The organism is Ruegeria sp. AD9 (genome assembly GCF_056542305.1).
Genome location: NZ_JBQFZP010000009.1, coordinates 57672 through 112708, shown reverse-complemented (window position 1 = coordinate 112708; position 55037 = coordinate 57672). Strand labels below are relative to the sequence as shown.

General features: G+C 58.4%; 60 protein-coding genes, 1 tRNA gene and 1 riboswitch (2 of these 62 cut by a window edge). Of the genes, 24 read left to right on the top strand and 37 right to left on the bottom strand.

The annotated features are described in order from the left end of the window. From ACR0AM_RS14270 to ACR0AM_RS14255, 4 genes are all read right to left on the bottom strand, one after another. Window positions 1-208, bottom strand: partial view of an exodeoxyribonuclease VII small subunit gene (locus ACR0AM_RS14270; protein WP_267363166.1) — the 5' portion only. The gene continues 35 nt to the left of window position 1, outside the view; only the first 208 of its 243 coding nucleotides appear in the window; it begins with the start codon at window positions 206-208; its stop codon lies beyond the left edge, outside the window. After that, the gene (locus tag ACR0AM_RS14265) at window positions 205-1131 is read right to left on the bottom strand and encodes a histone deacetylase family protein (protein WP_480623255.1); all 927 of its coding nucleotides are present in this window, start codon (window positions 1129-1131) and stop codon (window positions 205-207) included. The genes ACR0AM_RS14270 and ACR0AM_RS14265 overlap by 4 nt, the downstream gene beginning before the upstream one ends. Window positions 1132-1199: 68 nt before the next feature. Next, window positions 1200-1901, bottom strand: a complete 702-nt coding sequence (locus ACR0AM_RS14260; protein WP_480560134.1) for a response regulator — start codon at window positions 1899-1901, stop codon at window positions 1200-1202. Continuing rightward, window positions 1898-2410, bottom strand: coding sequence for a MarR family winged helix-turn-helix transcriptional regulator (locus ACR0AM_RS14255; RefSeq protein WP_209598920.1), 513 nt, complete (start codon window positions 2408-2410; stop codon window positions 1898-1900). The genes ACR0AM_RS14260 and ACR0AM_RS14255 overlap by 4 nt, the downstream gene beginning before the upstream one ends. Before the next feature lie 159 nt (window positions 2411-2569). Here ACR0AM_RS14255 and ACR0AM_RS14250 point away from each other — a divergent pair, with 159 nt between their 5' ends. The 4 genes from ACR0AM_RS14250 to ACR0AM_RS14235 all read left to right on the top strand — a co-directional run bounded on the left by ACR0AM_RS14250 (window position 2570) and on the right by ACR0AM_RS14235 (window position 5352). After that, window positions 2570-3436: a branched-chain amino acid aminotransferase gene (locus ACR0AM_RS14250; protein WP_480506925.1), complete on the top strand. Its 867-nt coding sequence runs from the start codon at window positions 2570-2572 to the stop codon at window positions 3434-3436. A 109-nt stretch (window positions 3437-3545) separates the two neighbouring features. Then, entirely contained in the window at window positions 3546-4496 is a 951-nt protein-coding gene (locus ACR0AM_RS14245; RefSeq protein WP_480538489.1) for an AraC family transcriptional regulator, read from the top strand. 111 nt (window positions 4497-4607) lie between these two features. Then, window positions 4608-4973 carry an SPW repeat domain-containing protein gene (locus ACR0AM_RS14240; RefSeq protein ID WP_480474576.1) on the top strand — a complete coding sequence of 122 codons (366 nt, stop codon included), beginning with the start codon at window positions 4608-4610 and terminating at the stop codon, window positions 4971-4973. Window positions 4974-5145: 172 nt separating this feature from the next. Next, complete coding sequence (locus ACR0AM_RS14235) at window positions 5146-5352, top strand: hypothetical protein (RefSeq protein WP_480474574.1); 207 nt, start codon at window positions 5146-5148, stop codon at window positions 5350-5352. Between the two features lie 34 nt (window positions 5353-5386). On the opposite strand, the gene cobO is transcribed toward ACR0AM_RS14235, so the two are convergent. The 5 genes from cobO to ACR0AM_RS14210 all read right to left on the bottom strand — a co-directional run bounded on the left by cobO (window position 5387) and on the right by ACR0AM_RS14210 (window position 9338). Then, window positions 5387-5986, bottom strand: coding sequence for a cob(I)yrinic acid a,c-diamide adenosyltransferase (gene cobO / locus ACR0AM_RS14230; protein WP_480623254.1), 600 nt, complete (start codon window positions 5984-5986; stop codon window positions 5387-5389). 56 nt (window positions 5987-6042) lie between these two features. Further along, window positions 6043-6978, bottom strand: coding sequence for a DMT family transporter (locus tag ACR0AM_RS14225; protein WP_480623253.1), 936 nt, complete (start codon window positions 6976-6978; stop codon window positions 6043-6045). Window positions 6979-7023: 45 nt separating this feature from the next. Continuing rightward, window positions 7024-7686 carry an HD domain-containing protein gene (locus ACR0AM_RS14220; protein WP_480623252.1) on the bottom strand — a complete coding sequence of 221 codons (663 nt, stop codon included), beginning with the start codon at window positions 7684-7686 and terminating at the stop codon, window positions 7024-7026. Next, a complete protein-coding gene (gene aroC, locus ACR0AM_RS14215; RefSeq protein ID WP_480623251.1) occupies window positions 7670-8770 on the bottom strand; it encodes a chorismate synthase in 1101 nt (366 codons plus the stop codon). The genes ACR0AM_RS14220 and aroC overlap by 17 nt, the downstream gene beginning before the upstream one ends. A 127-nt stretch (window positions 8771-8897) precedes the next feature. After that, entirely contained in the window at window positions 8898-9338 is a 441-nt protein-coding gene (locus ACR0AM_RS14210) for a 6,7-dimethyl-8-ribityllumazine synthase (protein ID WP_480623250.1), read from the bottom strand. A gap of 128 nt (window positions 9339-9466) precedes the next feature. Continuing rightward, window positions 9467-9614: riboswitch (FMN riboswitch) on the bottom strand. Window positions 9615-9668: 54 nt separating this feature from the next. Between ACR0AM_RS14210 and ACR0AM_RS14205 the strand changes: the two genes are divergently transcribed. Continuing rightward, a complete protein-coding gene (locus tag ACR0AM_RS14205; RefSeq protein ID WP_480555087.1) occupies window positions 9669-10280 on the top strand; it encodes an FMN-binding negative transcriptional regulator in 612 nt (203 codons plus the stop codon). 19 nt (window positions 10281-10299) lie between these two features. On the opposite strand, the gene ACR0AM_RS14200 is transcribed toward ACR0AM_RS14205, so the two are convergent. After that, window positions 10300-10746, bottom strand: a complete 447-nt coding sequence (locus ACR0AM_RS14200; RefSeq protein WP_480474561.1) for a c-type cytochrome — start codon at window positions 10744-10746, stop codon at window positions 10300-10302. Between the two features lie 460 nt (window positions 10747-11206). Here ACR0AM_RS14200 and petA point away from each other — a divergent pair, with 460 nt between their 5' ends. The 6 genes from petA (at window position 11207) to ACR0AM_RS14170 (ending at window position 15521) form a co-directional block, all read left to right on the top strand. Further along, a complete protein-coding gene (gene petA / locus ACR0AM_RS14195; RefSeq protein ID WP_267363183.1) occupies window positions 11207-11791 on the top strand; it encodes a ubiquinol-cytochrome c reductase iron-sulfur subunit in 585 nt (194 codons plus the stop codon). A gap of 15 nt (window positions 11792-11806) precedes the next feature. Next, on the top strand, window positions 11807-13138 hold the full coding sequence (petB, locus tag ACR0AM_RS14190; protein ID WP_209506969.1) for a cytochrome b: 1332 nt from the start codon (window positions 11807-11809) through the stop codon (window positions 13136-13138). A 17-nt stretch (window positions 13139-13155) separates the two neighbouring features. Further along, window positions 13156-13947, top strand: coding sequence for a cytochrome c1 (locus tag ACR0AM_RS14185; protein ID WP_480623249.1), 792 nt, complete (start codon window positions 13156-13158; stop codon window positions 13945-13947). Window positions 13948-14146: 199 nt separating this feature from the next. Beyond that, window positions 14147-14398 carry a PepSY domain-containing protein gene (locus ACR0AM_RS14180; protein WP_480506915.1) on the top strand — a complete coding sequence of 84 codons (252 nt, stop codon included), beginning with the start codon at window positions 14147-14149 and terminating at the stop codon, window positions 14396-14398. Between the two features lie 5 nt (window positions 14399-14403). Continuing rightward, the gene (locus ACR0AM_RS14175) at window positions 14404-14979 is read left to right on the top strand and encodes a cytochrome b/b6 domain-containing protein (RefSeq protein ID WP_480623248.1); all 576 of its coding nucleotides are present in this window, start codon (window positions 14404-14406) and stop codon (window positions 14977-14979) included. Beyond that, the gene (locus ACR0AM_RS14170) at window positions 14976-15521 is read left to right on the top strand and encodes a helix-turn-helix transcriptional regulator (RefSeq protein ID WP_480623247.1); all 546 of its coding nucleotides are present in this window, start codon (window positions 14976-14978) and stop codon (window positions 15519-15521) included. The genes ACR0AM_RS14175 and ACR0AM_RS14170 overlap by 4 nt, the downstream gene beginning before the upstream one ends. On the opposite strand, the gene mtaB is transcribed toward ACR0AM_RS14170, so the two are convergent. Both mtaB and dapF read right to left on the bottom strand, forming a co-directional pair. Beyond that, window positions 15503-16759, bottom strand: a complete 1257-nt coding sequence (gene mtaB, locus ACR0AM_RS14165; RefSeq protein WP_480623246.1) for a tRNA (N(6)-L-threonylcarbamoyladenosine(37)-C(2))-methylthiotransferase MtaB — start codon at window positions 16757-16759, stop codon at window positions 15503-15505. The genes ACR0AM_RS14170 and mtaB overlap by 19 nt on opposite strands. Beyond that, the gene (gene dapF, locus ACR0AM_RS14160; protein WP_480623245.1) at window positions 16756-17589 is read right to left on the bottom strand and encodes a diaminopimelate epimerase; all 834 of its coding nucleotides are present in this window, start codon (window positions 17587-17589) and stop codon (window positions 16756-16758) included. The genes mtaB and dapF overlap by 4 nt, the downstream gene beginning before the upstream one ends. A gap of 220 nt (window positions 17590-17809) precedes the next feature. Between dapF and ACR0AM_RS14155 the strand changes: the two genes are divergently transcribed. Then, window positions 17810-17885, top strand: a tRNA-Lys gene (locus ACR0AM_RS14155). A 4-nt stretch (window positions 17886-17889) separates the two neighbouring features. Here ACR0AM_RS14155 and ACR0AM_RS14150 read toward each other — a convergent pair. The 4 genes from ACR0AM_RS14150 to ACR0AM_RS14135 are packed head-to-tail and all read right to left on the bottom strand — an operon-like array spanning window position 17890 to window position 19401. Next, entirely contained in the window at window positions 17890-18519 is a 630-nt protein-coding gene (locus ACR0AM_RS14150) for a tyrosine-type recombinase/integrase (RefSeq protein WP_480623244.1), read from the bottom strand. Next, the gene (locus tag ACR0AM_RS14145; protein ID WP_480623243.1) at window positions 18509-18988 is read right to left on the bottom strand and encodes a hypothetical protein; all 480 of its coding nucleotides are present in this window, start codon (window positions 18986-18988) and stop codon (window positions 18509-18511) included. The genes ACR0AM_RS14150 and ACR0AM_RS14145 overlap by 11 nt, the downstream gene beginning before the upstream one ends. Beyond that, window positions 18985-19158: a hypothetical protein gene (locus ACR0AM_RS14140; RefSeq protein ID WP_480623242.1), complete on the bottom strand. Its 174-nt coding sequence runs from the start codon at window positions 19156-19158 to the stop codon at window positions 18985-18987. Before ACR0AM_RS14140 ends, ACR0AM_RS14145 begins: the two co-directional genes overlap by 4 nt. 18 nt (window positions 19159-19176) lie before the next feature. After that, window positions 19177-19401, bottom strand: coding sequence for a MerR family transcriptional regulator (locus ACR0AM_RS14135; RefSeq protein ID WP_480623241.1), 225 nt, complete (start codon window positions 19399-19401; stop codon window positions 19177-19179). Between the two features lie 176 nt (window positions 19402-19577). Here ACR0AM_RS14135 and ACR0AM_RS14130 point away from each other — a divergent pair, with 176 nt between their 5' ends. The 7 genes from ACR0AM_RS14130 (at window position 19578) to ACR0AM_RS14100 (ending at window position 27880) form a co-directional block, all read left to right on the top strand. After that, window positions 19578-20012: a helix-turn-helix domain-containing protein gene (locus tag ACR0AM_RS14130; RefSeq protein ID WP_480623240.1), complete on the top strand. Its 435-nt coding sequence runs from the start codon at window positions 19578-19580 to the stop codon at window positions 20010-20012. Then, entirely contained in the window at window positions 20012-20587 is a 576-nt protein-coding gene (locus ACR0AM_RS14125) for a hypothetical protein (RefSeq protein ID WP_480623239.1), read from the top strand. Before ACR0AM_RS14130 ends, ACR0AM_RS14125 begins: the two co-directional genes overlap by 1 nt. 6 nt (window positions 20588-20593) lie before the next feature. After that, window positions 20594-24043 carry a class I SAM-dependent DNA methyltransferase gene (locus ACR0AM_RS14120; protein WP_480623238.1) on the top strand — a complete coding sequence of 1150 codons (3450 nt, stop codon included), beginning with the start codon at window positions 20594-20596 and terminating at the stop codon, window positions 24041-24043. Further along, entirely contained in the window at window positions 24040-24642 is a 603-nt protein-coding gene (locus ACR0AM_RS14115) for a hypothetical protein (RefSeq protein WP_480623237.1), read from the top strand. The genes ACR0AM_RS14120 and ACR0AM_RS14115 overlap by 4 nt, the downstream gene beginning before the upstream one ends. Next, window positions 24639-24950: a hypothetical protein gene (locus ACR0AM_RS14110; protein ID WP_480623236.1), complete on the top strand. Its 312-nt coding sequence runs from the start codon at window positions 24639-24641 to the stop codon at window positions 24948-24950. The genes ACR0AM_RS14115 and ACR0AM_RS14110 overlap by 4 nt, the downstream gene beginning before the upstream one ends. Before the next feature lie 185 nt (window positions 24951-25135). After that, complete coding sequence (locus ACR0AM_RS14105; RefSeq protein ID WP_480623235.1) at window positions 25136-26359, top strand: retron St85 family RNA-directed DNA polymerase; 1224 nt, start codon at window positions 25136-25138, stop codon at window positions 26357-26359. Window positions 26360-26425: 66 nt separating this feature from the next. Next, window positions 26426-27880, top strand: a complete 1455-nt coding sequence (locus ACR0AM_RS14100) for an ATP-binding protein (protein ID WP_480623234.1) — start codon at window positions 26426-26428, stop codon at window positions 27878-27880. A 335-nt stretch (window positions 27881-28215) separates the two neighbouring features. On the opposite strand, the gene ACR0AM_RS14095 is transcribed toward ACR0AM_RS14100, so the two are convergent. The 7 genes from ACR0AM_RS14095 to ACR0AM_RS14065 all read right to left on the bottom strand — a co-directional run bounded on the left by ACR0AM_RS14095 (window position 28216) and on the right by ACR0AM_RS14065 (window position 36585). Beyond that, on the bottom strand, window positions 28216-29772 hold the full coding sequence (locus tag ACR0AM_RS14095) for a relaxase family protein (protein ID WP_480623233.1): 1557 nt from the start codon (window positions 29770-29772) through the stop codon (window positions 28216-28218). Further along, window positions 29766-30194: a plasmid mobilization protein gene (locus ACR0AM_RS14090; protein ID WP_480623232.1), complete on the bottom strand. Its 429-nt coding sequence runs from the start codon at window positions 30192-30194 to the stop codon at window positions 29766-29768. The genes ACR0AM_RS14095 and ACR0AM_RS14090 overlap by 7 nt, the downstream gene beginning before the upstream one ends. A 19-nt stretch (window positions 30195-30213) precedes the next feature. After that, on the bottom strand, window positions 30214-31065 hold the full coding sequence (locus tag ACR0AM_RS14085) for a helix-turn-helix domain-containing protein (protein WP_480623231.1): 852 nt from the start codon (window positions 31063-31065) through the stop codon (window positions 30214-30216). Window positions 31066-31746: 681 nt separating this feature from the next. Beyond that, window positions 31747-33198 carry an aldehyde dehydrogenase family protein gene (locus tag ACR0AM_RS14080; RefSeq protein ID WP_480623230.1) on the bottom strand — a complete coding sequence of 484 codons (1452 nt, stop codon included), beginning with the start codon at window positions 33196-33198 and terminating at the stop codon, window positions 31747-31749. Window positions 33199-33230: 32 nt separating this feature from the next. Further along, window positions 33231-34829 carry an ABC transporter ATP-binding protein gene (locus ACR0AM_RS14075; RefSeq protein WP_480623229.1) on the bottom strand — a complete coding sequence of 533 codons (1599 nt, stop codon included), beginning with the start codon at window positions 34827-34829 and terminating at the stop codon, window positions 33231-33233. Continuing rightward, on the bottom strand, window positions 34826-35641 hold the full coding sequence (locus ACR0AM_RS14070; protein WP_480623228.1) for an ABC transporter permease: 816 nt from the start codon (window positions 35639-35641) through the stop codon (window positions 34826-34828). The genes ACR0AM_RS14075 and ACR0AM_RS14070 overlap by 4 nt, the downstream gene beginning before the upstream one ends. Further along, window positions 35638-36585, bottom strand: a complete 948-nt coding sequence (locus ACR0AM_RS14065) for an ABC transporter permease (protein ID WP_480494955.1) — start codon at window positions 36583-36585, stop codon at window positions 35638-35640. The genes ACR0AM_RS14070 and ACR0AM_RS14065 overlap by 4 nt, the downstream gene beginning before the upstream one ends. A 263-nt stretch (window positions 36586-36848) precedes the next feature. On the opposite strand from ACR0AM_RS14065, the gene ACR0AM_RS14060 reads away from it, so the two are divergent. Beyond that, window positions 36849-37853 (top strand): GlxA family transcriptional regulator, encoded by a 1005-nt coding sequence (locus ACR0AM_RS14060; RefSeq protein ID WP_480494956.1) that lies wholly within the window; start codon window positions 36849-36851, stop codon window positions 37851-37853. An 8-nt stretch (window positions 37854-37861) separates the two neighbouring features. On the opposite strand, the gene ACR0AM_RS14055 is transcribed toward ACR0AM_RS14060, so the two are convergent. The 6 genes from ACR0AM_RS14055 to ACR0AM_RS14030 form a co-directional block, all read right to left on the bottom strand. After that, the gene (locus ACR0AM_RS14055) at window positions 37862-38422 is read right to left on the bottom strand and encodes a sarcosine oxidase subunit gamma (RefSeq protein WP_480623227.1); all 561 of its coding nucleotides are present in this window, start codon (window positions 38420-38422) and stop codon (window positions 37862-37864) included. Then, window positions 38415-41360 carry a sarcosine oxidase subunit alpha family protein gene (locus ACR0AM_RS14050; protein ID WP_480623226.1) on the bottom strand — a complete coding sequence of 982 codons (2946 nt, stop codon included), beginning with the start codon at window positions 41358-41360 and terminating at the stop codon, window positions 38415-38417. The genes ACR0AM_RS14055 and ACR0AM_RS14050 overlap by 8 nt, the downstream gene beginning before the upstream one ends. Then, the gene (locus ACR0AM_RS14045; RefSeq protein ID WP_480482731.1) at window positions 41357-41644 is read right to left on the bottom strand and encodes a sarcosine oxidase subunit delta; all 288 of its coding nucleotides are present in this window, start codon (window positions 41642-41644) and stop codon (window positions 41357-41359) included. Before ACR0AM_RS14045 ends, ACR0AM_RS14050 begins: the two co-directional genes overlap by 4 nt. A gap of 13 nt (window positions 41645-41657) precedes the next feature. Beyond that, entirely contained in the window at window positions 41658-42908 is a 1251-nt protein-coding gene (locus ACR0AM_RS14040) for a sarcosine oxidase subunit beta family protein (protein ID WP_480506552.1), read from the bottom strand. 246 nt (window positions 42909-43154) lie between these two features. Continuing rightward, window positions 43155-44114 carry a ligand-gated ion channel gene (locus ACR0AM_RS14035; RefSeq protein WP_480506553.1) on the bottom strand — a complete coding sequence of 320 codons (960 nt, stop codon included), beginning with the start codon at window positions 44112-44114 and terminating at the stop codon, window positions 43155-43157. A 167-nt stretch (window positions 44115-44281) separates the two neighbouring features. Then, entirely contained in the window at window positions 44282-45769 is a 1488-nt protein-coding gene (locus tag ACR0AM_RS14030) for an ABC transporter substrate-binding protein (RefSeq protein WP_480623225.1), read from the bottom strand. Window positions 45770-45937: 168 nt separating this feature from the next. On the opposite strand from ACR0AM_RS14030, the gene panB reads away from it, so the two are divergent. The 3 genes from panB to glpK all read left to right on the top strand — a co-directional run bounded on the left by panB (window position 45938) and on the right by glpK (window position 49173). Continuing rightward, entirely contained in the window at window positions 45938-46777 is an 840-nt protein-coding gene (panB, locus tag ACR0AM_RS14025) for a 3-methyl-2-oxobutanoate hydroxymethyltransferase (protein ID WP_480623224.1), read from the top strand. After that, window positions 46774-47625 (top strand): pantoate--beta-alanine ligase, encoded by an 852-nt coding sequence (panC, locus tag ACR0AM_RS14020; protein WP_480623223.1) that lies wholly within the window; start codon window positions 46774-46776, stop codon window positions 47623-47625. The genes panB and panC overlap by 4 nt, the downstream gene beginning before the upstream one ends. 69 nt (window positions 47626-47694) lie before the next feature. Continuing rightward, window positions 47695-49173: a glycerol kinase GlpK gene (glpK, locus tag ACR0AM_RS14015; RefSeq protein ID WP_480623222.1), complete on the top strand. Its 1479-nt coding sequence runs from the start codon at window positions 47695-47697 to the stop codon at window positions 49171-49173. On the opposite strand, the gene smpB is transcribed toward glpK, so the two are convergent. From smpB to arfB, 6 genes are all read right to left on the bottom strand, one after another. Further along, entirely contained in the window at window positions 49170-49646 is a 477-nt protein-coding gene (gene smpB, locus ACR0AM_RS14010; RefSeq protein WP_267365868.1) for an SsrA-binding protein SmpB, read from the bottom strand. The two genes, glpK and smpB, sit on opposite strands and share 4 nt — an antisense overlap. A 58-nt stretch (window positions 49647-49704) precedes the next feature. Beyond that, entirely contained in the window at window positions 49705-50247 is a 543-nt protein-coding gene (idi, locus tag ACR0AM_RS14005; RefSeq protein ID WP_480555115.1) for an isopentenyl-diphosphate Delta-isomerase, read from the bottom strand. A gap of 200 nt (window positions 50248-50447) precedes the next feature. After that, on the bottom strand, window positions 50448-50861 hold the full coding sequence (locus ACR0AM_RS14000) for a c-type cytochrome (RefSeq protein ID WP_480474528.1): 414 nt from the start codon (window positions 50859-50861) through the stop codon (window positions 50448-50450). Window positions 50862-50974: 113 nt separating this feature from the next. Continuing rightward, window positions 50975-51991 (bottom strand): P1 family peptidase, encoded by a 1017-nt coding sequence (locus ACR0AM_RS13995; protein ID WP_480606202.1) that lies wholly within the window; start codon window positions 51989-51991, stop codon window positions 50975-50977. An 82-nt stretch (window positions 51992-52073) separates the two neighbouring features. Next, a complete protein-coding gene (locus ACR0AM_RS13990) occupies window positions 52074-52820 on the bottom strand; it encodes an SDR family oxidoreductase (protein ID WP_480623221.1) in 747 nt (248 codons plus the stop codon). 60 nt (window positions 52821-52880) lie between these two features. Then, window positions 52881-53300 carry an alternative ribosome rescue aminoacyl-tRNA hydrolase ArfB gene (arfB, locus tag ACR0AM_RS13985; RefSeq protein ID WP_480474524.1) on the bottom strand — a complete coding sequence of 140 codons (420 nt, stop codon included), beginning with the start codon at window positions 53298-53300 and terminating at the stop codon, window positions 52881-52883. A 376-nt stretch (window positions 53301-53676) separates the two neighbouring features. Here arfB and ACR0AM_RS13980 point away from each other — a divergent pair, with 376 nt between their 5' ends. After that, window positions 53677-54048 (top strand): YybH family protein, encoded by a 372-nt coding sequence (locus ACR0AM_RS13980; RefSeq protein WP_480474522.1) that lies wholly within the window; start codon window positions 53677-53679, stop codon window positions 54046-54048. A 40-nt stretch (window positions 54049-54088) separates the two neighbouring features. Here the strand turns inward: ACR0AM_RS13980 and ACR0AM_RS13975 are convergent, their stop codons facing one another. Together ACR0AM_RS13975 and mgtE are read right to left on the bottom strand one after the other, a co-directional pair. Then, window positions 54089-54538, bottom strand: a complete 450-nt coding sequence (locus ACR0AM_RS13975; protein WP_480474520.1) for a CBS domain-containing protein — start codon at window positions 54536-54538, stop codon at window positions 54089-54091. 56 nt (window positions 54539-54594) lie between these two features. Continuing rightward, window positions 54595-55037 carry the 3' portion of a magnesium transporter gene (gene mgtE / locus ACR0AM_RS13970; RefSeq protein ID WP_480474518.1) on the bottom strand. The gene runs 922 nt beyond the window's last position, so the window shows 443 of its 1365 coding nt (coding positions 923-1365); the start codon falls outside the window, past its right edge — the gene reads right to left on this strand; the stop codon is at window positions 54595-54597.

Genomic DNA, 55037 nt, shown 5'->3' with positions numbered 1-55037 from the left:
GGCCATTCGCGTCCAGAGTGATCGCGGCCACTTTTTCCTCGGCCCGCTTCAACTCGTCCTCGCAACGTTTTTTCAAAGCGGCCCCGCGTTCATAAAGCGCAATCGACTGATCCAGCGCCACGTCGCCGCGCTCAAGCTGACCAACCACGGTCTCAAGCTCTTTCATGGCCTGCTCGAATGTCATCTGCTCAACTGGGGTATCGGTCATCGTGCTGCCTTCATCAGTTCTTCCACATGGGCGCGTGTCGCCTCGGCCAGTGCGTTCAGATCATACCCGCCCTCCAGAGTCGAGACGATACGGCCCTGACACACCTCATCGGCTATCCCGCACAGCTCTGCCGTGATCCAGGCGAAATCGCCAGTCGACCAGTTCAGATTGGCCAGAGGGTCGTCCTGATGCGCATCGAACCCGGCAGAGATGATGATCAGCTCCGGCCGGAACGCCCGCAGGCGCGGAAAGGCCTGCGTTTCATAGGCGGAACGCATCTCAACCCCGCCGGTGCCCGGGGCCAGCGGGATATTCAGAACGTTATCGTAAGCGCCTGCCTCGTCCGGGCGGCCCGATCCGGGCCATAACGGCATTTGCTGGCTGGTGATCACAAGGGCCCGATCTTCATCCCACAGCAGATCCTGCGTGCCGTTGCCATGATGAACGTCGAAATCGACCACAGCGACCCGCTTCAGCCCGTGGTAATCCAGCGCGTGTTTCGCAGCCAGCGCCGCGTTGCCAAACAGGCAGAACCCCATGGCTTTCTCGGCTTCGGCATGGTGCCCAGGTGGGCGAATGGCACAAAATACGTTCGGTGCCTCACCGCCCAAAACCAGATCAACGGCCCGCACCGCCGCACCCGCCGCGCGATAGGCCGCATCCACGGAACCCGGCGACATGAAGGTGTCCCCGTCGATCTGCGCAAACCCGTCAGTGGGGCGCGACGATCTGATGTCGCGGATATGGCTTTCGGGATGAACACGCAGCAAATCATCGTCTGCCGCCAGCGGAGCGGTCACGCGCTTCAGATCCAGCCCCTCCAGCGCGTGCAGGATATGCTCCAGCCGCGCCACCTGTTCCGGATGACCCTGGGGTGTGACATGTCCAAGGCAATCGGCATGTGTCAAAAGGGCGGTTTTCATCGGGATCCCATCTTCATCTGGCTAAAAATATCCTCGCCGAAGGCATTAATCGCCGCGCAGCGGCTCATTCAATCGGGTGCCAGCATATAGCCTGCGCCCCGGACTGTCTGCAGATACCGGGGCTGTTTCGGGTCCTGTTCGATCTTCCGGCGCAGGCGGGTGATCTGCACGTCCACGGCACGTTCTTGCGCCTGTCCTTTATCCCGGCCCAGATCTTCCACCAGTTTTGCACGGCTGATCGGCTCGCCAGGTTGGGCCGAGAAAATTTTCATCAGCTGGGTTTCGGTTGCCGTCAGGCGGACCGGCATTTCGCCCTGCCACATTTCACCACGTTCAATGTCATACCGGATGGGACCAAGATGCAGGATCTTCGCCGCTGTTTCCTCGGCCGGGGTTTCCGGCATCCGGCGCAGGATCGCATTGATCCGCAGCAACAGCTCTTTCGGCTCGAAAGGTTTAGCAAGATAATCATCCGCGCCGGCTTCAAGCCCTGCAATCCGATGCTCGGTCTCGCCCTTGGCGGTCAACAACAGGATCGGTGTCGTATGGGTGTCACGCAGCGATCTGGTCAGGCTGACGCCATCTTCGCCCGGCATCATCACATCCATGACGATCATGTCGAAATCCAATCCCGACAGAACCCGCCGCGCATGGGCCGCATCCCGTGCCGCTGTCACCAGAAACCCGTTTCGCATCAGGAATTTCTTGAGCAGATCGCGAATGCGTTCGTCATCATCAACAATCAGCAGATGGGCATCCATTTCGCTCATGAACTCGTATCCCGCAATTTCGTATAGGCATGACGCATATCAGCATCCATCATTGCTTCAAGTACTTTGCGAAACCCGGCCACGGCCTCGGGACCGGCATCCTTGAAGGCTGCGCGCATTCTTGTTCGTTGCGCATCTGACAACGTGGCCTCCAACGTTTCGCCCTTTTCCGTCAGAAATAGGTGCCGTTCGCGTTTGTCCACGGTTCCGACCCGGCTTTCCACCAGACCATCCTCGATCAATGTTCGAAGAACCCTGTTCAGAGACTGTTTTGTAACCCCGAGGATCGCCAGCAAATTGTTCACCGTGGTGCCCGGCGCACGGTTGATAAAATGGATCGCGCGGTGATGGGCGCGGCCATAGGCCATCTCGGACAGGATACGATCAGGATCCGCGGTAAAGCCGCGATAGGCAAAGAACATGGCCTCGATCCCCTGCCGCAACTGTTCATCCGTCAAAAACAACAGGCTTTCGCCCCCATATCGCGGGGCTGGGCGGATTTCGGACATATCATGCCTCATTCGTTACTCGGGTTTGACTTTATGTCAGCGTTATTGACATTCCAAGGGCGGAGCGGTATCGAATCGCAGTTTTTGCGCAACATTGTGTCCGCATCGGACCTAAGTAGCGCAACAATCGGAAATTTAACCCGGTTCAGGAGGTTTCGCATGGCGGGGTATGATGATCGTGACGGTGTCATCTGGATGGATGGTAAGCTGGTGCCCTGGCGCGATGCCAATGTGCATATTCTGACCCACGCAATGCACTATGCCTCATCCGTGTTCGAGGGCGAACGGGCTTATAACGGCAAGATTTTCAAAAGCCGCGAACATTCCGAACGTCTTATCGCCAGCGCCGAGGCGCTGGACATGCCGATGCCTTACACCGTCGATCAGATTGAAGCGGCCAAGGAAGAGACCCTGAAAGCCAGTGGCCTTCAGGATGCCTATGTCCGCGCATTGGTCTGGCGCGGGTCTGGCGAAGACATGGGCGTGGCGTCGGCCCGCAACCCGGTACGGATGGCCATCGCGGTCTGGCCCTGGGGCGCCTATTACGGCGACGCCAAGATGCAGGGCGCAAAACTGGACATCGCCGAATGGAAACGCCCCAGCCCGGAAACCATCCCGGTTCACGCCAAGGCGGCGGGCCTCTACATGATCTGCACCATTTCCAAACACAAGGCCGAAGCCAAGGGATGCTCGGACGCGCTGTTCATGGACTGGCGTGGTTACGTGGCCGAAGCAACAGGTGCCAACGTGTTCTTCGTCAAGGATGGAGAGGTTCACACCCCGCTGGCGGATTGCTTCCTGAACGGCATCACCCGTCAGACCGTCATTCAGATGCTGAAGGATAAAGGCATCACTGTGCATGAGCGGCGCATCAAGCCCGAAGAAATGGCTGATTTCGAACAGTGCTGGCTGACCGGAACCGCGGCCGAGGTCACTCCGGTCGGGCAAATCGGAGATTACACTTTCGAAGTCGGCGACCTGACCCGCGAAATCGCAGAAGATTACGAAAAACTGGTCCGCTCGTAATAACTTGCAAAACCCCGCTTCGGCGGGGTTTTTGTTGCAGATCGTGCAAATTGTCGTGCAAAGCGTTCCGTGATCTGGACGATCGGATCAGTTCCCGTATCTTCACCCCATGTTGGACCTTCTCAGCGATATTCTCACCCGTCTGTCCCTGCGTGGCACGTTCTACTTCCGCACCTCGTTCACACCACCTTTTGGTATTCAGGTGCCGGAATTCGAAAACGTCGCGCGGTTTCATTTTGTTCAACGGGGTGAGCTCAAGGTCCATGTCTCATCCACCGGGGAAACGTTGCGGCTGCGGCAGGGGGATCTGATCCTGATCCCTCATGGGGCGCCACATGCGTTGTTGTGTGCCGAGGTCAGGCCACCGGATGCGCTCCCTCTGGAGCAGGTTCTTGAGATTGCCGGCTACAAGGGCGATGGCGTCCTTGTCTATGGCGGTGCAGACGAGGACCGGGACACGCAACTGATCTGCGGTCATTTTTCTTTCACCGGCCCGGCAGGGCGAAAAGGCACCGGGCATATGCTGATCGACCGCCTGCCACCCTACATCCTGATCGAGAATTATGGCGAAGAGGCCGGATCGTGGATGGAATCGACCCTGCGCATGATCGGATCCGAAGTGTCCGGGGCCCGTATTGGCGGTGATCTGATTGCGCTTAAGCTGTCCGAAGTTCTGTTTGCGCAGGCGATCCGAACCTACCTGGAACGGCAAAGCCCTCAGGACACCGCCCTTGCGGGCTTTGCGGATACACGCATCTCACGCGCATTGACGGCGTTCCACCAAGCGCCAGCGCAAGACTGGAGTGTTGCGACACTGGCGCGTGAATCCGGCATGTCGCGCACGGCCTTTTCTCAGTTGTTTGCCCAGAAGATGGGCACGACGCCGATGCAATACCTCACCGACTGGCGCATGCAGATTGCGTGCCATGGCCTTACAGAGGCACGATGGAACGTCGCAGATGCAGCAGCCGAAGTTGGATATGCCTCTGAGGCCGCGTTTTCCCGCGTTTTCAAGAAGCAGGTCGGCTTGTCACCAGCCGCATATAGGTCCATGCACTAAAACGCCGAATATTCTGTACGATCTGCAAGATTTTTGAAACGATCAAGAATTCAGCGTTCGGGTCAGGCTTTCTATCTTTCTTTCATCACTGATTGAAAAGAGGAAAATCTTATGTCCCTGCGTTTCGTTACCCGCACTGTCCACGCGTATCTGGACTACCCGGTTGCCATTGCCCTGATGACACTGCCATTCCTGCTGGGATTGGGTCAGTCCAACCCGCTGGCGCTGTGGCTTTCGGTTGTCACTGGCGTCGCCGCCTTTGTCCTGACGGTTCTGACCGACCATCATTTGGGAATTTGGCGCGTTCTACCCTACAAATTTCACTTGGCCGTGGACCTTATTGTCGGCATCACCTTTCTGTTTGCACCTAGTGTACTGGGGTTTTCAGGATTGGATGCGGCGTTCTACTGGCTGAACGGTGCGGCCGTGGTTCTCGTCATCTCGCTCAGCGCGCCCGAACAGGAAGTCGCTGCCTGAGCGCTGTGCCTCTGCATTGGCAACTTTGTCCAAATACTGCCAAAAAAGCTGAGCTGCCTGTTTTAGAAATCGGCGGCTCAGAGCAGAGAAGTGTATCGACCGGTCGGGTGAATTTACTTGAAAAAGCTGACTGAATTCATCAGATTTATCCCAGTGCGGGGTGAGGTCACAGATGACAGACACGCTTGACGAAATCATGGCCCGACATGATGCGCTAGTTGCGTGCGGGTGCAACTGTTGCGAAGGCGACTATTGTGCCTATGCTGATCGCCAGAACCGGGACACCGCAACCGCAGAAGAAGCCCGGGCACAAGGCACCGTCCGTCAACGCAAGTCGTTGCGATATATCTTTGAAACTGTGCTAAGCGGCAGAGGATAACTGCGCAGCAATACGGGCTGCGCTATTGCAAGGTTCAGAAATCCACCCCGCGCTGGGCCTTGATTCCCGCCTGGAACGGATGCTTTTCTTCGGTCATCTCGGTGACCAGATCTGCATAATCACGCAGCGCCTGCGGTGCGTCGCGGCCTGTCAGGAACACACTCGTCTTGTCCGAACGCGCGTTCAGCCCGTCTATCACCTGCTCGACCGAGAGATATTCATAGCGAAGCGCGATGTTGATCTCGTCCAGAACCACCAGATCGTATTCGCCACTTGCCATAAGGGCGCAAGCCTTGTCGAAGGCGGCATTGGCAGCTGCAATGTCGCGCTCGCGGTCTTGTGTATCCCAGGTAAACCCCTCGCCCATCGTGTGCCAGGTGACCAGATCACGTTCTTCGAAGAAACGGCACTCGCCGGTTTTCCACTTGCCCTTGATGAACTGCACCACGGCGACCTTCTGACCCCAACCAAGCGCGCGGATGACAACGCCAAAGGCCGCAGATGACTTGCCTTTGCCCTTGCCGGTATTGATCAGAACAAGGCCGCGTTCGGGGTCGACGGCCTCGGACACTTTCTTGCGGTGCTGGGCCTGCACCTTTTGCATCTTTTCCTTGTGATCCTGCGCGTCGCTCATTGGGGAACCTCATTGATTGTCCGGCCCAACCTAGGGAAAGAATGCAAAAGGTAAAGTCACGCTTTGGGGTCTGTGACAGAACGCGCCTTGCCACGCTCAAGCCCCAGCTGGTGTTCGCGCCAGATCACAACAACATTGCCTGCGATCACCAATGCGGCCCCGATCAGGATCGCAACGGTTGGCAATTCATCAAACACGAAATAACCGATCACAATCGCAAAGAGCATTGTTGCATAGTCATAAGGTGCCAGCATCGATGCCTGTCCAAAGCGATACGAGGACGTGACCAAAATCTGCGCAACTCCGCCAAACAACCCCATGGTGATCAGTATTAGAGCCTGAGTCAGAGTTGGCATTGTCCATCCCCAGATCGCCGTCAGGGCCGAAAGCAACGTCGCGGTCAGCGAGAAATAGAACACGATTGCAGCAGGGTGATCGACCTTGACCAGTTGGCGGATGTGGATCTGCACAAAGGCCCGGGCAAAAGTCGCGCCCAGTACGCACAGAGCTCCGATAGTTGCAGCCGTTTCCATCTGAGTGCTGCCAAGCCTGGGCCAGATCATGATCATCACGCCCAGCAGCCCAAGTGCCACGGCACCGATGCGAATCATCCGGATGCGCTCGCCCAGCATCACTGCGGCCAAAATCAGGGTGAAAATCGGGGTGGCATAACCGATTGCGGTAACTTCGGGCAGAGGCAACAGGCTAAGGCCAGTGAATGTCAACCCCATGGCGCTGGTCCCCAGAACACCGCGCCAGAAATGACCCATGGGTTTCTTGACGACAAAGCCTTGCGCCAGCTCTCGGCGCGCGATCAGCCACAGAATGATGACCGGAATAGCAAATAGGGACCGGAAGAACACCAATTGGCCCGGTGGGAATTCGTCAGATAAGGCTTTGACTAAGGCTGACATCGACGTGAACAGGAACAGCGCGCCAAGCTTCAGCGCTACAGCCAGCAAAGGTCGATGCGATGTTAAGGGTTTTGTCATCGGCGCGACCCTGCGCCTTTGCAGAAAAAAGATCAACGGGGTGGATCAGGTGATGGTCCACGAGTTCGGTACCGATGCGCCGATTTCCGCTGCAAAAGCCTCAAGGAACTGAAACATTCGGCCCGCCCTTGCTTGCGCGATCTGCTTGCCTGCATCCGTCAGCATGTCGTCCGGCAGGGTCAGCAGTTTGACCTTCCAGTGATCAATCGAATACCGCAGATCGTCCAGCGGGCGCGTCTCTGCGAATGGATCAGCCGGATCATAGAGAACACGCCCCAAAGCACCTGATACAGAAAATGTGCGCGCAATCCCGATGGCACCCAAGGCGTCAAGGCGATCCGCATCGCGCAGAATCCGGGCCTCCAGTGTTTCAGGTGGGATGTTGGCCGAGAAGCTATGGGCCGCTATCGCATGTTGTGCGGCCTGAACCTGATCGTCGGAAAAGCCCAGTTTTGTCAGAATAGGCCCTGATTCAGCCGCTGACTGACGTGAGGCAAACTGTCGGTTCGGGTCATTCTTGGGTAGGTTGACCAGATCATGAAGATAACAGGCTGCCAACAGGACGGGGATGTCCGCCCGAGCGTCAGCAATGGCCTGAGCATTGGTCCAAACACGATCCAGATGGGCCAGGTCATGGGCCGGATCAGTTTCCATGCGTTGCGCGACAACAGCACGCAAACGCGCGCGCAGATCAGCCGATCCGTCCACGGTTTTCTCCGATCTGACCACGGTGCAGCAGCAAGTGATCTAGGATAACACAGGCCATCATCGCCTCACCGACAGGGACAGCGCGGATGCCAACACAGGGGTCATGACGGCCCTTTGTGATGATCTCAGTCTCTTCACCGGATTTTGTAATGGTCTTGCGGGTGGTCAGGATCGAAGAGGTCGGCTTGACCGCAAGGCGCACGACAATGTCCTGCCCGGTCGAGATGCCGCCCAGAATCCCGCCTGCGTGGTTTGAACTGTATTGCGGGCCATCCTGACCCATGAAGATTTCGTCGGCATTGGCTTCACCAGTCAGTTCGGCGGCAGCCATGCCTTCGCCGATCTCGACGCCTTTGACAGCGTTGATCGACATCATCGCGGCCGCAAGATCAGTGTCCAACTTGGCGTATATCGGCGCCCCAAGCCCTGCCGGGACACCGCGTGCCACAACCTCGACCACGGCACCGACCGAGTTGCCGGATTTGCGCAGATCATCCAGATAGATGGCCCAATCCCCGGCCGCCTGTTCATCAGGCGTCCAGAACGGGTTCTGTTCAATCTGCGCCCAGTCGAATTTGGAGCGGTCGATCTTGTGCGGACCGATCTGGGTCATGTAGCCGGTGATCTGCACATTGGGCGCAATCTGTTTGATGGCCTCGCGCGCCAGTCCACCTGCTGCAACACGTGATGCTGTTTCCCGCGCAGAACTGCGCCCGCCCCCGCGATAATCGCGGATGCCGTATTTCTGCCAATAGGTGATATCAGCGTGGCCCGGACGGAACTTGTCCATGATGTCGCCGTAGTCTTTCGAGCGCTGATCCGTGTTCTCGATCATCAGTTGCACGGGCGTGCCTGTAGTTTGGCCTTCGAACACGCCAGAAAGGATCTTGACCTGATCCGGTTCGCGCCGCTGCGTTGTGAACTTGTTTTGCCCCGGTTTGCGCTTGTCCAGCCAATGCTGGATCATCGCCTCGTCAATCGCAACGCCCGGCGGGCATCCGTCGACAGTGGCGCCCAAGGCGGGCCCATGGCTTTCACCCCAGGTGGTGACGCGGAAAAGATGGCCAAAGCTGTTCATCGACATGGGGCGTGCTCCTTTGCGGATCGTGATTAGCGGGCAAGGCCCCCGGCCTCAAGCGGATTTGGCCGTTGATGGTTTGAACGCCGCCCGTCGGGCGGCGCATTTTTGAGTATTTTCGAAAAGATGAAGATCAGGCGGCCTGCGTGATTTTCGCACGGATTTCCGAGATCATCAGCGCGGCCTGAGCCGCTTCGCGCCCTTTTTGTACGAAATGGTCGCGGTAGATCGAATTGTGATGTTTGGTTTCCTGATACTGGTGCGGGGTCAACGAGATCGACAGGACAGGAACCCCTGTATCAAGCCCGGCGCGCATCAGGCCATCGACCACGGCCTGCGCAACGAAGTCGTGCCTGTAGATGCCGCCATCAACGACAAAGGCAGCGCAGGCGACGGCGGCATAGCGCCCGGTCCGGGCCAGATCACGGGCCAGCAGGGGCATCTCGAACGCGCCGGGAACGTCATAGACATCGACTTGTTCCGAGGGGACGAGTTCGAGGAAGCCGTCGAGCGCGCGGTCAACAATATCGGAATGCCAGTTGGCTTTGACAAAAGCATAGCGGGTGTGTGTCATCATGATCTCCTTTCAGTTTGGTGGCCTGCCGGCAGTCGCGAGAACCAGATCCCATTTCGCTGCCAGCCCGGCATGACACGTCACCCAAGGCGATCACGAGCAGGCGCGCCGGTTCACCGGCGCGGCTTGCACGTTCTCTTTCATCCGGACTTTGACCGTCGGCTCTGGCCTCTCACCAGATCTGCTGACACCCCGAAAGCCGGGGCCGCTCGCGGGCTTGCGGGCCGTGGCCCGCATACCGCCGGTGGGGAATTCCGCCCCGCCCTGAGAACTAGGCGGACCTTGCCAAGAACTGTCCGACGCTGCAAGAGAATTGACAGGAGGACATTCATGCACCCTAACCCCGCTTTTCGCGCCGAGGATCGAGCCCGGCATGTTGAATTCGCCCGCGACCGGGCGTTCGGCGTTCTGGCACTCTCTGCCGAAGAGGCCCCGCTATTAAGCCACGTCCCGTTTCTGCTGTCCGAAGACGGTTCACTGGCTGACCTGCATCTTGTGCGCTCGAACCCTATTGTACGAGCGCTGCGCGAGCCGCAGCACGCGAAGATCGCGGTGCAGGGGCCGGATGCATATATTTCGCCGGATTGGTACGGTGTCGAAGATCAGGTTCCGACTTGGAACTATGTCGCCGTGCACCTGATCGGAAAACTTGAGCTGCGCCCGCAGGACGAGTTACGTGACGTGCTTGACCGCCAATCGGCGTTCTACGAAAAGCGGCTGCTGCCCAAGGCCCCATGGGTCACGGGAAAAATGTCCTCGGACGCGCTGAACAAGATGATGCGCATGATCGTACCGTGCCGCATGCGCGTTGAAGATATTCAGGGCACCTGGAAGCTTGGTCAGAACAAACCCGAAGGTGCGCGAAATGCTGCTGCTGATCAGGTATCCACTGGCTTTGGCAGTGAAATCGCCCGGCTGGCCGCCTTGATGCACAAGGCGTAGCCAGCACCAGGCGCCGGGTTTACTGGGGGCTGAAAGTCGCCAGATAAGCGGCAATATCGTCCGCACCGCTCTTGAGTTTGACGCTCATGTTCGGACGGGCAGTTTCGTCATCCAGAAATTCCTTGATGAAGCCGATAGGATCCTGCGCATAGGCAACGATGTTTTCCTCGGTCCAGACCAGACCTTCCTCGCCGGCACGGATCATGTCGTCCGTGAACATGCCGATCGGCAGGCGCTCGCTTCCATAGCGATAATCGTTTTCGGACCCGGCCACGCGGCCGATGACGCCGTACAGATTCGGGCCGGTGATTCCACCTTTGACCAGAACTTCACCATCCTTGATGATCGCATGACACGAAGAACAACGGTTATATATCGCCTCACCTTTTGCGGGATCGCCCGCGGCAAGGGTCTGAGTGGGAAGGGCCATTGTGCACAAGGCAGCGGCCAGAACGATCTTTGACATTGGGGTCTCCTTGCGGGAGTTCGCACGCCTTTTGCGCTGTCCTTTATTCGCGCGGAAAGTGCAACAGGTGGGGCGCGTGCAATTTATAATTTAAATCATGTATTTAGCGAGTATGTTTTTGCTGAAAACAATCCCCGTTTCGAAGTCTTGATTATGTACTTTAGGGCGCAAATCAGCGGTCCACGAGACAGGCTCCAGATACCTGATCCAGGTGACGGAAGACAGGGTGGGTAAGCGAATCAATGGCGCATGAATCGAAGTTGCCGACAAAGTCGCACGCGAGATTCACCAAAAAACACCGTCCGCAGCTGCTGGAAACGACACATGCGGCGTATTGCGCGTTTATGAACGCTGGACGAACACTATTCTCCCCGATAGTAAGCGCGGTTAAGACACCGCATTCGTGCGGTGCGCGAGCTATTTGCCCGTCCGCGGGCGCCAGACAATCGGAGATAACCTCGTGTCCCACGCAGAAGACCACGAAGGCACCCGCAGAGATTTCCTGTACTACGTCGCTGGCGGCGCAGGTGTCGTTGCAACGGGTGCAGCCGTATGGCCCCTGATCAACCAAATGAACCCATCGGCAGACGTTCAGGCGCTGTCCTCGATCCGTGTGGATGTGAGCGGTGTTGAGCCGGGTACGCAGCTGACCGTCAAATGGTTGGGAAAACCCGTCTTTGTCCGTCACCGCACCGGTGCAGAGATCCAGGAAGCTCAGAAACAGGACGCCGAAGGTGTTGATGCGCTGCCCGATCCGCTGGCCCGCAACTTTAACCTGAGCGCCGATGCCCCTGCGACCGACGCAAACCGGGTGATGCCGTCGCCGGAAGGCGAAGCGCCGGGTGCATGGGTCGTCCAGATGGGTGTTTGTACCCACCTCGGTTGTGTGCCTCTGGGTGATGCAGGCGACTTTGGTGGCTGGTTTTGCCCCTGCCACGGTTCACACTACGACCTTGCCGGTCGTATCCGCAAAGGCCCCGCGCCTGAGAACCTGCCCATTCCGCCCGCAGAGTGGGTGGACAACGGCACAATCAAACTCGGCTAAGGGAGACCCAAACTTATGTCCGGAATTCCCCACGATCATTACGAGCCGAAGACAAACGGCGAGAAATGGCTGAACAGCCGCCTGCCGATTGTTGGCCTGCTGTATGACACCCTCATGATCCCGACCCCCAAGAACCTGAACTGGTGGTGGATCTGGGGCATCGTTCTGGCGTTCTGCCTGGCGCTGCAAATTGTCACCGGTATCATCCTGGTGATGCACTATACGCCGCATGTTGATCTGGCGTTTGCCAGCATCGAACACATCATGCGTAACGTAAATGGCGGTTACTTCATCCGTTACCTGCACATGAACGGCGCATCGCTGTTCTTTGTTGCGGTCTACATCCACATCTTCCGCGGCTTGTTCTATGGCTCATACAAAGCCCCGCGCGAGATCACGTGGATCGTCGGTATGCTGATCTACCTGATGATGATGGGCACGGCCTTTATGGGCTATGTTCTGCCATGGGGTCAGATGTCTTTCTGGGGTGCGACTGTGATCACCGGCCTGTTTGGCGCCATTCCGTTTGTGGGCGATGCCATCCAGACCTGGCTGCTGGGCGGACCTGCGGTGGACAACGCCACGCTGAACCGCTTCTTCTCGCTGCACTATTTGCTGCCGTTCATCATCGCGGCTCTGGTCGTGGTGCACATCTGGGCGTTCCACACTACCGGCAACAACAACCCCACAGGTGTTGAAGTGCGTCGCGGCTCGAAAGACGAGGCGAAGAAAGACACGCTGCCGTTCTGGCCGTATTTCGTGATCAAGGACCTGTTCGCGCTGGCCGTGATCCTGGTCGTGTTCTGGGCTGTTGTCGGTTTCATGCCGAACTATCTGGGTCACCCGGACAACTATATCGAAGCCAACCCGCTGGTTACGCCTGCTCACATCGTGCCTGAATGGTACTTCCTGCCGTTCTACGCGATCCTGCGTGCCTTTACCGGTGAGGTCTGGGTTGTACAGTTCGCGAGCTTCATCACCGGTGGCATCGTTGACGCCAAGTTCTTTGGTGTTCTGGCGATGTTTGGCGCGATCCTGGCCATGGCGCTGGCGCCTTGGCTGGACACGTCGAGCGTGCGTTCGGGCAAGTACCGTCCTATGTTGAAATGGTGGTTCTACCTGCTGATCATCGACTTCTTTGCCCTGATGTGGCTGGGTGCGATGCCTGCGGAAGAACCCTATGCGACCTTCTCGCTGATCGCATCGGCCTACTGGTTCGCCTATTTCTTCGTGATCTTGCCGATCCTCGGTGTGATCGAGAAACCTCTGGCCCAGCCCGAGACCATCGAAGAAGACTTCAACGCGCATTATGGCAAGGCTGACGCCGACGCCACGCCGGCCGAGTAAGAAGAGGGACCGGAAACATGTTCAAGAAACTTGCAATCGGCGCCGCGCTTGCTCTGGCCCTGACCCCTGCTGCATCCATTGCAGCAGGTGGTGGTGAGCAGCATATCGAAGATTTCGCCTTCTCGTTCGAAGGCCCGTTCGGCACCTGGGACCAGCATCAGCTGCAACGTGGACTGCAGATCTATACCGAGGTCTGCGCGGCTTGCCACGGTCTGCAATATGTGCCGCTGCGCGATCTGAAAGCGCTGGGTTACTCGGAAGAGGAAGTCATCGCATACGCGGCTGGCAACTTCGAAGTCTTCGACCCCGAGCTGGACGATTTCCGTCCGGCGATCCCCACCGACCACTTCCCGGCCAATACCGGCGTCGGCGCACCTGACCTGAGCCTGATGGCCAAGGCCCGTGCCGGATTCCATGGGCCTTATGGCCTGGGCATCAACCAGCTGGTCAAAGGCATGGGTGGACCGGAATACATCGCGTCTTTGCTGCATGGCTACACCGGTCACGAAAAAGAAGAGGCGGGTGCGGTGCTCTATGAAAACACTGCCTTCCCCGGCGGCTGGATTTCGATGGCGCCTCCGCTGGCTGACGAGCAGGTCGAGTTCGCAGACGGGCACTCGAACACGGTCGAGCATATGTCCGAGGACGTTGCCGCATTCCTGATGTGGGCAGCCGAGCCAAAGCTGACAGACCGCAAGAACGCAGGCTTTGTCGGTGTGATCTTCCTGACCGTTCTGTCGGTGCTGCTGTACCTGGTCAACAAGCGTCTATGGGCGCCGCACAAGGGCAAACTCCGCAAGGAAGATTGATCCGATCCGTCCTACCGGATTTTACTAAATCAGCCCCCGCGCCGTCAGGTTGCGGGGGTTTTCTTTTGCCAAGCCGCCATCAGCGCGCGCTTATTTGGTCGAAATAAGCGCCGGGTCAATGGATTGGACAGCTTCACAGGCGCACATCAGCCACAACGGCTGATCAATTGCCGTTTGTCTGAAACACGGAGTCACAACAATGAAACTTCCTATTCTTTTTGCCTCAATTCTATTTGCAACGCCGGTATTGGCACTGGATCTCGCACCCGATGCCGAGCTTGGAAAGTCCGAAGCCGAAATTCGGCAAACGCTGACGGGCATGGGATTCGATGTCCGCAAAATCGAGACGGAAGACGGCAAGATCGAAGCCTATGTCGTCAAGGATGGTAAATTGGCCGAGGTTTATGTCGACCCCGCAAGCGGCAAAGTCGTCAAGATTGAGGATCAGTAACCGGAATGTCCGAAACAGAATTGATGCATCGTGGGCGCACAGGCGCCCACGAAGTCCAGGTCTGGGATCCACTGGTCCGGCTGGTTCACTGGGTCGTAACCTTGTGCGTTCTGATCAATGCGGCGATATCCAATCCCGAGGGCGCGTTCCACGAATATGTGGGCTATGTCGTGCTGGCTTTGGTCTTGTTGCGGCTGCTTTGGGGGTTAACGGGTCCGGCTTTTGCCAGGTTCACCGCCTTTCCTTTCAGCCCCCGTGCGGCCCTTAATCACCTGCGGGACATGGGGCGGGGTGATCAAAGCGTGCACCTTTCACACAACCCTCTGGGGGCCCTTATGGTCTATAACCTCTGGGCGACACTGCTGGCTTTGTGTGTGACAGGAATCATGATGGGAACAGTTCGATTCTTTGGCGTCGAATGGGTCGAAGACCTGCACGAACTGGCCTTCAACTGGCTGATGCTATCTGTTCTGCTGCATGTTGCCGGGGTTGTCATCAATCAGTGGCGAACAGGTGTCGCTTTGGCAAAGGCTATGATAACAGGGCGGAAGAATATACCTGAGGACTGGTCAATCAAATGATCAAATGGATCAGAAGCTATTGGCGGCCCGGCGATGCAGACGCTCACCGGGCTGTACTTATGTCGATAATGATCGTTGTTCAGGTACTTTGTGTGGTGTTTTACCTTGGCGATGTCGCCCTGGATTTGAAGGAAGGCGAGGGACCTTCTCATGTAAGTCTTGAGGCGTTTGTCGCATTTGTTCTGCTTGCCGGAATTGTTTTTTTCATGATTGAACTTCGACGCCTGCTGGCAAGGGTGGAACAGACCAAGCTTGGCCTACAGGCCGCGCAGGGTGAAATGAGCGTGGTCATCAACACGTTTTTCGACCGTTGGGGGCTCACCGCTGCCGAGCGAGACGTGGGTCTTTTGGTTCTGAAAGGGCTGGATAACGAAAACATCGCGCGCATCCGGGGACGGGCCGTCGGAACCGTGCGCGCGCAGACCGCCTCGATCTATGCCAAGGCCGGGGTTGATGGGCGTGCGCAACTGATAAGCGTATTCATGGAAGAATTGCTTGTCGCAGATGGTGAGGCTGCAGACCTTCAGACAACCAAACTGTGATCATTCGCCCCAATGGCTCGGGCGGTTACGATCTGGCCTTCGGGCTGGGGTGCATTGAACGAAACCTCGGTGAATTGTTCGGTTCGCCCCATATGCGGGTTCTCCATCAGGATCCGATGGGTTTTGCCGATCTGTTCTGACAGGTGTTTCCTGACCTGAACGTCCCCAGCCGCACGCAGGCGGGCGGCGCGATCCTTGATTAGATTCCCGTTCACCTGCTGCGGGATGCGGGCTGCTGGAGTGCCTTCGCGTTTCGAATATGGGAAGACATGCAGCCAGGTCAGTTCGCAATCGGTAACCAGTTTCAGCGAGTTCTCGAAATGCGCTTCGGTCTCGGTCGGGAAACCTGCGATGATGTCGGCACCAAAGGTCATGTCGGGGCGCAGTTTCCGGGCCTCTTCGGTAAATCGAATGGCATCGTCGCGCAGGTGGCGACGTTTCATGCGCTTCAGGATCAGGTCGTCGCCATGCTGAAGCGACAGGTGTAGATGCGGCATCAGGCGTGGTTCGGTTGCTATGGCATGCATCAGATTCTCGTCCACTTCGATCGAGTCGATCGAACTGATCCGCAGGCGGGCCAAATCCGGCACCAGTTTCAGGATGCGCATCACCAGATCGCCCAGTTTGGGCTGTGCAGGCAGATCGGCCCCCCATGAGGTCAGGTCAACGCCGGTTAGCACCACCTCATGATAGCCCCGATCCACCAGCCGCTTGATCTGATCCACCACAACACCGGCAGGCACGCTGCGCGAATTGCCCCGGCCATAGGGAATGATGCAGAAGGTGCAGCGATGGTCACACCCGTTCTGGACCTGCACATAGGCGCGTGAGCGTGTGCCGAACCCGTCGATCAGGTGCCCGGCCGTTTCGGTGACAGACATGATGTCATCGACCTGAACGGCCTCGGTCTCGCCGATAAAGTCGGCGGCCATGCCTTTCCAGGTTTCTGGCCGCATCTTTTCCGTGTTGCCGATCACCGCATCGACCTCGGCCATCTGCGCGAAGGTGTTGGGTTCTGTCTGGGCAGCGCACCCGGTAACAATCAGCCGGGCGTTCGGATTTTCACGTCGAAGTTTCCGGATCTCCTGCCGTGCCTTGCGCACAGCCTCAGCCGTGACGGCACAGGTGTTTATCACCACGGCATCCGTCAGTCCGGCTTGTTGCGACAGCTCTTTCATCGCCTCGGTTTCATAGGCGTTCAGGCGGCAACCCAATGTGGTGAATTTAGGCGGGTTCATCCCAGCGTCCCTAGAAACTCGGGCGACAACGTGCCCGAGAAGACGTGACAGGTTGACCCGGTCATCCAGACGCCATCCTCGCGCCAGTCAACCCAAAGGGTTCCGCCATCAAGATCAATCTGCACCTTTCGCCCTGTCAGCCCACGCCGCGCCGCAGCCACCGCGGTTGCACAGGATGACGACCCTGATGCCAGGGTTATGCCCACGCCACGTTCCCACACCCGCATGCGGATGTGATCCGGACCCACGACCTGAGCCACCTGCACATTGGTGCGCTCGGGATACAAAGGATGGTGTTCATAGCGGGCGCCGAACTCGGCCAGCGGAATCGCCTCGGCGTTTTCAACAAAGAATGTGCAGTGCGGATTGCCCATACCCGTCGCTGTAGGGGCACCCTCGATTGGCAGTTCCAACGTGTCCATCTCTTCAGCCAACGGAATTTCGTGCCATTCCAACTGAGGAAGACCCATATTGACCGAGGTCAGCCTATCACCTGCGTCCTGCGCAACAAGCGTTCCACGTTCGGTTGTCAGCGTCAGTTGGGTTTTGCCCGTCTCATCCATCAACATTCGCGCGATGCATCTTGTGGCGTTGCCACACGCCGCCGAAGTTGATCCATCCGAATTGTAGAACACCAGATGCGCGTCAGCCGCACCGTTTTCGATTACGGCCAGCTGATCGAATCCCACACCAAAATGCCGATGTCCGATTCCTCGGGCCAGTGCCGGGGTAATCAGAGCATCCCGCGCACGCGCATCAATAATGACGAAGTCATTGCCCAACCCGTGCATCTTAACAAATGGCAAACTGATATCGCGTTTCTGTTGCATGGCGGCGATATAACGTCGGTCGGAACATGAATCCACCCTGTCGCGTAGAATCGTGAAAAAAGGGGTTGACCCCCCTGCGCCACCTGCCTAATTAGGCCGCCTATCGGGTCGCTGGAAACACAGGTTGTTTCAGCGAAACGAGGCGCAAAATAAGGGCTTGAACCCGGTTGGGAAATTGCCGTAAAGAGCGCCACGGATCGAGAAGATCCAACAAAAGAGTGGGCCGTTAGCTCAGTTGGTAGAGCAACTGACTTTTAATCAGTGGGTCGCAGGTTCGAATCCTGCACGGCTCACCACTTCTCATAAATTATCCTTTCCCTGCTTGGGGTTGGTGTCAGAATTGACGAACCTCTTGGGAAGGTTCGCCAAATTGCGCTCGCCATTTGGGCGGGCGATCAGTTTTTCAATCGCGGAATCGGCCATGCCTTCGCGGCCTGCGGCCTCGGTATAGCGCTGCACGAGCGCCAGTGTTTTGTGCCCTGTGACCGCGCCGATCTCGTGCGCCGTCGCCCCGGCCTCGGCCAGACGACGCGCGCAAGCTTTGCGGAGTCCGTGGGCGGAGCACTGGGGCAATTTGGCTTCTTCGGTCCAACGCTGCATGAGATTGCCCAGTCCACCGGCAGAGCGCATTGTGCCTTTCTGAGTTGCCAGGAAGGGCCGATCCTCTGGGAGTTTGCCCAGGACCTCGGCCAGGTCCGGATGGATCGGCACGGAAACCAGCACCCCTCCTGAGCGCTGCGTCTTCTGCCGCCGGTACTCGATCTTGCCATTGCGGACGTTCTTCGGCCCTAGCTTCACCGCATCGACCCGCGCCGCGCCGGTGTAGAGCATCAGCGTCACCGCCGTATGTGCGAGCGAGCTAGGTTTGTGGACCTTGAAGAACTGCGCCAGCTCGTCCTCGTCCCATGTATGAAAGCCGTCACCGCCCACGCGAAACGGTTTCGTCGCGCCAATCCAGCGTGATCGCGAAATCCATCAACTGGATCAGCCGCTTGCGCAGGTTGTTTGCGGCTGTGGGGGTCTCGGCTTTCTCGGCCAGGATCGTCTGCACATGCCGACGCTGCATCAAACGCACCGGCTTGTCGCCATGCTCTTCGCGGAACTTCTCGACGATCCCACGATAGACCTTCTGCGTGCTCGACGCGAGATCGAGGAACTCCGGTGAGCGATACCAGAGCGCGACCAACTGGCTGACACTGTAAGGCTTGGTCCGGTCCGCCCCGATCTGGCCGCGCGTCTTGTGTCCGTTCACAGCGTCTTCGTACCGCCGAACGAAATCCTCCGACCCGTAATCGCTTCCTAGCTCCGCCGAAAACCCACCCTTCCGAAACCGCCAACGCCGCTTCCCGTGCCGGTCGAAATAAGCCGTCGCGCCGGGAAACTGCTTGCGGCGTTTCACGGGTGATCCCACGGGTTGTTGACCTCGTCGGTGTGTTTCTCGGTGCTGTAGATCACGACCTTGCCGTCGCGGCTGATCTCTGACCGCACGACCGGAATGCCCGCGTCCCGGTACGCCTTGAGGTATCGTGTCAATTCGCTCTGCGTCAGGGTCGCGCGGGGCATTGCCATGGGGTTTCCTTCACTCGATCAATTCGCGCCCGAGGCCGCACCCGGCCCTTCGCTCACGTCTGCTTTAACTGTGAATTTCTCGACGTATCGCTCCCAAGCACCCTTTGGGATTTTGGGATTGCGGCGTCCTGGTGCGGTGAAAATGTGATCCAGCATGTCTTCGCGGATCAGGTAACGCACGTTGGACACGGGAATGCCCACGCGCTCGGCCAGTTCCTTGGGGGTTTCAAGCAGCTTTCCCACGCTTCGCCTCCTGTCGTCGTTGCTCACGAACTGAAGCGGAAGAAATCGCTTTGCGTCCAGAATGAAACAAAACTACGCTGAAACTGCATGAATCAAGCGTGTCGCCATCGTTCGTATCTATTTTTGATACAAATGACTACGAATGAGGTCAACACAAATACAAACGAAAGTTGAACATGGCTGTTTCTGGCCTTGGGCATCGCCTTGCGGCAGTACGAAATATGGCTCGCCTCTCCCAAGAGGAGATGTCTCAGGCGCTTGGCATCAGTCGAAGCGCCTATCAGAACTACGAACGTGGCCAGCGTGACCTGACGGCTCAGTTGCTTCTGGAAGTCTACGAGAAGTTCGACGTCGATCCTCTGTGGATGCTCGAAGGAGACTCCGAAGACGGAAAGAACCGCAGGCACGAAGAGATTGCGACCGCGTACCGCAAGATCGGGATCGCTGTTGAACGGCGCATCATGGATCGAGGTCTGAGCGTGACGCCCGAAAAGAAGTGGGACGCCATCGAGTTCCTGTTCGATGAAGTCCTGAATGCCGATGCATTGTCTGGCGAGAGCGGAGCACCGGATACAACAAGAATTGATAGTGTTTTGAGGCTTGTAAGCTGATGTTGACAGAAGATTTTCCCGACGACGTATTGAAACTGCGTCCGCGCAAGCTGCGGCTCGGTCGTGACTCTGAACGTCTGCTGAATGACGTCTGCGGCACCGACGGCGAACACAGCAAATCTGCGCACAAAAGCCGTCTGCGCCCTGACGCAGACAGCATCAACGCGATCCGGTGTGCCGATTGCGGCCAGGTCGAATACATCTCCCGCGACTATTGCCGGTGCGGACACTACCTAGCGGGGCAGGTGATGGATGAATTCCTGGTTTGGGAACAAGGATTGGTCGAAACGCGTGATCGCTTGACCGCCGCTGCCGAGGAAAAGATGAAGCCGGTGCGTTGGGTTGGGGCCTGCGGAATGCCGTTCATTGTCTGGCCCCTGCTTCACAGCGTTTTCAGCGCCGGAAGCACACCCCTCACGATCTGGCTCTTGCTGATCCCAGGTTTCGCAATCATGGGTCTCTGCGCATTGACCGAAACCTGGATTACCGCCGCGCGTGACGCGAGTGCCCATGCGGTCGAAACCGCCACCTTCGAGCAATTCTTGTCCGAACGCGTTCCCGTACCGAGTCACTGATTTCACATGAGTAATGCCCCGCAGATCGACGACTTCATCGCCCGCTGGAAAGACACCGGCGGCAGCGAGCATGCCAATTACCAGCTCTTCGTGATCGAGCTGACCGAACTGCTGGGCCTCGACCGGCCCAACCCGGCCACCGATGACGACAGCAACGACCACTACCGGTTTGAACGGCCCGTCACGTTCGCCCACACGCACAAGCGCACCACGGGCTTTATCGACGCCTATCGCGCGGGGCATTTCGTGCTCGAAACCAAGCAGGGCGTGAACCAGAAAAAGAACCGCGCCGCCGATCTGGCCAAGGGCACCGCCGCGCGCAACCAGAAGCGCATTGGCCATGGCGTGCGGGGCACCGCCGCCTGGGACGACACCATGCTCAAGGCGCGCAACCAGGCCGACAATTACGCCCGCGCCGTCGCCCGCGAAGATGGCTGGCCGCCCTTCCTGATGATCGTCGACGTGGGCCATGTGATCGAGCTCTATTCCGACTTCTCGAAACAGGGGCAGGGTTACAACCAGTTCCCCGATGGCAACCGCTATCGCATCTATCTCGACGATCTGCGCAAGGACGACATCCGCGACCTGCTCTGTACGATCTGGACCGACCCCTACAGCCTCGACCCCTCGCTGAAATCCGCCGAGGTCACGCGCGACATCGCCGCTCACCTTGCCGAACTGGGCAAAAGCTTCGAAGGCCAGGGCCACGACAGCGAAACCGTCGCCCGCTTCCTGATGCGCTGCCTCTTCTCGATGTTCGCTGAAGACGTGGACCTTATCCCGCGCGGCAGCTTCACGGACCTTCTGCACAAACTGCGCGGCCACCCCGAACACGCCCAACCCGCGCTCGAGGGGCTGTGGGAGACGATGAACACCGGCGGCTTCTCCCAGGTCCTCATGCAGGACCTCAAGCGCTTCAATGGCGGCCTCTTCAGGGATGCCGACGCGCTTCCTCTAAACGACCTGCAATTGGGCCTGCTGATCGAAGCCGCTGAAGCCGACTGGAAACAGGTCGAACCGGCGATTTTCGGCACGCTCCTCGAGCGCGCGCTGGACAAACGCCAGCGCCACAAGCTGGGGGCGCACTATACGCCCCGCGCCTATGTTCAGCGCCTTGTCACGCCCACGATCATCGAACCCATGCGCGAGGATTGGCGCGATGTGCAGACCGCCGTCCAGCGTCTGACCGAGGACGGCAAGACCGACGACGCGCTCAAGCTGGTCCGCGACTTCCACGCCAAGCTCTGCGAGACCACCGTGCTCGACCCCGCCTGCGGTTCGGGCAACTTCCTCTATGTCGCGCTGGAGATGATGAAGCGCCTCGAAGGCGAGGTCACGTCGCTGATGATCGAACTGGGCGACACGCGCCCGCTGATCACCGTAGACCCGCACCAGTTTCTCGGGATCGAGCTCAACCCCTGGGCCGCCAATGTGGCCGAGCTGGTGCTCTGGATCGGCTACCTGCAATGGCACTACCGCACCCACGGCACCGCCGCCCCGTCCGAGCCTGTGCTGCGCGACTTCAAGAACATTACCCAGGGCGACGCGGTGCTCGATTGGGAAATAGTCCAACCAGCCTACAATGATGACGGAACCCCAAAGACCCGTTGGGACCGGGTGACGTTCATCACACATCCCGTCACGGGGCGCGAAATCCCGGACCCTAACGCCCTTGTTCAAGACGAAATCTACATCAACCCCAAAGCCAAGACATGGCCGAAGTCGGACTTCATCGTTGGAAACCCGCCCTTTATCGGTGCATCCAAAATGCGGGAATATCTGGGCAACGGCTATACCGATGCCCTGCGTAGAGTTTACACGAAAGTGCCGGACAGTTCTGACCTTGTAATGTGGTGGTGGGAAAAGGCCGCTCTAGCGTCACGGGCCTATGACACCGCAAAAGCCACAGGCACGCGCCGGTTTGGCTTCATTACCACAAACTCGTTGCGTCAGACATTCAATCGGCGAGTGCTAGAACCACATCTGTACGACCCGAAGAAGCCGCTATCTCTGTTGTTTGCCATCCCCGACCACCCTTGGGTTGATGCAGCGGATGGTGCCGCCGTACGGATCGCCATGACCGTGGGCGCAGCGGGCAACCGGGCCGGGCGATTGCTGACCTTAGCGACTGAGAGTAAGGAGAAGAGCGAGGCAGATGGCCGCCAGGTGACGTTCGATCACCAATTGGGTAAACTGCTCGCCGACCTTCGCATTGGTGCCGACGTCGCTGGTGCAAAACAATTAGCCGCTAACTCCGGCCTTGCGCACAGGGGTATGACACTGAGCGGCGAGGGATTTCTAATTCCCGAGAGCGAAGCGCTTTCATTGATCGAAGCAACCGGTCCAGCTATTGAACCACATCTCAAGCCGTTCAAGAGCGGCAGTGATTTCACTCAGATTTGGCGTGGGTTCTACGCTCTTGATTTCTTTGGCTTAACCGAGGCCGATGTTCGCACCCGTTTTCCGGCTGCTTATCAGCACCTAAAAGACACGGTGTACCCGATCCGAATGCAAAACAATCGCAAGGCTTATCGAGACAAGTGGTGGGTTTACAGCGAAGCACGCTCTGGACTGCGCACAGCGGTTTCTGGACTCAGGCGATTTTTCGCAGCAACTCGAACCGGCATTCATAAAGCCTTCCAGGCAACAGATTTCGACACGATCCCGGAAAGCGAGATAGTTTGCATCGCGCATGACGGTTTCGACTTTTTGTCGATCCTAAACTCGCGCTTGCATCAGACTTGGGCACTCGTTGCTGGCGGGCGTATGGGGAAAGGAAATCACCCTCGCTACAATCATGTTGTTTGCTTCAACAAATTCCCCTTCCCTGACCTCTCCGACGACCAGCGCAGCCGCCTCCGTGCCTTGGGCGAAGAGCTAGACGCCCATCGCAAGCGCCAGCAGGCCGCCCACCCCAAGCTGACCGTGACAAGCATTTACAACGTGCTGGAAAAGCTCCGCGCCGGGGAGGTCATCGAGGGCAAGGACCGCGAGATTTACGACCAGGGCCTGATCGGCATCCTCAAGGACCTGCACGACCAGATCGACGACGCCGTGGCCGAGGCCTATGGCTGGCCCGTGGACCTCAGCGACGAAGACATCCTCTTCCGCCTCGTCGCGCTCAACAAGGAACGCGCCGAGGAAGAGGCGCGCGGCCACATCCGCTGGCTCCGCCCCGACTACCAGAACCCCGAAGGCCGCGTGGCCGCGAAGGGCAAGACCAAGGACATGGACCTGGGCGTCACGGCGAAGGTCGAAAAAGCCCCCTGGCCCAAAACCCTCCCCGACCAGATCGCCGCCGTCCGCGAAGCGCTTTCTGAGATGGGCGAAGCCACCCCGGAACAGATCGCCCGCAGATTCCTACGAGCACGGAAGACCGCTGTGCAGCCGCTCCTGGAAAGCTTGGCGGCACTTGGGCAGGCGGAAAGAGTCGAAGATGGGAGGTTCGCAGCATGACGGCGAACAAACCACCCACACGCACGCTCATGATGCTAGATCAGGAAGCTTTTCAGAACGCGGCAACCGCAGCAGGCCTTCAATTTAAGGTTTTCCTCGCGGGACCATACATAGAGTCCACCGGTAAAAAGCCAGGCCGAGGAGCTAAGAATAAGGCCAAAAGACTAAGGTATGCGTTGTATCATCGACTCTCAGACTTCGGCTGGGTTGTGACTATGGGGGAGTACAAGAACCTAATCAACGCAGCCAATCCGCTTTTGGGAACGCGAAACAATGCGGCAAGCGCTGAACTTCTGCACGCAAAGCATTCAACCGACGCCATTGTGATGCTGCCGAGTAGTCCCGGCTCTTTCTTGGAACTCGGTGCTTTTTCGTTACACGCGGATGTGTGTCTTAAAATGCTGATCATTATCGACAAGAAGCACGAGGCAGATGATCCCAACTACCTGAACACAGGCCCAATCCCCGCTGCCCAAAAGAAGGGCGCAAAGGTCGTTTTCATTGACTATGACGACCATGATCAGTGTTGGGAAATCGTCGAGGAATTCGTTATCGATCAGGGCCACAGAGTGGCGGAAAACAAGTTGCTAGCGCCATGAAAAAGATTGACCCGCTCTTCGCTTACTTCTCAATTCTAGCCGTAATTCAGCCTGCGCGAATCCAGGATATCGAAGCCAGCGCGCAACAGCTTCTCAGCCCGGGCTACGCCAAAATGCTCGTGGAAGAAGGGCATCTTCGGACGGCGCATGAAACTGCTCGCGAACGTGGGTTGGTCATACAAGTCCGTCGTGGTGTCTACTTCACGGCCCCCAAAGCGCGACATCTGGTGCGGCGAGAGGGCCTTGAGCGCTCGATCGACAACCGGCGTTTGTTCTTGATGAAGACCCAGCGTAGGAGGTACAAGTGATGTGCGAGTTGGTGTCGCGTTCAGCTTGTTCGCTGTTTCGGCGAGCCGTTGTTCAGGTTTGGTTTGAAGGGGCTCGTGGCCTAGGTCGAAGAGGCATTTTGCCGGACCTTGCCGCCAAAATGCCTCTTCGACCTAGGCCACGCGCTCAAGGCAGTCTTCACTTCAGAGACTGGAAGTTGCTGTAGATGCCAACTCGCTCATACTACTTCCCAAAAGATTTTGCTCATCTTGAAGAGATTCTTCGGGCAGAGCAGGGCGGCTTTTCCGACGATGAAGCCGCGCGTTTCCGCGAGCTTGGGTTGCCGCCTATACCAACCACAGGCGCACTGCCGCTGTTCCTAGGGATCAGCCCAAAGACGATTTTCTCAATCCGCCGTCGTCCCAGGAAACATTATCGTTCCTTTCCCTTGAAGAAGAAGGACGGTACCAAGCGAGATATCGATACGCCACGGACATACCTTAAGGTCATCCAGTGGTGGATCTTGGACAACGTCCTGAACCACGTCGAAATCGCTGAAAACGTATTCGGGTTTGTGGCCAGGCGAAGTGCTGTTCAGAACGCTAGGTATCATTTTGGCGCGAAGCACGTTCTCAACGTTGATATCAAGCAGTTTTTTCCGTCGATCACGATTGACCAAGTGCGTGAAATCTTTGTCTCGCTCGGTTACACGGAAGATGTGGCGGACATGCTGGCAGATTTGTGCTGCCTAGACGACCGTGTGCCGCAAGGCGCGCCGACAAGCCCGGCCATTGCCAATTTGGTTCTACGCGGACTGGATGAGCAGCTGTCACAATTGGCCGACGAGGCAGGCCACCGATACTCGCGATATGCGGATGATCTGACTTTCAGCTCACAGCAACGAATTGAACCGGCATTTCTTGATTCCGTACAGAAAGCTGTGGAGTCGATTGGATTCGATCTAAAACCGGAGAAGACCCGGTTTGCAGGATCGGAAGGACGCATGGAGGTGACCGGGGTTGTCATAAACGACAAGATGCAACCTTCTCGCGTATGGCGCAAACGCACCAGAGCGAAGCTTCACCGGTTCAGCCAGGCGACAAGGCTGACTCGGCGTGAACTGGCTTATCTGCACGGTATTGTCGGTATGGCAGCTCAGTTTCCACAAAGTACTCAGATGCACAAGCTTTCGGAACATGCAGCAGAGCTTATTGAAACGAGGTCACATACCGTTGTCGGAAAAGGGACGAATCCGGTTTTGCCTAATTCGCTAACTTTGAGGCAGGCGGAAGCACTCGCTCAACTTGCGCCAAAGAGAACAAACATCGAAATTGCTATGCGGTTGGGAACTACCGAATCTGCTGTTAAGAAGAGGCTGCAAGGGGCTTTCAGGAAAATTGATGTCACTGAACGACATGCCGCTGAACGCTGGGCATCTGAAAACTTATGACCCCAGGAATGAAAGAAACTTGGAGTGCGTCATTCACGCAAGCCGATTCACCTCGCGGAGAAATTTTTGAATACGCAACGTGACATAGACCTAATTGACGAGTTGCGCTCACAACCCGTGGAAACTCCTTGGCTAGAATTCAAGAGCAATTTGTCGGATGAAACCAAGATCGGAAAATTGATCTCTGCCCTTTCGAACTCCGCTCGGCTGGAAGGGAAGGAACAGGCCTTCCTCGTTTGGGGAATTGAAGATGGCACTCATGATGTTATCGGGACGGTTTTCGATCCTTTTTCGAAACAGATTGGCAACCAGGTATTCGAGCTGTGGTTGCGGCAAAGGCTTAGCCCGGCCCCGGCATTGAACTTCCGGTCAGTTGCGCACCCGGACGGCAACGTGATCTTGTTGGAAATCCCAGCTCCAACCATGGCACCGACAAGTTTTGAAAGCGTTCCGTACATTCGGGTAGGAAGCGCGACACCGAAGCTGTCCGACGATCCTGGCCGATATCAGGCATTGATTGAGAAAATGAGGCCTTACACTTGGGAGCAAGGTATCGCTGCCAGCTATTTGTCCTCTGACGATGTACTGCGGTTGCTGGACTATCCCTCCTATTTCTCGCTTACCCGACAACAGTTTCCAACCAACCGCGATCATATTCTTGAAAAGCTGGCTGGGGATCGGCTTATCCAAGAAGATGTCGGAGGTCGCTGGAACATTACGAACCTCGGAGCCATATTGTTCGCAATTGATCTCAGAGAGTTTGGTAGCAGTCTTGAACGCAAGGCCGTTCGGTTTGTGCGCTATCATGGCGTGGATCGAACAGCGACAGTTACGCATCGCCGGGACGGCCAGAAAGGCTATGCATCCGGTTTTGAAGGGCTTCTTTCATACATCAATGGCTTGCTTCCGCAGAATGAGCACATTGGGCAAGCTCTTCGAGAAGAACACCCACTGTTTCCACAACTTTCGATCCGTGAACTTGTGGCGAATGCCCTTATTCACCAAGACATGACCATTACGGGTGCGGGACCGCAAGTCGAGCTTTTTGAGGACCGTATCGAAATCACGAATCCAGGAGCGCCGCTTGTTGATACTGATCGCATGATTGATCTTCCGCCGCGATCCCGAAATGAGTCATTGGCGTCGCTCATGAGGCGTATGGGTATGTGTGAAGAACAGGGAAGTGGCTTGGATAAGGTGTTCCGGGAAGTGGAGGTCTTTCAACTGCCCGCACCATTGTTGAAAGCTAATAAGACCTCAATGCAGGTGGTTCTTTATGGGCCCAGAACCTTCGCTGAAATGAGCGGCGAGGAACGCGTCCGTGCCTCCTATTTTCATGCTGTTTTGCAGTTCATGGCCGGAGAACGTATGAAGAACGCCACCCTTTGTCAAAGGTTTGGGATTGATACAAAGAACGCGGCGCAGGCTTCTGGTGTCTTGAGGAGAGCCTTGGAAGCAGGGCTCATCAAGTATGCGGACGAAGACCACCCAAGAGCAGGGTATCATCCTTGGTGGGCATAGTTTCTTGATCCACTCTTGATTTTCTAACTGCTTAGCTTTGCGTAGATTTAGATAGTTCGATTGAAATCAACATCTTAGGCGCTTCATGGGATCGCTGACTTTCTTGATCCTGTCTTGATCCTGAGCACCAAACCCTTCTTGAAATACCACTGATCCAGTAAAGATCGTACCAAATCTGGTTCACTGAAAAATGGAACGACTAAATCTTGTAGCTTTCGTTCTTGATCCCTTCTTGATCGTCTTTTCAAGCGACCTCTATGCTATGAAAGGGCCGTTTGCCACGCCACAGCATGACAAACGGTTCCCACCTGCCAACCCACAGGTTGGCATCATACTCAATGCGTCAGCCCCCGATCCATCTCGCGATCCCGCACCTCTAGCTCCGTCTCAGCCTCTCTTCGGCGTGCCTCGCTAAGGTCAAGCTCTCGTTCAACTTCGCGTCCAGCGCGTTGTAGGTGGCCTCTTCGCTCAGCAAGCCACGCAACGCCTGCATTGACGCGATCTGCGAGCGTATGAGCAGCGTCGCGCAACCCGCGATACCATCCAACTGGGCTTGCAGCCTCTTCGTCGAGCGCGCTTCCAAGCCGCTCAATTCCGCGGCTGAGGTTTCGCAGGCCGTCACCAACCGCTCGACGCAGGCGAGCAAGTCTCGCTCCAAGGCTGTCAGGGGCGTCGTCATTCATCTCTCCTCGATCTTGATGCAGATGACCGGCGTCCCGGCCAGTGTGCAGGTTTTCAGCGCGGTCCTGTCGGGGTCCAGCGTCAGCCAGGTCTGCTCCCCCTGGTCGATCCGTGTCAGGCCCAGTTCCGTCAGCTCCGAGCGCGTCAGCAGCACCGTCCAGAACCAGCTCGCGGCCATCATCGAGGCGATCCCCGTCACGACCAGCCCCAAGATCATCCAAGGCGAGATCGTCAGCCAGCGCCTGATCTGTTCGGTCCGCGTCTCGAACAAGCTCCTGTTCTCGTTCAGGAAGCGGCGCGTATCGCTCTCGATGGTACGCCGCGCGTCGCTCGCAATGGCTGTCAAATCGGTCCTGAAGCTCTCCAGCTGGGACGCCATCGAGGCGGCGTAGTCCTTGCGTATGGTGTCCAGCTCCGCGTTCAGCTTCTCGCTCAGCCGGGTCGGCTTGCCAGTCTTCATGGAAAATCTCTCCTTTCAGGCGCCAGCGTTCGCCGGTCTCGGGATCGAGGGCGGTCAGGTAGGCCTTGCCGACGCGGGGTAGGTCGAAGCCTGCATCCGTAAGCACGTCGATCATGCTGGCGCGATCCTCGATCAGACCCATCGAAATCTGATCGAGGATCCACGCATGCAGCTCGTCGCGGCCATGGGCCCGGGTCGGGGCCTCGATGGTGTCGCGGATCTCTTGGGCGCGCTCCAGTTCCATCGGATCGGCCCAGCCGTGGCGCTGGTTCATCAAGTCGCGCAGGCTGTCATAGGCGTCCTGGTAGCCCGGCGGCGCGATGTTGAGGCTGCGCCCGGTGGTCAGTTCAAGACGCGGGGTGCAGAAGTGCAGCTCGACGCGGTCCTCGTGGCTGTGACGGACCCAGAGCATGTCATATTGCTCGCCGTCCAACCCGGCGAAGGCCAGCTGCTCGAAGGCGTCCATCACCTCGGCTTGCTGCACCTCGCTGGGCGTATCCTCTGCAGCAAAGCTGATCACACCCGCGCGGTAGGTCCACTGGTGACGGCTGGCGTCGATCAACGCCTCGGTGCGGCCTGGGTCACCGCGCAGCGCTTCGGGCAGGGGATCGCGCGTGACGGTCAGCGGCTGGCCATCGGCATCGCGGATCAGGTCGCGGTTGCCGTCATAGGCCAACACGCGCTCCGCCACGAGATAGCCGACCGGGCCAGCACCCGCGCCCTTGCCGTTGGGGAAGAACTTGATCAGCACCGCCGCGCCGCCTCAACGATCTGGGCAAGCTGGCGTTCGATCACCAAAAGGCGGCGCGCAACGGTCAGGCTGTCGAGGTCGGCGCGGCCCACCAGCATTGCGCGGTTCAGCCAGCGCGCGATCTGGTTTAGGTTGCCGCCGATGCACCCAACGGCCAGCACCAGCGCTGGATCGACGCGCGGCACGGGCTTGCGGCGGCGCGCTTCGGTAAGCCCGAGCGCTTCGCGCAAGAGCGTCGCGGCGGGCAGGCCAGCTGCCTCGGCCTTGGCGCGCAGCTCGGCCTTCTCTGCCGCCGTGCAACGGAAGACGAAGGTCTCCGTCAGCGGCTCCTTTGCGCGGGGCTTGCCCGCGCCGGTGGGGTTCGAAGGGGAGGCTCGCCGCCCCTCGCAAGGTCCCGTGTCATCCGCGCCAGCGTATGACATGGGTCGCCTTGCTGTTTGCTCAGACCGCATGGCGGTTCTCCCCCATAGTCGGGACAACATCCGGCGAAAGACGCGATGCGCGCTGCACTTGACGCGGTGCAAAGGACGTGATGCGGGGTGCGGACGACGCAGCGCATGCGCCATCCTCCGCCTGACGAATGACATCACGCAGAAGGCGCAACTGCCCCTGCCATTCCGCGCTGTCCACCGGGGCCGGTGTCCGGGCCGGAAGCCAGAAGCCCAGGTGATGCTCGTGCGGGGACAGGGGCAGGCTGCGTTCCAGCGTCGTCATGCCTTCCCGGGCCAGCCGCGCATCCCAGTCCCGGACAAAGCAGATGCCCCTCGGGACAAACACCAGGTCCGGGCTCGTTCCGCCGGATTGCCCTTCATCGGGCAAATCCGGCGCGGATGCGCGCCCTTGTTCTTTTCTAAGTTCTTGTTCTCTGTTCGGGGGGCGATCCTGTCCCCCTTTGCTGGACAGGTCTGTCCCGCTTTGCGAACAGCATTGTCCCCCTTTGGCGCGGCTAAGCGGGACAACCTTGTCCCCCTCCCGGCGGCGCTCGGTGGCCCGTTTCAGCGCCGCTTCGGTCGGACGGTAGCGCGAGGATTTCCCCTTATTGGTCCCACGCTCCACGGTCATATAGCCTGCCGCCTCGACCTTGTTCAGGGCGCGCTTGACCGACTTGGCGTGCTTGCCGATGGCTGCGCCGATAGTCTCGAAAGACGGGCGGCTCTCGCCGGTCTCGTGGTCCGCATGGGCCAGGGCGAGGTAGAGGGCCACGCGCAGGGCGTTGTCGTCCAGCTCGTGGTCCGTGACCATCTCCAGCAGGTATTGCAGCTTGATCTTGCAGAAGGGCAGAACCTCAGACATCAGCCCCTCCCGCAATTGCGATCACGCCTGCGATCTGGTATCCATTCCGTGCAAACTTTTCGACTTGGCCGTTGACGTGGGTGCCAGCCCAGTCAGCGGCCTTTCGATTTCTAGGCACCTTGAAACGGTTCGCCAGAGGCCCGAAAAGCCCAATCAAATCAAGGGGTGGGATTTTCCGGTTCGCCAGCGCAAGCTGTTGATTTCCCTCATCCCGCACAGTCCTGCACGGCTCACCACTTTTTAACAAAAAAATATATTGCGATGCGCATGCCATTGCTTTGCGGATAAGTACGTCCGGTTTTTCGAACTAATCACGTGCGACGCCGATGCGACGGGCCAGTATCACTTTGCTTACCGCTTTCTCCGGTGTCGGTTGGGGCCGCGCAATCCTCCTTGGAATGCTCAGAGCGAACCAGATCCATCCAGTGTTGGGGGTGGGGGTACCTCGTTGGTAGGATTTCCGTTTACAGATTCATCTCCTATGCCTTCAGACCGTGCGAAACCGTTTCTCAAAATTGCTGTCCTCGTGCTGAGTCACCCGCGCTTTGGTGATTTCACCGCGGGTTACAAACTTACGCGTAGTCTCGCCACCTTCAGCGGTTCCACACCTTGCGAATACATCAACAAAATCTGGAGCGCGCATGCGCCAAAGAAACGATGATCTGACAGGTCTGGCGCTTGTTACCCGTGATAGGCGGCCACTGTCTTGAGTTGTGAAAAGCCATAAAGCGCCTCAAAGCCTTTCTCGCGGCCGTGGCCGGATTTGCCCACGCCGCCAAAAGGCAGTTCAACGCCGCCGCCTGCCCCATAGTTGTTGAGGAAGACTTGACCCGCGTGCAGCCCTTTCGCCAACCGCATCTGCCGCGCACCATCGCGTGTCCAGACGCTGGCGACAAGGCCGTAGTCTGTGCTGTTGGCAATGATTAGAGCCTGTTCCTCGGTGTCAAACGGGATCAGAACCTGAACCGGGCCGAAGATTTCATCGCGGGCGAGCGGGTGATCCGGTGGCACGTCCGCGAACAAGGTGGGTCGGATATAAGCCCCGGTTTCCGGCGCGTCCTTTGTGATCGTCCCTTTTGCCGCAACGGTCAGATCGGCGCCTTTGTCCAGAAAGCTGTTTACCATCTGCTTTTGCCGCTCGGAAATCAGCGGCCCAACGCGAAGATCCTGCATCGCGGGCCCAACGCTAAGCTGTTCATAGGCCGCGGTCATGCGGGATTTGACCTGATCATAGACACCGCGCTGTACCAGAATGCGGGAGGAGGCCGAGCAGGTCTGCCCCGCGTTTTGAATGCCCGCATTTACTAGAAATGGCAGAGCGGCATCCAGATCGGCATCGTCAAACACCAACTGCGGGGATTTTCCGCCCAGCTCCAGCGTCACAGGCACAACGTTTCGCCCCGCAGCCTGTTGCACCAGGCCCCCCGTGGCGACCGAACCAGTGAACGAGATATGGTTGACCCCCGGATGCCCGGACAGTGCGGCTCCGGCCTCGGCCCCCAGACCGGGCACAACATTCAGTGCACCTGCTGGCAGACCCGCTTGCTGTGCGAGATGGGCAAAGGCCAGCGCGGTCAGGCAGGCCTCCTCTGCCGGTTTCAGAACACAGGCGTTGCCCATGGCCAACGCCGCCCCGACCGAACGCCCAATAATCTGCATCGGATAGTTCCACGGCACGATGTGGCCCGTCACCCCATGGGGTTCGCGCAGGGTATAGACGGTATAGCCATCGAGATAGGGGATGGTCTCACCCATCACCTTATCCGCTGCACCGCCGTAGAATTCACAATAGCGCGCCAACGCAATGGCATCGGCGCGAGCCTGCGTCAGGGGCTTACCCACATCCATCGCCTCAAGCCGCGCCAGATCGTCCACGCGCTCCAACACCAATTGTCCCAGCCGGGTCAGGATGCGACCACGCTCCAAGGCCGCCTTGCGCCCCCAGTCGCCCTTTAACGCAGATCTGGCGGCGGAGACCGCCGCGTCAATATCCGCGCCCGAGCCGCGCGCGATCCGGCAGATCTCGGTCCCGTCTGACGGGTTGGTCAACGGCAATGTTTCGCCCGATGCCGTAGGCGTCCAGTTTCCACCGATCATGCAAAGGGTGGGGTCAAACCAGAGTGGTTGGGTCATTTTGGTCTCCATTCAGGCTCTAACAAAGGGTTTTACGCCGACAACTTCCCGATTTCAGGCAATTGGGGCGCGGCGGCGATCAAGGTTTGCGTGTAGGGATGCTGCGGGTCCGAGAATACCTGTTTGGTCTTGCCTTGTTCGACAATTCGTCCGGATTGCATCACCAGAACATGATCGGTGATGGTACGCACCACACTCAGATCGTGGCTGATGAACAGGTAAGTCAGATCATAAGCATCGCAGAGTTCGGCAAGCAGATCGAGGATTTGGGCGCGCACCGAAACGTCGAGGGCTGAGACCGCCTCATCGAACAGGATCAGTTCCGGCCGAATGATCAGAGCGCGGGCAATGGCGATCCGCTGGCGTTGCCCGCCCGAGAACTCGTGAATGTATTTGCCCGCATCATCGGGGCCGAGGCCCACTGCCGTCAGCATCTCTGCGATCCGGTCCTGGCGTTCGGAACCCTTTGGTGGCGTTTCCAACAGGTGAAAGGGTTCGGTAATCAGGCGCGCGACACGGTGGCGGGGGTTGAAGCTGCCATAGGGATCCTGAAACACGACCTGCATCTTGCGACGCACCGCAAGGTTGGGCCTGTGGCCGGTGAAAACCGGCTGACTGTCCAGCAGGATCTGACCGGATTGGATCTCTTCCAATCCCAGAATAGCCCGTGTTAGGGTCGATTTTCCGCAACCGGACTCGCCCACCAGCCCTAAACGCTCCCCTCGGTTGAGGGTAAAGCTGACACCATCCACCGCGCGGTGGTGACGCGGCGGTTCCAGCAGACCTTTGCGGGGAAGGCGGTAATCCCGGACGACCTGCGAAACCTCCAGAAGCGGGCGTTGCTGTGTAGGTTCAGGCAGGGTGACCTGATGACCCGAAGCTTCGAACAACATGCGGGTATAGGGGTGCTGCATATCTCGAAACAGGTTTCGGGTCGCGCCACTTTCGACGACCTCGCCGTGACGCATGACGACAATCTGATCGGCCATGTCCGAGACCACAGCCAGATCATGGGTGATCATCAGCAAGCCCATATCATATTCGCGAACCAGCCCTTTCAGCAGATCAAGGATTTGCGCCTGCGTTGTGACATCCAGTGCCGTCGTCGGCTCATCCGCGATCAAAAGCCTAGGGCGCAATGCGATGGCCATTGCAATGACCACACGCTGACGCTGCCCGCCCGACAGCTCATGCGGATAGCGCGACAGAGGGAACCTGTCGGGCGGCAGGCCAACCCGGGTCAAAACCTCTGCGGTACGGGTCCGAGCCTGAGCAGGAGGCATTGCCTTGTGGATCAGGATGGTCTCCATCACCTGATCGCCGATGGTTTTCACCGGGTTGAGTGCCGTCATCGGTTCCTGAAACACCATCCCGATAGACGCGCCACGCAAGGCGCACATCTCGGCCTCGGATTGGGTCAGCAGGTCAGTGCCGTCCAGTCGGATCACGCCGTCTGCCGTTGCCCCGTTTGGCAGAAGCTGCATCACAGCCAGTGCTGTAATGGATTTGCCCGAACCACTTTCACCTGTCACCGCCACGATCTGGCCCGGGTCGATGGACAAGTTGACCCGTTTCAGGATCAGCACCCCGTGGATCGACAGGGACAGATTTTCGACTTGCAGCAACGTCATGCCCGCGCCACCCTGACCCTTGGATCCAACCAGTCGCGCAGACCATCACCCAGCAGGTTCAAACCCAGCACGGTGACAATGATGGCCATGCCCGGAATCAGAGCCAAATGCGGAGCAAAACTGACCATTGTCTGCGCGTCCGCAAGCATACGGCCCCAACTGGGTGTCGGCGGCTGCGCGCCCAGACCGACATAGGACAGTCCCGCCTCGGCCAGTATGCCCAATGAAAATTGGATGGTACCCTGAACGATCAGCAGGTTGGCAACATTGGGCAGGATATGTTCGGCTGATATCCGTGCGGCACCTTTGCCCGACACACGGGCGGCAAGTATGAACTCGCGCTCCCACAGCGACAATGCGGCCCCGCGGGTGATGCGGGCGAAGACGGGGATGTTGAAAATACCGATCGCAATGATCGCGTTGATGGCACCGGCACCGAACACAGCCGTTATCAGGATGGCGATGACCAGCGAGGGAAAGGCAAAGACCAGATCGTTGCCACGCATGATCACCTCATCCAACCACGATCCTTTGCGCGCGGCGGCTGTCAGGCCAAGGGGTACGCCCAGCGCCATGCCGATCCCCACAGCCACCAACGCCACCGCAATCGAAGTGCGCGCTCCGACCATGATCATCGAGAGCATGTCGCGGCCGAAGTGATCCGTCCCGAACCAGTGCCGTGCATCGGGCGTCTGAAGTTTGTTGGGGATATCCAGCGCGGCATAGTCGTAGGGTGTCCAGACAAACGAGGCCAGCGCCGCCAGCACCACCAGCGACGACAGCGCCGCGCCCAGAATCAGGTTGCGGCTCATGACCGGCTCCTTAGCCTTGGGTCAACGGCTGCATAGGCCAGATCCACCAGAAAATTCACGGTGATCACCGCAAAGACCAGCAGCATCACCACCGATTCAACCACGATCAGATCGCGGGCCGAAATGGCCTGAAACACCAACCGCCCGAGGCCCGGCAGGTAGAACACCTGTTCGATGATGATCGACCCGGCCAGCAGGAAGGAAAACTGCAAGCCGATGATCGTCAGCACGGGGATCAGCGCGTTTCGCACCCCATGCCGCCACAGAGCCTGACGACGCGACAATCCCTTAGCCCGCGCGGTGCGCATAAAATCCTCGCCCAGAATATCCAGCAGCGCGGATCGCATGACGCGGGCCAGGATCGCGGCCTGAGGAAGGGCCAACGCAATGGCGGGCAAAGTCAGCGAACGCAGCCCCGCCCAAACACCCTCGCCCCAGCCAACAAACCCACCGGCATTGAACCAGCGCAGGTTTATGGCAAAGATCAGCACCAGCATCATCGCGAACCAGAAATTCGGCACCGCGATACCAAGCTGTGTCGCCCCCATCACCGCCAGATCCCCGGGCTTGCCCCGACGCGCGGCGGCATAGATCCCGGCGGGAAAGGCGATCAGTGTGGACAGCGTGAGCGCATATAGCGCCAAAGGCAACGATACCCACAGCCGGTCCGCAATCATCTGCGACACCGGTGTGCGGTAGGTGTACGAGGTGCCGAAATCCCCGGCCACCATCCCCCCGACCCAGTTGAAATACCGCTGTACCCTTGATCCATCCAGACCCAGTTCAGCCCGCAGCGCGGCCAACGTATCCTCCTGCGCGTTGACACCCAGCATGAACGAGGCCGGGTCCCCCGGCGCGACCTCGATCACGGCGAAGATAACCACCGAGGCGACGGCAAGGCTGGCAAGCAATGAGATCAGTCGTTTAAGGGTATAGCGAAGCATTGAGGCCACGTTAGGGTCTCAGCCGTCACGGGTCCAGCATCTACGGCATCGCCAGACCTACAAATGGACCTGCGAAACCTTTGTCCCTTTCAGCCTGTCAATCCGAATGAGGCCCCTGACCCCGATTTTCGCCATGTTTGTTGCGTGTTTTTTCGATTTCGCACGTTCCGTGTTTTGCTACACTTGTTGGAACCGTTTCCGCAGGCCAGAGCGGCCAAGGAGCAATCCGGGCCGAACCAGGATTTACTGATAGTGTAGCGCTCATGCTGACAGAAAATAGAATTGAGATCGGGTTTCTGCTGTTCGATGGCTTTCCGATGGCTTGCCTGACCTCGGTCATCGAACCGCTGCGCGCTGCAAATGAGATCGCCGGGCAAGAGGCATTTCGCTGGTCTCTTGTGGCGGAAAACGGGGGAAAGGTCAGCTCCAGCGCTCATGTGCGTTTTGAGGCTGAACGCAACCTCTCAGACTGCCAGCCGATTGATATTCTGTTCCTGCTCAGCAGTCCGACCTCGGACTTCAGAAACCCGACCCAGGGGAATGGTGCGTTGCGGGCCTTGTCACGACACGGGACAATTCTGGGCGGTATCAGCGGCGGCGTTTTCCCGCTCGTGCGCTCGGGGGTCATGACCGGCCATCCGGTATCGGTGCACTGGTGTTACGAGGCTGCATTTCTGGCCGAGTTTCCCCAGATAGATGCGCGGCGCGAAGTGATCGTGTCGGATGCCACGCGGTATACTGCGGCCGGCGCGGCGGCCGCGTTTGATCTGGCCCTGCATCTGATTCAGGACCGGTTGGGCGGCGAAGTCGCACATGAGGTGGCCTGCTGGTTCCAGCATCCGATGATGAGAGGGGAGGGTGTTCAGCAACAGGTGCCCAGTGCAAGCAAACCTGCCACGGGTGAAAAGCTGCCGCCGCTTGTGGCGCGATGTGTCGACCTGTTCGCAAGCCGTATCGGCAATCCGATCTCGATCGCGGACATAGCGGATCAAACGGGCGTCACCTCCCGCCAGGTCGAGCGCGCCTTCAAACAGGCCACGGGGCAAAGCCCCAGCCATTATTTCCGGTCCATGCGGATGAAGGCGGCCCGTCAGATGGTTGTCTATACCAAGGACCCTATTGCCGACATCGCTGCGGCCATCGGATACAGCTCGGTCACGCCTTTGGTGACACACTATCGGTCCGCCTTTGGTTTAAGCCCCAGCGAGGACCGGCGACGGATCAACCGGTTTCGGGTCGAAGACAACGCCCCGCTGCCCTCAAGCTGACCTTGCCTTCAAAGCGCCGATTTCATTGCGGCCACAATCGCATGATGCAGTGACCCGGCAGACGATCTTGGCCCGTAGACACTGAACGAACCAGAAGCACGGCACAGGACGAAACATCCCAGGTGATGGATTGACGTGCGGGATGCGGCACCGACCGCCATTTTTCGGCAATCCAGACTGCTTAGCAATTCCAGCACTGCCAACACGCCCTCTCCGTCCAGATCAAACCTGACCCATGCGTCTGTCTGTTCGGAAACCGATGCGTTATCCCCAGTGCTTTCTTTCACCAGATGCGCCAGATCTTCATGCGTCTCAAAGGGCGCTTCTATCATCCATTGATCAGGCCCGGCCCAGAAGGCTACGATCGGCCCGCCGGTAAACTTACCAACGCCAGGCGTTTCCACTCCGATCAATTGGGATACGACGTTTCGGGTCTTGTTTTCCCGACCCAGCCGAGCGGCGACCGAGGCCAGCGCCACACCCGGAGTTTCGGTACAGGTCACGCTTCCGACCCTGTCGATCTTGGGTTCGGTTTCACCCAGCGCGGTTATTGCTTCAAGATCATGCACGGAGCCGTTCTCCCTCGGGGTCGACGAAATGGGCCGAGACGATTTCAACCTCGACCGTCAGATCGGTCACTGGCGACACAAGGCGCATCTTTTCGCCCTGACGTGTGACGCCGTTTTTCAAAAAGCCAAGGCCGATATGGCTGTCCAGCGACGGCGAAAATGCCGCCGATGTGACATAGCCCTGATCATGGGCAGCATCCACGGGACCCGTGGCATTCATCAGATGCCCTCCGGCGGTTACCTTGTCGCCAGCGTTCACAGGCTTGATGCCAACCATCATCAAAGCATCTGGTTCGTTCAGCCCTTCACGCTCGGACAGGACTGAGCCGATGCTGTCTTTCTTCTTGGATACCATCCGACCCATTCCAAGGTTCAGGGCGGTGGTGGTTCCGTTCAACTCGTTGCCTGCGGCGTGACCCTTTTCGATCCGCATGACGCCCAGCGCTTCGGTGCCGTAGGGTACGACATCGAACTCTTCGCCTTCCTGCATCAAACGCCGCATCAGCGCGTCGCCGTATCGCGATGGAACCGCGATTTCAAAGGCCAATTCGCCCGAAAAGGAAATGCGGAACAACCGCGCGCGCAACCCGCCGCATACGGTGATGTTGCCGCAAGCCATGAACGGGAAGCCTTCATTCGAGATGTCAAACTCGGGATCCACGATCTTTTGCAGAAGTTTGCGCGAATTGGGCCCGGCTACCGCATATTGTGCCCAGGCTTCGGTGGTCGAGATCAGCTGCACATCCATGTCCGGGAACAGGCATTGCCGGACAAATTCCATATGCTGGTAGACCTTGACCGCATTGGCAGTTGTGGTGGTGACCACGAAATGATCCTCGGCCAGACGCGCGGCGGTACCGTCATCCATCGCAATTCCGTCTTCGCGCAACATCAGCCCATAGCGGGTTTTGCCGACGGCCAGTTTAGCAAATCCGTTGCAATAGACCCTGTTCAGGAAATCCGCCGCATCCGCACCCTGAACATCAATCTTTCCAAGCGTGGTGCAGTCGCACACCCCGACCGAGGCACGGGTCTGGCGCACCTCACGGTCCACGGATTCCCGCCAATGGGTTTCACCGGGCAGCGGGAACCACTGCGCGCGCAGCCAATTGCCGACCTCGACAAACACCGCGCCGCGTTCCTTGGCCCAGTAATGTGACGGGGTAAGGCGAGTGGGATGAAACTCCTTGCCTTTCATCCGGCCAGCAAAGGTTGCAATCGGAACGGGCGTATAGGGCGGGCGGAAGATCGTGGTGCCGGTTTCCGGAATGGACTTACCCGCAAGCTCGGCCATGATCGCAAGCCCGCCCATGTTCGATGTCTTGCCCTGATCTGTAGCCATGCCCAACGTGGTATAGCGTTTCAAATGCTCGACCGAGCGGAACCCTTCCTGATGGCTGAGCTTCACATCCTTGACGGTCACGTCGTTCTGCTGATCCAGCCACGCGCGGCTGCAACCCTGAACATACCAGAACGGTTTCTGCGAGATCGGGTTATCCTCGGCCTTAGGCAGATCGGACAGCGGGCCTTTCAGGCCCAGCGCCTGCGCCGCGCCTTCTGCCCCGGATTGCAGGGCGCCATGGGTGGACATCACACCATTTGCCGCCCCCGCGACGGACAGCCCAGGCGGCAAGTCCGCTCCGGGGACAAAGGCCGCCAGATCTTCGTTCCACGCGGGACGCCCCCGTTGATGGCAGGTCAGATGCACGTTGGGGTTCCAGCCACCCGAAACGCCAAGCGCCCCGCAGTCCAGCGTGCGCGACGACCCGTCTGCCAGCTCAACCTCGACAAAGGTCAGCCCCAGTCGGCCTTTGGTGTCCCTGACCTGCGCGCCCCGCAGAACCTCATAGTCATGGCTGGTCGGAGCGTCGTCACGAACGTCGACGACGGCAGCAATCCTGATACCTTTTGCGTGCAGATCCGCAGCTGTGCGGTGGCCGTCATCGTTGTTCGTAAAGATGGCGACACGTTGCGCCGCCGTGGTTGCAAACCGATTGGCATAGGTGCGCAGAGCACTTGCCAGCATGATGCCAGGCCTGTCGTTGTTTTCAAACGCGATGGGCCGCTCGGTCGCGCCAGCGCATAACAGGGCGCGTTTGGCGTAGATGCGCCAGAGTATCTGGCGCGGTTTACCGGAAGGCAGAGAAGCAAGATGATCGCCCGTCCGCTCAACTGCACCATAGATGCCGTGATCAAAGGCACCGATCACGGTCGTGCGCGGCATCAGGCGGACGTTGGGCATTGCTGACAGTTCAGCGACACTCTGCTTAACCCATTCGGTCGCATCACCGTCGTTCAGCGAAAAGGTTTCACTGTTGAGCCGCCCACCAAGTGCGAAATCCTCATCCGCAAGAATGACCTCGGAACCGGCCCGGCCCGCAGTCAGTGCCGCCATCAATCCGGCTGGACCCGCGCCGATTATCAGCAGATCGCAATGCCGGAACCCTTTGTCATACTCATCGGGGTCTTCCTGCATCGACAACGACCCAAGTCCCGCAGCGCGGCGGATCATCGGCTCGTACAGCTTTTCCCAGAACGCAGCAGGCCACATGAAGGTTTTGTAGTAGAACCCCGCCGTCAGAAAGGTCGAGAATCTGTCGTTGATTGCCAGAGCATCGAATTTCAGGCTGGGCCAGCGGTTTTGGGAATGGGCTTCAAGCCCCTCGAACATCTCAACGGTCGTGGCACGGGTGTTGGGTTCCTGACGGTTGCCGGTGCGCAGCTCGACAAGGGCGTTGGGTTCTTCCGAACCGGCAGTCAGCACGCCACGCGGGCGATGGTATTTGAACGACCGGCCCATCAGGCGCACGCCATTGGCCAGAAGGGCCGAGGCCAGCGTATCGCCCGGATGCGCAGTGTAACTGCGGTTGTCGAATTTGAAGTTCAGGGTTTTGGTGCGGTCGATCTGACCGCCGCTCAGCCTGTTGTCTTGAGTCATTTGGAGCGCCCCTGTGCCCGGGCCACGTCACGGGCCAGTTCCACTTTGGAAATCTCATGTGTCGCGGTATTGCGGGTCACGACCAACCAGGAACGGTCGCCCCCCTCGTGGAACCACAACTCGCGGTGTTCGCCAGCTGGATTGTCGCGCAGATAGGCGTAGTCATAAAACGCTTCGGCCGCGTTTTCGGCCTGCCAGTCGGGCCTGTTGATCAAGGAGGCGTCTCCCAGATAGACGAATTCGGAACTGTCACGCGGGCCCAGCAAGGGATGATGGATGATCATGGTGCTGCTCCCCTCAGTGCAGGTTGGGCTGGTTGCCCATACCTTTTTCGTCGATCATGCGACCAGTGCGGAACCGGTCGAACCGGTAGGCGGTTGCGGTCGGGTGCGGTTCATCCTTTGCCAGCAGATGCGCAAAGCAATACCCCGACGCCGGAGTTGCCTTGAACCCGCCGTAACACCAGCCGCCATTGAAATAGAGGCCATCGATGCTGGTCCGGTCGATGATGGGCGATCCATCCATGGACATATCCATGATCCCGCCCCACATCCGCAGCAGGCGCGCGCGACCGATCATCGGCATCAGGGCCATGCCGCCCTCGCAGACATCTTCGACCACGGGCAGGTTGCCGCGTTGTGCGTACGAATTGTACCCGTCGATATCGCCACCAAAGACCAGCCCGCCCTTGTCGGATTGACTGACATAGAAATGCCCCGCGCCAAAGGTGATGACCCCAGGCAGAACCGGCTTCAGACCTTCTGAAACGAAGGCTTGCAGGACATGGCTTTCGATTGGCAACCGCATACCCGCCATGCCCATGACACGCCCTGAATTTCCGGCCACGGCACAGCCAACCTTGCCTGCGCCAATGAACCCTTTCGAGGTTTCAACGCCCAGACATCTTCCGTTTTCGATCCGGAAACCGGTCACTTCGCAGTTTTGGATGATATCGACACCGTGGCTGTCCGCCGACCGGGCATATCCCCAGGCCACCGCGTCGTGCCGAACCGTGCCGCCGCGCCGCTGGGCCAGCCCGCCCTTGATCGGGAACCGGGCATCGTTGAAGTTCAGGAATGGGTATTCCTTGCGCACCTGTTCGGCATCCAGCAGCTCGGCATCCGCGCCGTTCAGGATCATGGCGTTGCCCCGTCGCGTAAAGGCGTCGCGCTGGGCGTCCGTGTGGATCAGGTTGATGATCCCGCGCTGGCTGACCATCGCGTTGTAGTTTACGTCCTGCTCAAGACCTTCCCACAGTTTCAGCGAGAACTCGTAGAAAGGTTCGTTGCCGTCCAGCAAATAATTCGAGCGGATGATGGTTGTATTGCGCCCGACGTTGCCGCCACCGATCCAGCCTTTTTCAATCACCGCCACATTGCGGAGGCCGAATACCTTGGACAGGTAATGCGCCGTTGAAAGGCCATGACCGCCACCGCCGATGATGACGATGTCGTAATGTGGCTTGGGCTCTGGCTCGCGCCAGGCCGGTGTCCACCCTTTGTGCCCGGTAAGAGCCTCTTTGATGACCTTGAAACCAGAGTATCGCATGAATCGGACCTTTTTTTTCAGAATCCCCTAAAAAACGGGTTTTGGATACTCTTGAATCCGACATCTGTTGTGTTGAATCAGACACCACGGCAATTAGCAGAGCTTGATAAATCTTGCGATTTTCCTATCGCTGGCAGCGCGCGGTGTGCGCCACCTTAGTCCTGCAACGCCGACAAGGGTCAGAAAAGCCGGTAGCCCATGGCTATCCACACGATTTCAGAAATACATAGAATGTGGGGTTCAGCCCTAAGACGTCATCAGAAAGGCAAAAACGGCATAGCCGATGATGGCGGCATATCCCAACGGGTAAATCCATTTGATCGCGTAATTGTCGAGCTTTCTGGCCGTCTCTTCCCGACCGGACGTTTTCAATTTGCGCAGCATCACGCTGAAGACAATAATCGTTCCTGTCATCAGGAACATGCATTGCAGAATGAAATCCAGAAACGTCAGATAGCCAAGCTTGGGCAAGTCAGCGGAAATGGCCCAGTTGAAGGCCACAAAGACCAACAGATTGCCGCCCGCGATCTCGATCCGTTTCCGGTATTCATCCAGAAAGAAAAGCGCCCATCCCACTGTGATCAGCACCAGCATCGGCAGGAAAATGCGGATGGTGTAATATGTCAGGTGCCGGGTGCCTTCGAAGACAAGTTCCACCCGGTCGCTTTCGTTGCCCGACAAACCGGTCGTCGTTGACGTCAGAGCCCTGGCATTGCCAAGTATCCACTCCTCTTCGCCCAGCATGTCACCCAGGCCGGAGTATTCATCAAGCGAGTGATAGTGAACGAATTGCGAAGGAAACACCGATACGACCTCGAAGTGAAATTCCTGCGTATCGAACGGGTATTTGCGAAAGTTGAAATGCGGAGCCTGCAAGGTCAGCGAGGATTTTTCGACAAAGGTCACGTGACCGTCATGACGCACGGCAACTGCGGATTCATGAATCCATCGATTGGACTGTTGGTTGTGGATAACAAAAGCCGGGGTTACCACATCCAGCTCAGCGGCGTATTTCACGAAAGCGGGAGGTTCAAAAACCCGAAAATCACGACCAAGGCTTGCTGCATCAAACGCCAGTTCCGGGTCTGTCCATTCGAACCGCAGTACAACCACGGCACCATAGTTTTCGGATTGCTGATCGACGCCGGTAATCTGGTCGATCTTGATACCAACCCCGACCTGCAGCGGGTTGTCCGGGGTTCCCACCAGCGTATCCTGCTGCCCTTGGAACAAGCCCTGCGCAAAAACAGCGCCTGGGAGGACAGACGCGAAAAGCAAAAGAACGAAACCTGCAAACAAGCTTTTCATGATCGTTAGAAACGCATTTCGCAATGGTGAGACTGGGCCCGTTAAGCAGGCCCAGTCAACTGATGTCATTCAGACCAGGAAATGGCGGTCAGGTCGATTGCCGCAGTTGGTGCGTTTTCCCAAAGGCCCTGAACACCGGCCTTGGCGACGCCCAGCTTGGCCAGCTGGAACAGGTACCCGTTGACATAATCGTTCGAGATGAGGCGCTGCGCCTCACCCAGAAGACGGGTCCGTTCCTCGGGGTCGGTGGTGGTGTTCAGCGTCTCCATCAGCGTCTGAAAGTCGATGCTGTCATACTGGAAGTAATAGTCGGGCCGCGCATAGATGCCGATATCCATCGGTTCGGTATGGCTGACGATGGTCAGACCAAATTCCTTGCCCTTGAACACCGATTCCAGCCACTGGGCCCATTCGACGTTGATGATCTCGGCCGTGATGCCGACCTCGGCCAGCTGCGCGGCGATGATTTCACCGCCCCGGCGCGCATAAGATGGCGGCGGCAAGTGCAGAGTTGTCTCGAACCCGTTTTCAAATCCCGCCTCTGCCAGCAAAGCCCTGGCCTTTTCGGGATCATACGCGGACTGGCCCGTCAGATCGACATAAGCGGGGTTGTGTGGCGCAAAATGCGTGCCGATAGGGGTGCCGTACCCGAACATGGCGCCGTCGATGATGGCCTGCCGGTCAATCGCATGGGCCAACGCCTGCCGGACCCGAATATCATCGAATGGCGGCTGTTTGTTGTTGGTGGACAGGATCGTTTCCCCCTCGGTCGATCCAACCAGAACCTGAAACCGCGGGTCAGCCTCGAACTGGGGCAGGTTTTCCGGTGCCGGGAAGTTGTCGAACACGTCCACGTCTTCGGCCATCATGGCCGCGAAAGCGGCGGTCGGGTCTGAGATGAATTTGAACGTCGCAGTCTCTAAAGCGGGTTGATCGCCCCAATAATTGGGGTTGCGGTTCAGTGTTATGCTGTCGCCCTGAACCCAGTCACTAAAGGTGTAAGCGCCGGTACCAACCGGGTTTGTCTTGATGGTCTCGATGCTTTCAGGCGCGACGATCACCGCGTCACCCCAGGCAAGATTGAACAGGAAGTTACCGTTCGGATCGGCCAGGGTGATCCTGACTGTCAGCGGATCCACGGCCTCGACGCTTTCGATCCCTGCAAACAATGCTTTCTGCGCGTTGGCGCTGTCCTCGGCCGTGGCCCGGTCAAGGCTGAATTTGACATCCTCGGCATCCATGGTCGTGCCGTCATGGAAGGTCACGCCGTCGCGCAGTTTAAAGGTATAAGTTTTGCCGTCTTCGGAAATCTCCCAACTTTCCGCAAGGCCGGGCACGACCGAACCGTCGCCCATGAAACGGGTCAGACCTTCGAAAATGTTGGTGTAGACAACCGAATCGATGGCCTGAGCTGCTGCGCTGGTCGGATCTAGATGCGGGGGTTCCAGCTGCATGGCGATGGTGATGTCAGATTTGGCCAAAACCTGCGTTGCCAACAGGCTGGCGCCGATCGCCACGGTCGACGCGAATGTCCGAAGCACGTGTTTTGTCATGTGAACTCTCCCAACTGAAAATCTGCGCCCATGTTTTCCGGGCCGTTTTATCGGCAGTGTTCCTTTAAACCTGAGGTCAATCAAGGGAATGTTCGCGCAACCGGGGTTTCTTTGGCCCCGGCTGATCTGCTATGCCGCACTGCAACATAAGCCCTGCAGGAGCCAACCATGAGCGCCACCGCCCGCAAAAAGGCCCCGAACGCCGAAGATATTCGAGCCCGAAAAGGCGGCGTGCCTCTGGTCTCGCTGACCGCATACACGACGCCTATGGCGCGCCTGATGGACACGCATTGTGACTTTGTTCTTGTGGGGGACAGCGTCGGGATGGTTTTGCACGGGCTGGAATCCACCCTTGGTGTCACGATGGAGATGATGATCCTGCACGGTCAGGCCGTCGCACGCGGGCTGAGCACGGCGATGATGGTTATCGACATGCCGTTTGGCAGCTATGAGGAAAGCCCGGCACAAGCGTTTCGCAACGCGGCGCGGCTGATGGCGGAAACCGGTGCGGGGGCAGTCAAGCTGGAAGGCGGTGTCGAGATGGCCGAAACCATCCGCTTTCTGGTCAAGCGCGGCATCCCGGTGATGGCGCATATCGGCCTGACCCCGCAATCGATCAACACGCTGGGCGGCTACAAGGTGCAGGGGCGTGACGAGCAGGCCGAAACCGTCATGGCAGACGCCCGCGCCGTAACCGAGGCTGGCGCGTTTTCCGTGGTGCTTGAGAAAGTGCCGCAAGGTCTGGCCGACAGGATCACCGAACAGGTTGCCATCCCCACCATCGGAATCGGAGCGTCCGCCGGTTGTGACGGGCAGATTCTGGTCGTCGATGACCTGGTCGGCTTTTTCACCGCCTTCAAACCAAAATTCGTCAAACGCTATGCCGAGCTTGGCCCGTTGGCCGAAGCCGCCATCGCAGATTATGCGGCCGAAGTGCGTGCGCGAACATTTCCGGCGGACGAACATGTCTTTGCTGATCAGGCTCCGGCGAAAGGACCAAAGACGTGACCGCGCCGATCCTGCGCTCGCTGGCGGAACTGCGAGCCAAGACGACAGAATGGCACCGCGCAGGTGACGTTATCGGCGTTGTACCGACAATGGGCGCACTGCACGAAGGGCATTTGTCGCTGGCGCAGGCCGCAAAGGAAAACTGTGACCGGGTGATCGTGACGATCTTTGTGAACCCCAAGCAGTTCAACAACCCCGAAGATCTGTCGAACTATCCCCGCACGGAACATGAAGACGCGCAAAAGCTGGCCCCTTATGGCGTGGATGCGATCTATGTGCCGGACCCTCAGGAAATCTATCCCGACGGCTTTTCCACCACGGTATCCGTGACCGGTTTGACCGACATGATGGAAGGCCCTTTCCGCCCCGGCCATTTCGAAGGCGTGGCAACTGTAGTGGCCAAGCTGTTCCTGCAAACGCAGGCGGATCGAGCCTATTTCGGGGAAAAAGACTACCAGCAGCTGCTGGTGGTGCGCCGCATGGCCCGCGATCTGGACATTCCCATCGAGGTTGTTGGCTGCCCAACCGTGCGCGAGCCTTCGGGGTTGGCGATGTCGTCGCGCAATCTGCTGTTGTCGCCCGAGGGCGTAAAGGTCGCGTCCCGCATGAACGAGGTCATGCGGCGGGTGGCGGATAAGCTTGCCGCTGGCAAGGAATTCACGGTGCTGGCGCAAGACGCAAAAGCCGCATTGTTGGACGCTGGTTTTACCGAGGTGGAATATATCGATCTGCGCTGCGCCGAGACGCTGGAAAGCCTGCCGAATGCCAGCAAACCCGCGCGCTTGTTCGTCACGGCCTGGGCCGATGGCGTCCGCCTGATCGACAATATTCCCGTCGATCCGGTCTGATTTCTGCTCTGGCCCCGGCGCCGTTGTTTGCGCTAAAGTCGCGCAAAATGACACCGGGGGAGAGCGGACATGACCTATATTCTGGCAATCGATCAGGGCACCACGTCCTCGCGCGCAATCCTGTTCGACGGGCAGATGAACCGTGTTGGCACCGCTCAGCAGGAGTTCCCCCAGCATTTCCCGCGAGAAGGTTGGGTTGAACACGACCCCGAGGATATCTGGTCCAGCGTTCTGCATGTGTGCCGCGAGGTGATGAAAAGCGCCGGTGTTTCGGCTGACCAGATCACCGGTATCGGCATCACCAACCAGCGTGAAACCACCGTGGTCTGGGACAAGCAGACCGGAAAGGCCATCCATAACGCGATTGTCTGGCAGGACCGCCGCACCGCAGAAATCTGCGCCCGCTACAAGCAAGCCGGGTGTGAGGATGACGTCACCGCCCAGACCGGCCTGCTGCTGGACCCTTATTTCTCGGGCACCAAGGTCAAATGGCTGCTGGACACCGTTTCAGGCGCACGCGCTCGGGCAGAGGCCGGAGAGTTGCTGTTCGGCACCATCGACAGTTTCCTGATCTGGCGTCTGACCGAAGGTCGTGTCCATACCACTGACGCCACCAACGCCGCCCGCACCCTGCTGTTCGACATTCACAAAGGCGCCTGGAGTGCTGAGATTTGCGAGTTGCTGGATGTACCCGTTCATATGTTGCCGAACGTGCAGGATTGCGCCTCGGATTTCGGCGCAACCACCTTGCTTGGTGGGAACATCCCCATTCTGGGTGTGGCAGGCGATCAGCAGGCAGCCACCATCGGTCAGGCCTGTTTCCAGCCCGGTATGATGAAATCAACCTATGGCACGGGCTGTTTCGCACTGCTGAACACGGGCGCGCAGCCGGTTGAATCGAAAAACCGTCTTCTGACGACAATCGCTTACCAATTGGACGGTCAGCGCACCTATGCGCTGGAAGGGTCGATCTTTATCGCCGGGGCCGCCGTGCAATGGCTGCGCGATGCGTTGCAGATCATCGATTCGGCCCCGCAAAGCGGCGATCTGGCAGCGCAGGCCGACCCGAACCAGCATGTGATCCTGGTGCCCGCATTCACGGGCCTTGGGGCTCCTTACTGGAAGCCGGATTGCCGCGGTGCGATGTTCGGTCTGACGCGCAATTCCGGCCGGGCCGAGATTGCCCGTGCCACGCTGGAAAGCATCGCCTTTCAGACCCGCGACCTGTGGCACGCCATGCAGGGCGACTGGGGGGCCGAGGCGGATGTCATCCTGCGCGTCGATGGCGGGATGAGTGCATCTGACTGGACAATGCAAGGTCTTTCAGATTGTCTGGGTGCCCCGGTGGATCGCCCGGTTATGCAGGAAACGACCGCCCTTGGCGCCGCATGGCTGGCAGGTATGAAAGCTGGGATATACCCGGATCAGGCCGGTTTTGCCCAAACATGGGCGCTGGACCGCCGGTTCGAGCCCACGCAAGAACAAGCCGAACGCGACGCGGCCTATGATCGCTGGCAACGGGCGGTTCAGGCGGCGATGGCGTTCTAGCTGTGATCTTTCAACAAGCGCTGCTTCTGCCTTGACCAGTCACGCTTGGCCTGAGTTTCGCGCTTGTCGTGGGTTTTCTTACCCTTGGCGATGCCGATTTTAACCTTGGCCAGTCCTCTGTGGTTGAAATACAGAACCAGCGGCACCAGAGTCATGCCCTTGCGCTGCGTCGCGTTCCACAGGTTCGACATCTGCTTGCGGGACACCAGCAGTTTGCGGCGGCGACGTTCTTCGTGCTTGAACATCTTGGCCTGCTCATACGGCGCGATATAGCTGTTGACCAGCCAGAGCTCTCCGTCATCGACCGTGGCATAGCTTTCGGCGATGTTCGAGCCGCCCGCGCGCAGGGATTTGACCTCGGACCCTTGCAGGATGATGCCACATTCAATGTCCTCTTCGATTGCGTAATCGAAGCGGGCGCGCCGGTTTTCGGCGATTACCTTGTAATTCGGGTCTGTCTTCTGCTTGGCCATGACGCGTTGATTTAGGCGGCTTGGGCCGCCCTTGCAAGGCAGGGATTTTCGGAGTGCGTCAGGATTTGGCAGAAATGATCAGGTCCGGGCCGAAAATCGTGTCCGCATGGTTGTGCAGGTAGATTTTGAGCCACGGTGTAAACCGGTCCGGGTGGCGGGCCACTTCGGCCAACAGGTCATGGTAGTCGATCCAGCGGATATCCATGACTTCGTCCGGATTAGGTGCGATTTTCAGCGGTCCGCGCACATGGGCCAGAAAAACGTCGACAACTTCGTTTTCCACCATGCCGTTCCCAACATCGGCGTGGTATTCCAAACGGTGACGGTATTCAGGGTAAAGACCTTTGATCCCCAGCTCTTCGTTCAAGCGGCGCACGGCGCAGGTTGAGGAGCTTTCGTCCCAGTCGGGATGCGTGCAGCAAGTGTTCGCCCACAGGCCGGGCGTGTGGTATTTGCCCAGCGCCCGGCGCTGCAACAAAATCTCGGTGCCCCTTACGACAAACACCGACACGGCCTTGTGCTTGAGGCCCTTTTCGTGAGCTTCAAGTTTGTCTACCGGGGTCAATTCACCATCAACCCAAGCCGGGATCATAATGCCCATCTGTCCTCTCCTGCTGCCAATCCGCCTGACGGGCGCTGATGTTGGGTTTAGCTATTGCCGGGTCGGCTTGGCGTTGCGGCACACTCTGCGGTTTGCCGTCAGATACCAAAGTGGCGCTGTTCTACACTGGTATCAATCGCACCAAAGGCCGCAGGGGCTGCGGCCTTTGGTCCTTGTGCGTGGGTGCACAATGTTAGCGTTTATTCGCCTGATACACTGACTATATAGGCAAAGACGTCTTCACTGCCACTTTTCAGCTTGAAGGTCATTTTCGACTTGGCAGCGGTGTCGTCCAAATAAGATTGCAGGAAGCCCTTAGGGTCCTGCGTGTATTCCACAAAGGACGTCTCATCCCAGACCAAACCCTTCTCACCGGCTGCGACGATGCTGTCGCCATATTTGAAGTCTTCGTAGGTTCCGGCAGTGCGGCCAGCGACGCCATAGAGGTTGGGGCCGGTTTTTCCGCCTTTGACGATGACTTCTCCGGCCGGATCAGCGATCATGTGGCAGGACTTGCATTTGTTGAAAGCTTTCTCACCGGCTTCGGCATCGCCTTCGGCATGAGCGGGCAGCGCCAGCAGGCCAGCGATTGCGATAGTGAGGATACGATTCATAGCTTGTGCTCCGATACAAATTGGCTGCACCGAATGGACCCCCGGCGCATAAAAGTGTCAACGCGCGGATTGCCGCGCGCATCTACAGTGCCACTGCGACACATGGTGTGTCCTTAACTTAAGTCATGTACAGTGGTCCAGCAGGGCAACAGGTCTCCTTCCGCCGGGGTCGCCAGATAGACCGCCCGCGCAATGGCCCGGGACAGGCACAGCGAGGCCGCGTGCCCGATCAGAGTGAGATCGGCCTCTGACTGCAACGGACGTGCTGCTGTGCTGAGGGCAAAGACCAAATCGCCGTCGTTGGGGGTATGGGCAGGCAGGATGGCCCGCGCGATTCCGTCATGCGCCGCTACTGCAAGGCGCTGGCATTGTGGTTTGGTCAGAACGGCATCGGTGGCGACAATGGCGATGGTCGTGTTTGTCTGTTCGGGTTCCGCTGGACTCATGGCCAACGCCTTGCGGCTGCGGCGGATCCGGCTTTGATCCGGCGACATATCGGGGCCCAGCCCGCCAAATTCATCGCCAACTTCGAAGGGGGCTGCCCAGAAATGCCGGTCACCCGGTGTTGTGACACTGCCCAGCGGGTTCGCCGCAACGAGGGCCCCGACCGTGACTCCATCAGGCAGAATGGACGAGGCAGAGCCAAGCCCGCCCTTCTGCATTGCGGCCAACGCCCCGGTGCCCGCCCCGACGGACCCCAAATCAAAATCTTTTGAAGCGCCCAGATAAGCAGCCCGCCCCAGCGCACGATAGGGGTTTTCCGCCCAATCCTTTGCACCGCCATTGAGCAGGTCAAACAGGATCGCGCCGGGAATGATCGGAACCTTCGCTGAACTGACGGGAAACCCGCGCCCTTCAGCCCACATCGCATCTGAAACACCCGAGCAGGCGTCCAGTCCAAAGGCCGATCCGCCGGACAGAACCAGCGCGTCCACCCCTGTGACGGTTTTATCAGGCGCAAGCAGATCGGTTTCGCGCGTACCAGGTGCCCCGCCCATCACATGGACCGACGCAACGAACGGTTTATCTGCCGTGAGGACCGTGGTCCCGGACTTCAGCGCATCGTCCTGAGCGTTTCCAACTGCCAGGCCGGGGACATCGGTAATCAGGTTTCTTGGTCCAGGGATCATCTTGAACTCGGGATTGGTGCGGGGAAGCGCGCGGGCGCGCGCTGCCTCCGGCGGGGATATTTTTGGCCAGATGAAGATCGGATCAGATACATCGGCCGCCATCGACCTCGAGCGCGGTGCCGGTGATCATGCTGGCCTCGTCCGAACACAGGAAACAGGCGGCGTTGGCCATATCTTCGGGTGTTGAAAACCGTCCCAGTGGGATGGTCGCCAGGAACTTGGCGCGGATCTCGGGCGTGTCTTCGCCCATGAAAGATTTCAACAGCGGTGTTTCGCCCGCCACTGGGCAGATCGCGTTCACGCGTATGCCGGTTGGGGCCAGTTCGACCGCCATGGTCTTGGTTGCCGTGATCATCCACCCTTTGGACGCGTTGTACCAGTTCAGATTCGGGCGCGGAGACAGGCCCGCCGTCGAGGCTACGTTCAGAATTGCACCCGCGCCGCGCGCCTTCATATGGGGAACAAATGCCTGGGCGGTCAGATAGACGGACTTCATGTTCACCTTGAAGACCCGGTCGAAATCATCCTCGGTGACATTTTCCAGAGGGGTTGGCAAGTGGGTGACACCTGCGTTGTTTACCAGAATATCGAGCGCCCCAAAGGCGGCGAGTGCCGTGTCCGCCATCTTTTGAACTGAAGCCCTATTGCCGACGTCGACCTGGTGCGCCAATACCCCGGCCCCAAGTTGCCCCGCCATATCAGCGGCTGCGTCACCATTGATGTCCGCGATCATGACGCGTGCGCCTTCGGCCAGGAATTTCTGCACGATCCCCGCGCCAAAACCCGATGCACCACCGGTGACGATTGCGGTTTTTCCCTCCAGCCTCATGACGTTGCCCTTTTGCAGCCTTTGCGGGCCAGACTATCAACGCCCCGGCAAGATGCCAGATCAATCTTCAGACACCTTGCCCCGCAGCGCCTTGACGTCGCCACGCGCCTTTTTCGCGGCAAGTCGACGCTTGACCGAACCATAGGTCGGTTTCGTTGCGATCCGCCGTTTGGGTTTGACCAGCGCGCGGGCGATCAGTTCTGCCAGCCTCGCGCGCGCGATTTCACGGTTGCGGGCCTGCGAGCGTGTTTCCTCACATTGAATGATGATTGCGCCATCTTTGGTCCAGCGTCGCCCGGCCAGTCGCTTTAGCCGGGCCTTGACCGGATCGGGCAAGGACGGTGAGCGTACCGCTTCGAAGCGCAGCTCGACTGCGGTCGACACCTTGTTGACATTCTGCCCCCCGGGACCGGACGATCGTACAAAACTTTCGGTCATTTCCCAGTCTTGCAGAGCAATATCTTCGGTGATGCGCAGCATGTCAGTGTCAGCTTGGTGACTTGGGCGAATAAAAAGGAAGAGTCGCGATCCTGACCCGAGCCGTCGGAAACCCGCAACAAGCGGGCGGGCGTAAGCCATAGCGGCACAGCATTTCAGCAAGTCTCCTCATCCTCGGTGCCTAGCGCAGTGCATATGTGCGATCAAGCCTGCTTTGGCAGTTCGCGCAATGCAGAATCCTGGCGGTGGCTGGGACGTCCGTTCGCATCAGTTGCGTTCGCCGTCAGGTATTCCAAGCCCAGCTCATTTAACGTCAGGTGCCGCCAACGCTGTGGCCATATTGCGTTACTTATGCAGAATCGAATGCGCGAAGGGCTGCAACGATCTTTCGTGAATGTTGGTTGTGAAAGGGATCGTCATGGATATGAGGCGCGTGCTCGAAGACTTTGATGAAGCGTACAATCAGGCATTTAACCGAGGCGATGCTGCTGGCTGCGCTGCGTTCTTTACCGAAGACGTCATGTTGTTGGCGCCCGGAGAACCCCTGCTGCGCGGGCGCGAGGCGTTCATCGCAGCCTATCGGGAAAGAATGAAAGAAAACACCGGTGGAACGCATACAAATGAGTTGATCGATTTCAGTGTGGATGGAGATACCGCCTATCAGGTCGGGTCTTTTGCTATCGCTGATTCTGACCCGCCGGAGAAAGGGAAGTTTGTGAACGTCCTGAAACGCCAGACGGATGGCACCTGGAAAGTCAGCATTTCCATCTTTAACAGTGACTTTCCATAGCGGCCCTGAATGTAGAGTGAGCAGACATGGAACCGGGGTGTCAGGCTATTGATTGGCCCTGAGCACCGCGGGCGATGTCACGCAACACATTCAGCTCCAACTCGTCTTCCTCATGCACCCGTGCCAGGATTTCTTTACTGCTGACGATGGCAATTGCTTTTCCATTCTGAGTTACGACAAGATTTCGGATTTTGTGTTTGGCCATCAGATTAAGACCACTGGACAACTTCGAGCCCAGCGCGCAGGTGACAGGTTTTTCCGTCATCCAGTCACCCACTGTCTGCTTGTAGAAAGCTGAGCCGGAATCCGCCAGGCACAGCAGCACGTCATGATCCGTGATTATCCCGACCAGCTTCCCTTCGCTGAGAACCGCCAGCGCGTTCACATCCAGCAACGCAATGGTGACGGCCGCATCGAACACCGTTGTGTCAGTGTCGCAAAATGGCGGCTTTTTAAGGTTCTGCGTTTTGACAATGCTTGAGATCGTCATGTCTTCCTCGTGGTTGAGCGCCCGACCCCTGTGTTGATCGGGGCGCATGAAAAACACTAATTCAGGAGCGGCATCATCGCTGTTGCAAGGCTCAGGACCAGGAAAAACCCTGCCATGTCTGTGATCGTTGTCAGCAAAGGGCCACTGGCGACCGCCGGGTCCTGACCGATGCGCTTTAACAGCAAAGGCAGAACGCCACCGATCGATACCGCGATGATCGTGTTCAAACCCAGCGCGCCGCCAATCACCAAACCCAGAAACGGGTTTCCTTTCCACATCCAGGCAACGAGTCCGATCAGCAGGCCAAGGACACAGCCGTTGATGATGCCGACCGAAACCTCTTTTAGCCAGACCCGCATAGCATCAATGGGCCGGACCAGACCAAGCGACAGCTCGCGCATGCTGACCGCAACGGCCTGATTGCCGGAACAACCGCTCATATCCGAGACCATCGGCAGGAACACAGCCAGAGCGATCACGGCAGAAAGGGTCTGTTCGT

Excerpts from the sequence above, each read along its gene's own strand:
- petB (WP_209506969.1), top strand. The coding sequence starts at position 11,807 with ATGTCCGGAATTCCCCACGATCATTACGAGCCGAAGACAAACGGCGAG.
- ACR0AM_RS14075 (WP_480623229.1), bottom strand. The coding sequence starts at position 34,829 with ATGACGTTGCTGCAAGTCGAAAATCTGTCCCTGTCGATCCACGGGGTG.
- ACR0AM_RS14130 (WP_480623240.1), top strand. The coding sequence starts at position 19,578 with ATGGCTGTTTCTGGCCTTGGGCATCGCCTTGCGGCAGTACGAAATATG.
- ACR0AM_RS14240 (WP_480474576.1), top strand. The coding sequence starts at position 4,608 with ATGTCCCTGCGTTTCGTTACCCGCACTGTCCACGCGTATCTGGACTAC.
- ACR0AM_RS14140 (WP_480623242.1), bottom strand. The coding sequence starts at position 19,158 with ATGGCAATGCCCCGCGCGACCCTGACGCAGAGCGAATTGACACGATAC.
- ACR0AM_RS14265 (WP_480623255.1), bottom strand. The coding sequence starts at position 1,131 with ATGAAAACCGCCCTTTTGACACATGCCGATTGCCTTGGACATGTCACA.
- ACR0AM_RS13980 (WP_480474522.1), top strand. The coding sequence starts at position 53,677 with ATGGATATGAGGCGCGTGCTCGAAGACTTTGATGAAGCGTACAATCAG.
- smpB (WP_267365868.1), bottom strand. The coding sequence starts at position 49,646 with ATGGCCAAGCAGAAGACAGACCCGAATTACAAGGTAATCGCCGAAAAC.
- dapF (WP_480623245.1), bottom strand. The coding sequence starts at position 17,589 with ATGCAACAGAAACGCGATATCAGTTTGCCATTTGTTAAGATGCACGGG.
- idi (WP_480555115.1), bottom strand. The coding sequence starts at position 50,247 with ATGGGCATTATGATCCCGGCTTGGGTTGATGGTGAATTGACCCCGGTA.
- ACR0AM_RS14085 (WP_480623231.1), bottom strand. The coding sequence starts at position 31,065 with ATGTCTGAGGTTCTGCCCTTCTGCAAGATCAAGCTGCAATACCTGCTG.
- ACR0AM_RS14205 (WP_480555087.1), top strand. The coding sequence starts at position 9,669 with ATGCACCCTAACCCCGCTTTTCGCGCCGAGGATCGAGCCCGGCATGTT.
- aroC (WP_480623251.1), bottom strand. The coding sequence starts at position 8,770 with ATGTCGATGAACAGCTTTGGCCATCTTTTCCGCGTCACCACCTGGGGT.
- ACR0AM_RS14235 (WP_480474574.1), top strand. The coding sequence starts at position 5,146 with ATGACAGACACGCTTGACGAAATCATGGCCCGACATGATGCGCTAGTT.
- ACR0AM_RS14040 (WP_480506552.1), bottom strand. The coding sequence starts at position 42,908 with ATGCGATACTCTGGTTTCAAGGTCATCAAAGAGGCTCTTACCGGGCAC.
- mtaB (WP_480623246.1), bottom strand. The coding sequence starts at position 16,759 with ATGAACCCGCCTAAATTCACCACATTGGGTTGCCGCCTGAACGCCTAT.
- ACR0AM_RS14120 (WP_480623238.1), top strand. The coding sequence starts at position 20,594 with ATGAGTAATGCCCCGCAGATCGACGACTTCATCGCCCGCTGGAAAGAC.
- arfB (WP_480474524.1), bottom strand. The coding sequence starts at position 53,300 with ATGCTGCGCATCACCGAAGATATTGCTCTGCAAGACTGGGAAATGACC.
- ACR0AM_RS14210 (WP_480623250.1), bottom strand. The coding sequence starts at position 9,338 with ATGACACACACCCGCTATGCTTTTGTCAAAGCCAACTGGCATTCCGAT.
- ACR0AM_RS14170 (WP_480623247.1), top strand. The coding sequence starts at position 14,976 with ATGATCAAATGGATCAGAAGCTATTGGCGGCCCGGCGATGCAGACGCT.
- ACR0AM_RS14250 (WP_480506925.1), top strand. The coding sequence starts at position 2,570 with ATGGCGGGGTATGATGATCGTGACGGTGTCATCTGGATGGATGGTAAG.
- ACR0AM_RS14050 (WP_480623226.1), bottom strand. The coding sequence starts at position 41,360 with ATGACTCAAGACAACAGGCTGAGCGGCGGTCAGATCGACCGCACCAAA.
- ACR0AM_RS14115 (WP_480623237.1), top strand. The coding sequence starts at position 24,040 with ATGACGGCGAACAAACCACCCACACGCACGCTCATGATGCTAGATCAG.
- glpK (WP_480623222.1), top strand. The coding sequence starts at position 47,695 with ATGACCTATATTCTGGCAATCGATCAGGGCACCACGTCCTCGCGCGCA.
- ACR0AM_RS14000 (WP_480474528.1), bottom strand. The coding sequence starts at position 50,861 with ATGAATCGTATCCTCACTATCGCAATCGCTGGCCTGCTGGCGCTGCCC.
- ACR0AM_RS14185 (WP_480623249.1), top strand. The coding sequence starts at position 13,156 with ATGTTCAAGAAACTTGCAATCGGCGCCGCGCTTGCTCTGGCCCTGACC.
- ACR0AM_RS14260 (WP_480560134.1), bottom strand. The coding sequence starts at position 1,901 with ATGAGCGAAATGGATGCCCATCTGCTGATTGTTGATGATGACGAACGC.
- ACR0AM_RS14065 (WP_480494955.1), bottom strand. The coding sequence starts at position 36,585 with ATGCTTCGCTATACCCTTAAACGACTGATCTCATTGCTTGCCAGCCTT.
- panB (WP_480623224.1), top strand. The coding sequence starts at position 45,938 with ATGAGCGCCACCGCCCGCAAAAAGGCCCCGAACGCCGAAGATATTCGA.
- ACR0AM_RS13975 (WP_480474520.1), bottom strand. The coding sequence starts at position 54,538 with ATGACGATCTCAAGCATTGTCAAAACGCAGAACCTTAAAAAGCCGCCA.
- ACR0AM_RS13995 (WP_480606202.1), bottom strand. The coding sequence starts at position 51,991 with ATGATCCCTGGACCAAGAAACCTGATTACCGATGTCCCCGGCCTGGCA.
- ACR0AM_RS14060 (WP_480494956.1), top strand. The coding sequence starts at position 36,849 with ATGCTGACAGAAAATAGAATTGAGATCGGGTTTCTGCTGTTCGATGGC.
- ACR0AM_RS14245 (WP_480538489.1), top strand. The coding sequence starts at position 3,546 with ATGTTGGACCTTCTCAGCGATATTCTCACCCGTCTGTCCCTGCGTGGC.
- ACR0AM_RS14225 (WP_480623253.1), bottom strand. The coding sequence starts at position 6,978 with ATGACAAAACCCTTAACATCGCATCGACCTTTGCTGGCTGTAGCGCTG.
- ACR0AM_RS14070 (WP_480623228.1), bottom strand. The coding sequence starts at position 35,641 with ATGAGCCGCAACCTGATTCTGGGCGCGGCGCTGTCGTCGCTGGTGGTG.
- ACR0AM_RS14200 (WP_480474561.1), bottom strand. The coding sequence starts at position 10,746 with ATGTCAAAGATCGTTCTGGCCGCTGCCTTGTGCACAATGGCCCTTCCC.
- ACR0AM_RS14175 (WP_480623248.1), top strand. The coding sequence starts at position 14,404 with ATGTCCGAAACAGAATTGATGCATCGTGGGCGCACAGGCGCCCACGAA.
- ACR0AM_RS14080 (WP_480623230.1), bottom strand. The coding sequence starts at position 33,198 with ATGACCCAACCACTCTGGTTTGACCCCACCCTTTGCATGATCGGTGGA.
- ACR0AM_RS14045 (WP_480482731.1), bottom strand. The coding sequence starts at position 41,644 with ATGATCATCCATCATCCCTTGCTGGGCCCGCGTGACAGTTCCGAATTC.
- ACR0AM_RS14255 (WP_209598920.1), bottom strand. The coding sequence starts at position 2,410 with ATGTCCGAAATCCGCCCAGCCCCGCGATATGGGGGCGAAAGCCTGTTG.
- ACR0AM_RS14110 (WP_480623236.1), top strand. The coding sequence starts at position 24,639 with ATGAAAAAGATTGACCCGCTCTTCGCTTACTTCTCAATTCTAGCCGTA.
- ACR0AM_RS14105 (WP_480623235.1), top strand. The coding sequence starts at position 25,136 with ATGCCAACTCGCTCATACTACTTCCCAAAAGATTTTGCTCATCTTGAA.
- ACR0AM_RS14090 (WP_480623232.1), bottom strand. The coding sequence starts at position 30,194 with ATGTCATACGCTGGCGCGGATGACACGGGACCTTGCGAGGGGCGGCGA.
- ACR0AM_RS14125 (WP_480623239.1), top strand. The coding sequence starts at position 20,012 with ATGTTGACAGAAGATTTTCCCGACGACGTATTGAAACTGCGTCCGCGC.
- ACR0AM_RS14180 (WP_480506915.1), top strand. The coding sequence starts at position 14,147 with ATGAAACTTCCTATTCTTTTTGCCTCAATTCTATTTGCAACGCCGGTA.
- cobO (WP_480623254.1), bottom strand. The coding sequence starts at position 5,986 with ATGAGCGACGCGCAGGATCACAAGGAAAAGATGCAAAAGGTGCAGGCC.
- ACR0AM_RS13990 (WP_480623221.1), bottom strand. The coding sequence starts at position 52,820 with ATGAGGCTGGAGGGAAAAACCGCAATCGTCACCGGTGGTGCATCGGGT.
- ACR0AM_RS14030 (WP_480623225.1), bottom strand. The coding sequence starts at position 45,769 with ATGACAAAACACGTGCTTCGGACATTCGCGTCGACCGTGGCGATCGGC.